The organism is Rhodoglobus sp. GW821-FHT12B09, assembly GCF_058809925.1.
Genome location: NZ_JBXATB010000006.1, coordinates 106,752 through 161,726 on the forward strand (window position 1 = coordinate 106,752; position 54,975 = coordinate 161,726).

57 protein-coding genes, 2 tRNA genes and 2 pseudogenes (2 of these 61 running past the window's edge) are annotated in these 54,975 nt (G+C 66.7%); 24 read left to right on the top strand and 37 right to left on the bottom strand.

From position 1 onward, the window contains the following. From AC1RTC_RS12630 to AC1RTC_RS12640, 3 genes are all read left to right on the top strand, one after another. Positions 1-798: the 3' portion of an ATP-binding cassette domain-containing protein gene (locus tag AC1RTC_RS12630; RefSeq protein WP_493156177.1), read on the top strand. 156 nt of this gene lie to the left of the window's left edge; only the last 798 of its 954 coding nucleotides appear in the window; its start codon lies off the left edge, out of view; it ends in the stop codon at positions 796-798. Next, the gene (locus tag AC1RTC_RS12635) at positions 795-1,571 is read left to right on the top strand and encodes an ABC transporter permease (RefSeq protein ID WP_493156179.1); all 777 of its coding nucleotides are present in this window, start codon (positions 795-797) and stop codon (positions 1,569-1,571) included. The genes AC1RTC_RS12630 and AC1RTC_RS12635 overlap by 4 nt, the downstream gene beginning before the upstream one ends. 359 nt (positions 1,572-1,930) lie before the next feature. Then, positions 1,931-2,191, top strand: coding sequence for a hypothetical protein (locus tag AC1RTC_RS12640; RefSeq protein ID WP_493156181.1), 261 nt, complete (start codon positions 1,931-1,933; stop codon positions 2,189-2,191). 187 nt (positions 2,192-2,378) lie between these two features. Here the strand turns inward: AC1RTC_RS12640 and AC1RTC_RS12645 are convergent, their stop codons facing one another. The 9 genes from AC1RTC_RS12645 to AC1RTC_RS12685 form a co-directional block, all read right to left on the bottom strand. Beyond that, positions 2,379-2,996, bottom strand: a complete 618-nt coding sequence (locus AC1RTC_RS12645; RefSeq protein WP_493156183.1) for a carboxymuconolactone decarboxylase family protein — start codon at positions 2,994-2,996, stop codon at positions 2,379-2,381. Between the two features lie 14 nt (positions 2,997-3,010). Next, positions 3,011-3,766 carry an SDR family oxidoreductase gene (locus tag AC1RTC_RS12650; protein ID WP_493156185.1) on the bottom strand — a complete coding sequence of 252 codons (756 nt, stop codon included), beginning with the start codon at positions 3,764-3,766 and terminating at the stop codon, positions 3,011-3,013. Continuing rightward, positions 3,763-4,491: an SDR family oxidoreductase gene (locus tag AC1RTC_RS12655; protein WP_493156187.1), complete on the bottom strand. Its 729-nt coding sequence runs from the start codon at positions 4,489-4,491 to the stop codon at positions 3,763-3,765. The genes AC1RTC_RS12650 and AC1RTC_RS12655 overlap by 4 nt, the downstream gene beginning before the upstream one ends. A 79-nt stretch (positions 4,492-4,570) precedes the next feature. Continuing rightward, positions 4,571-4,933 (bottom strand): sigma-70 family RNA polymerase sigma factor family protein, encoded by a 363-nt coding sequence (locus tag AC1RTC_RS12660; protein WP_493156189.1) that lies wholly within the window; start codon positions 4,931-4,933, stop codon positions 4,571-4,573. Beyond that, positions 4,930-5,790 (bottom strand): RNA polymerase sigma-70 factor, encoded by an 861-nt coding sequence (locus tag AC1RTC_RS12665; RefSeq protein WP_493156191.1) that lies wholly within the window; start codon positions 5,788-5,790, stop codon positions 4,930-4,932. The genes AC1RTC_RS12660 and AC1RTC_RS12665 overlap by 4 nt, the downstream gene beginning before the upstream one ends. A gap of 106 nt (positions 5,791-5,896) precedes the next feature. Next, positions 5,897-6,178: an iron-sulfur cluster assembly accessory protein gene (locus tag AC1RTC_RS12670; protein ID WP_493156193.1), complete on the bottom strand. Its 282-nt coding sequence runs from the start codon at positions 6,176-6,178 to the stop codon at positions 5,897-5,899. 99 nt (positions 6,179-6,277) lie between these two features. Beyond that, complete coding sequence (locus tag AC1RTC_RS12675; protein WP_493156195.1) at positions 6,278-6,631, bottom strand: VOC family protein; 354 nt, start codon at positions 6,629-6,631, stop codon at positions 6,278-6,280. A 36-nt stretch (positions 6,632-6,667) separates the two neighbouring features. After that, entirely contained in the window at positions 6,668-7,315 is a 648-nt protein-coding gene (locus AC1RTC_RS12680; RefSeq protein ID WP_493156197.1) for a hypothetical protein, read from the bottom strand. 158 nt (positions 7,316-7,473) lie between these two features. Next, positions 7,474-8,124, bottom strand: coding sequence for a hypothetical protein (locus tag AC1RTC_RS12685; protein WP_493156198.1), 651 nt, complete (start codon positions 8,122-8,124; stop codon positions 7,474-7,476). Positions 8,125-8,753: 629 nt separating this feature from the next. Between AC1RTC_RS12685 and AC1RTC_RS12690 the strand changes: the two genes are divergently transcribed. Genes AC1RTC_RS12690 through AC1RTC_RS12700 form a run of 3 tightly spaced genes read left to right on the top strand, consistent with a single transcriptional unit; the run spans position 8,754 to position 11,591 of the window. After that, complete coding sequence (locus tag AC1RTC_RS12690; RefSeq protein WP_493156200.1) at positions 8,754-9,854, top strand: peptidoglycan-binding protein; 1,101 nt, start codon at positions 8,754-8,756, stop codon at positions 9,852-9,854. A gap of 4 nt (positions 9,855-9,858) precedes the next feature. After that, positions 9,859-10,491: an ABC transporter ATP-binding protein gene (locus tag AC1RTC_RS12695; RefSeq protein WP_493156202.1), complete on the top strand. Its 633-nt coding sequence runs from the start codon at positions 9,859-9,861 to the stop codon at positions 10,489-10,491. Beyond that, a complete protein-coding gene (locus AC1RTC_RS12700) occupies positions 10,488-11,591 on the top strand; it encodes an FtsX-like permease family protein (RefSeq protein ID WP_493156204.1) in 1,104 nt (367 codons plus the stop codon). The genes AC1RTC_RS12695 and AC1RTC_RS12700 overlap by 4 nt, the downstream gene beginning before the upstream one ends. A gap of 225 nt (positions 11,592-11,816) precedes the next feature. Here the strand turns inward: AC1RTC_RS12700 and AC1RTC_RS12705 are convergent, their stop codons facing one another. The 4 genes from AC1RTC_RS12705 to AC1RTC_RS12720 form a co-directional block, all read right to left on the bottom strand. After that, positions 11,817-12,293 (bottom strand): DUF6998 domain-containing protein, encoded by a 477-nt coding sequence (locus AC1RTC_RS12705; RefSeq protein WP_493156206.1) that lies wholly within the window; start codon positions 12,291-12,293, stop codon positions 11,817-11,819. A gap of 185 nt (positions 12,294-12,478) precedes the next feature. Continuing rightward, positions 12,479-12,697, bottom strand: coding sequence for a DNA/RNA helicase domain-containing protein (locus AC1RTC_RS12710; RefSeq protein WP_493156207.1), 219 nt, complete (start codon positions 12,695-12,697; stop codon positions 12,479-12,481). A gap of 205 nt (positions 12,698-12,902) precedes the next feature. Further along, positions 12,903-14,348 (bottom strand): hypothetical protein, encoded by a 1,446-nt coding sequence (locus AC1RTC_RS12715; protein ID WP_493156209.1) that lies wholly within the window; start codon positions 14,346-14,348, stop codon positions 12,903-12,905. 92 nt (positions 14,349-14,440) lie between these two features. Beyond that, entirely contained in the window at positions 14,441-15,205 is a 765-nt protein-coding gene (locus AC1RTC_RS12720) for a hypothetical protein (RefSeq protein WP_493156211.1), read from the bottom strand. A 201-nt stretch (positions 15,206-15,406) separates the two neighbouring features. Between AC1RTC_RS12720 and AC1RTC_RS12725 the strand changes: the two genes are divergently transcribed. Further along, positions 15,407-15,802 (top strand): hypothetical protein, encoded by a 396-nt coding sequence (locus AC1RTC_RS12725; protein ID WP_493156213.1) that lies wholly within the window; start codon positions 15,407-15,409, stop codon positions 15,800-15,802. A 117-nt stretch (positions 15,803-15,919) separates the two neighbouring features. Then, entirely contained in the window at positions 15,920-16,342 is a 423-nt protein-coding gene (locus AC1RTC_RS12730) for a hypothetical protein (RefSeq protein WP_493156215.1), read from the top strand. A 222-nt stretch (positions 16,343-16,564) separates the two neighbouring features. Here AC1RTC_RS12730 and AC1RTC_RS12735 read toward each other — a convergent pair whose 3' ends face one another. The 7 genes from AC1RTC_RS12735 to AC1RTC_RS12765 all read right to left on the bottom strand — a co-directional run bounded on the left by AC1RTC_RS12735 (position 16,565) and on the right by AC1RTC_RS12765 (position 22,342). After that, entirely contained in the window at positions 16,565-16,870 is a 306-nt protein-coding gene (locus tag AC1RTC_RS12735) for a hypothetical protein (RefSeq protein WP_493156217.1), read from the bottom strand. Positions 16,871-17,842: 972 nt separating this feature from the next. Beyond that, a tRNA-Arg gene (locus AC1RTC_RS12740) sits at positions 17,843-17,914 on the bottom strand. Positions 17,915-17,951: 37 nt separating this feature from the next. Then, entirely contained in the window at positions 17,952-19,013 is a 1,062-nt protein-coding gene (locus AC1RTC_RS12745; RefSeq protein ID WP_493156218.1) for a CHAP domain-containing protein, read from the bottom strand. Between the two features lie 131 nt (positions 19,014-19,144). Next, the gene (locus AC1RTC_RS12750; protein WP_493156220.1) at positions 19,145-19,783 is read right to left on the bottom strand and encodes a CHAP domain-containing protein; all 639 of its coding nucleotides are present in this window, start codon (positions 19,781-19,783) and stop codon (positions 19,145-19,147) included. A 165-nt stretch (positions 19,784-19,948) separates the two neighbouring features. Next, entirely contained in the window at positions 19,949-20,446 is a 498-nt protein-coding gene (locus AC1RTC_RS12755) for an HNH endonuclease (RefSeq protein ID WP_493156222.1), read from the bottom strand. 280 nt (positions 20,447-20,726) lie between these two features. Further along, positions 20,727-21,443 carry a C40 family peptidase gene (locus tag AC1RTC_RS12760; RefSeq protein WP_493156224.1) on the bottom strand — a complete coding sequence of 239 codons (717 nt, stop codon included), beginning with the start codon at positions 21,441-21,443 and terminating at the stop codon, positions 20,727-20,729. Between the two features lie 206 nt (positions 21,444-21,649). Next, complete coding sequence (locus AC1RTC_RS12765) at positions 21,650-22,342, bottom strand: iron-dependent transcriptional repressor DtxR (protein WP_493156226.1); 693 nt, start codon at positions 22,340-22,342, stop codon at positions 21,650-21,652. Between the two features lie 40 nt (positions 22,343-22,382). Here AC1RTC_RS12765 and serC point away from each other — a divergent pair, with 40 nt between their 5' ends. Next, a complete protein-coding gene (serC, locus tag AC1RTC_RS12770) occupies positions 22,383-23,492 on the top strand; it encodes a phosphoserine transaminase (protein WP_493156228.1) in 1,110 nt (369 codons plus the stop codon). Here the strand turns inward: serC and AC1RTC_RS12775 are convergent. Beyond that, positions 23,489-23,617: a hypothetical protein gene (locus AC1RTC_RS12775; RefSeq protein WP_493156230.1), complete on the bottom strand. Its 129-nt coding sequence runs from the start codon at positions 23,615-23,617 to the stop codon at positions 23,489-23,491. The two genes, serC and AC1RTC_RS12775, sit on opposite strands and share 4 nt — an antisense overlap. A gap of 278 nt (positions 23,618-23,895) precedes the next feature. On the opposite strand from AC1RTC_RS12775, the gene AC1RTC_RS12780 reads away from it, so the two are divergent. Beyond that, positions 23,896-24,111 (top strand): DUF2530 domain-containing protein, encoded by a 216-nt coding sequence (locus AC1RTC_RS12780; protein ID WP_493156231.1) that lies wholly within the window; start codon positions 23,896-23,898, stop codon positions 24,109-24,111. An 11-nt stretch (positions 24,112-24,122) separates the two neighbouring features. On the opposite strand, the gene AC1RTC_RS12785 is transcribed toward AC1RTC_RS12780, so the two are convergent. After that, positions 24,123-24,662, bottom strand: coding sequence for a DUF3027 domain-containing protein (locus AC1RTC_RS12785; protein WP_493156233.1), 540 nt, complete (start codon positions 24,660-24,662; stop codon positions 24,123-24,125). Then, the gene (locus AC1RTC_RS12790) at positions 24,655-25,038 is read right to left on the bottom strand and encodes a cold-shock protein (RefSeq protein WP_493156235.1); all 384 of its coding nucleotides are present in this window, start codon (positions 25,036-25,038) and stop codon (positions 24,655-24,657) included. Before AC1RTC_RS12790 ends, AC1RTC_RS12785 begins: the two co-directional genes overlap by 8 nt. 66 nt (positions 25,039-25,104) lie before the next feature. Here AC1RTC_RS12790 and AC1RTC_RS12795 point away from each other — a divergent pair, with 66 nt between their 5' ends. Next, entirely contained in the window at positions 25,105-25,374 is a 270-nt protein-coding gene (locus AC1RTC_RS12795) for a hypothetical protein (RefSeq protein ID WP_493156237.1), read from the top strand. Then, a complete protein-coding gene (locus AC1RTC_RS12800; protein WP_493156239.1) occupies positions 25,364-27,214 on the top strand; it encodes a helicase-associated domain-containing protein in 1,851 nt (616 codons plus the stop codon). The genes AC1RTC_RS12795 and AC1RTC_RS12800 overlap by 11 nt, the downstream gene beginning before the upstream one ends. Here the strand turns inward: AC1RTC_RS12800 and AC1RTC_RS12805 are convergent. Beyond that, positions 27,173-30,148 carry a hypothetical protein gene (locus AC1RTC_RS12805; RefSeq protein WP_493156241.1) on the bottom strand — a complete coding sequence of 992 codons (2,976 nt, stop codon included), beginning with the start codon at positions 30,146-30,148 and terminating at the stop codon, positions 27,173-27,175. The two genes, AC1RTC_RS12800 and AC1RTC_RS12805, sit on opposite strands and share 42 nt — an antisense overlap. A 45-nt stretch (positions 30,149-30,193) precedes the next feature. On the opposite strand from AC1RTC_RS12805, the gene AC1RTC_RS12810 reads away from it, so the two are divergent. Continuing rightward, a complete protein-coding gene (locus tag AC1RTC_RS12810) occupies positions 30,194-31,843 on the top strand; it encodes a DNA repair helicase XPB (protein ID WP_493156243.1) in 1,650 nt (549 codons plus the stop codon). Positions 31,844-32,095: 252 nt separating this feature from the next. Here AC1RTC_RS12810 and AC1RTC_RS12815 read toward each other — a convergent pair whose 3' ends face one another. Then, positions 32,096-32,791, bottom strand: a complete 696-nt coding sequence (locus tag AC1RTC_RS12815; RefSeq protein ID WP_493156245.1) for a pyrimidine reductase family protein — start codon at positions 32,789-32,791, stop codon at positions 32,096-32,098. A gap of 10 nt (positions 32,792-32,801) precedes the next feature. After that, positions 32,802-33,686 carry a dihydropteroate synthase gene (folP, locus tag AC1RTC_RS12820; protein WP_493156247.1) on the bottom strand — a complete coding sequence of 295 codons (885 nt, stop codon included), beginning with the start codon at positions 33,684-33,686 and terminating at the stop codon, positions 32,802-32,804. A 14-nt stretch (positions 33,687-33,700) separates the two neighbouring features. Between folP and AC1RTC_RS12825 the strand changes: the two genes are divergently transcribed. Beyond that, the gene (locus AC1RTC_RS12825) at positions 33,701-34,771 is read left to right on the top strand and encodes an epoxide hydrolase family protein (protein WP_493156249.1); all 1,071 of its coding nucleotides are present in this window, start codon (positions 33,701-33,703) and stop codon (positions 34,769-34,771) included. Here the strand turns inward: AC1RTC_RS12825 and AC1RTC_RS12830 are convergent. Then, positions 34,768-35,373 carry a TIGR00645 family protein gene (locus tag AC1RTC_RS12830; protein ID WP_493156251.1) on the bottom strand — a complete coding sequence of 202 codons (606 nt, stop codon included), beginning with the start codon at positions 35,371-35,373 and terminating at the stop codon, positions 34,768-34,770. The two genes, AC1RTC_RS12825 and AC1RTC_RS12830, sit on opposite strands and share 4 nt — an antisense overlap. A 94-nt stretch (positions 35,374-35,467) precedes the next feature. Here AC1RTC_RS12830 and AC1RTC_RS12835 point away from each other — a divergent pair, with 94 nt between their 5' ends. Genes AC1RTC_RS12835 through AC1RTC_RS12845 form a run of 3 tightly spaced genes read left to right on the top strand, consistent with a single transcriptional unit; the run spans position 35,468 to position 38,183 of the window. Next, positions 35,468-36,160, top strand: a complete 693-nt coding sequence (locus tag AC1RTC_RS12835; protein WP_493156253.1) for a response regulator transcription factor — start codon at positions 35,468-35,470, stop codon at positions 36,158-36,160. 30 nt (positions 36,161-36,190) lie between these two features. Next, on the top strand, positions 36,191-37,852 hold the full coding sequence (locus AC1RTC_RS12840; RefSeq protein WP_493156255.1) for a sensor histidine kinase: 1,662 nt from the start codon (positions 36,191-36,193) through the stop codon (positions 37,850-37,852). 40 nt (positions 37,853-37,892) lie between these two features. Beyond that, positions 37,893-38,183, top strand: coding sequence for a WXG100 family type VII secretion target (locus AC1RTC_RS12845; protein ID WP_493156257.1), 291 nt, complete (start codon positions 37,893-37,895; stop codon positions 38,181-38,183). 86 nt (positions 38,184-38,269) lie between these two features. On the opposite strand, the gene groL is transcribed toward AC1RTC_RS12845, so the two are convergent. The 4 genes from groL to AC1RTC_RS12865 form a co-directional block, all read right to left on the bottom strand. Continuing rightward, a complete protein-coding gene (gene groL / locus AC1RTC_RS12850; RefSeq protein ID WP_493156259.1) occupies positions 38,270-39,898 on the bottom strand; it encodes a chaperonin GroEL in 1,629 nt (542 codons plus the stop codon). A gap of 180 nt (positions 39,899-40,078) precedes the next feature. Further along, on the bottom strand, positions 40,079-40,282 hold the full coding sequence (locus AC1RTC_RS12855) for a cold-shock protein (protein WP_493156261.1): 204 nt from the start codon (positions 40,280-40,282) through the stop codon (positions 40,079-40,081). A 148-nt stretch (positions 40,283-40,430) separates the two neighbouring features. Next, positions 40,431-41,009: a LytR C-terminal domain-containing protein gene (locus tag AC1RTC_RS12860; protein WP_493156263.1), complete on the bottom strand. Its 579-nt coding sequence runs from the start codon at positions 41,007-41,009 to the stop codon at positions 40,431-40,433. Between the two features lie 3 nt (positions 41,010-41,012). Continuing rightward, a complete protein-coding gene (locus AC1RTC_RS12865; RefSeq protein WP_493156265.1) occupies positions 41,013-41,336 on the bottom strand; it encodes a DUF3263 domain-containing protein in 324 nt (107 codons plus the stop codon). Between the two features lie 132 nt (positions 41,337-41,468). Here AC1RTC_RS12865 and AC1RTC_RS12870 point away from each other — a divergent pair, with 132 nt between their 5' ends. Further along, positions 41,469-42,569: a heme/hemin ABC transporter substrate-binding protein gene (locus AC1RTC_RS12870; RefSeq protein ID WP_493156266.1), complete on the top strand. Its 1,101-nt coding sequence runs from the start codon at positions 41,469-41,471 to the stop codon at positions 42,567-42,569. A 37-nt stretch (positions 42,570-42,606) separates the two neighbouring features. Further along, a pseudogene (locus AC1RTC_RS12875) lies at positions 42,607-42,816 on the top strand (DUF3224 domain-containing protein); the annotation flags it as partial. A 55-nt stretch (positions 42,817-42,871) separates the two neighbouring features. On the opposite strand, the gene AC1RTC_RS12880 reads toward AC1RTC_RS12875, so the two are convergent. Beyond that, complete coding sequence (locus AC1RTC_RS12880; protein ID WP_493156268.1) at positions 42,872-46,192, bottom strand: HtaA domain-containing protein; 3,321 nt, start codon at positions 46,190-46,192, stop codon at positions 42,872-42,874. Positions 46,193-46,265: 73 nt separating this feature from the next. Beyond that, positions 46,266-46,727 (bottom strand): GNAT family N-acetyltransferase, encoded by a 462-nt coding sequence (locus AC1RTC_RS12885; protein WP_493156269.1) that lies wholly within the window; start codon positions 46,725-46,727, stop codon positions 46,266-46,268. 21 nt (positions 46,728-46,748) lie between these two features. Here AC1RTC_RS12885 and msrB point away from each other — a divergent pair, with 21 nt between their 5' ends. Together msrB and AC1RTC_RS12895 are read left to right on the top strand one after the other, a co-directional pair. Continuing rightward, the gene (gene msrB / locus AC1RTC_RS12890) at positions 46,749-47,144 is read left to right on the top strand and encodes a peptide-methionine (R)-S-oxide reductase MsrB (RefSeq protein WP_493156271.1); all 396 of its coding nucleotides are present in this window, start codon (positions 46,749-46,751) and stop codon (positions 47,142-47,144) included. Continuing rightward, complete coding sequence (locus tag AC1RTC_RS12895; RefSeq protein WP_493156326.1) at positions 47,144-47,665, top strand: nitroreductase family protein; 522 nt, start codon at positions 47,144-47,146, stop codon at positions 47,663-47,665. Before msrB ends, AC1RTC_RS12895 begins: the two co-directional genes overlap by 1 nt. Here AC1RTC_RS12895 and AC1RTC_RS12900 read toward each other — a convergent pair. Continuing rightward, entirely contained in the window at positions 47,634-48,590 is a 957-nt protein-coding gene (locus AC1RTC_RS12900) for a DMT family transporter (protein ID WP_493156273.1), read from the bottom strand. The two genes, AC1RTC_RS12895 and AC1RTC_RS12900, sit on opposite strands and share 32 nt — an antisense overlap. Before the next feature lie 33 nt (positions 48,591-48,623). Here AC1RTC_RS12900 and AC1RTC_RS12905 point away from each other — a divergent pair. Further along, a tRNA-Thr gene (locus tag AC1RTC_RS12905) sits at positions 48,624-48,697 on the top strand. Positions 48,698-48,838: 141 nt separating this feature from the next. Here AC1RTC_RS12905 and AC1RTC_RS12910 read toward each other — a convergent pair. Next, positions 48,839-49,777: pseudogene (locus AC1RTC_RS12910) on the bottom strand (site-specific integrase); the annotation flags it as partial. Between the two features lie 62 nt (positions 49,778-49,839). Further along, positions 49,840-51,471, bottom strand: coding sequence for a DUF5677 domain-containing protein (locus AC1RTC_RS12915; protein WP_493156275.1), 1,632 nt, complete (start codon positions 51,469-51,471; stop codon positions 49,840-49,842). 533 nt (positions 51,472-52,004) lie between these two features. Here AC1RTC_RS12915 and AC1RTC_RS12920 point away from each other — a divergent pair. Beyond that, the gene (locus tag AC1RTC_RS12920; RefSeq protein ID WP_493156277.1) at positions 52,005-52,298 is read left to right on the top strand and encodes a WYL domain-containing protein; all 294 of its coding nucleotides are present in this window, start codon (positions 52,005-52,007) and stop codon (positions 52,296-52,298) included. 23 nt (positions 52,299-52,321) lie between these two features. On the opposite strand, the gene AC1RTC_RS12925 is transcribed toward AC1RTC_RS12920, so the two are convergent. Next, entirely contained in the window at positions 52,322-54,484 is a 2,163-nt protein-coding gene (locus AC1RTC_RS12925; RefSeq protein ID WP_493156279.1) for a hypothetical protein, read from the bottom strand. Between the two features lie 473 nt (positions 54,485-54,957). Between AC1RTC_RS12925 and AC1RTC_RS12930 the strand changes: the two genes are divergently transcribed. Beyond that, positions 54,958-54,975, top strand: the start of a protein-coding gene (locus tag AC1RTC_RS12930) for a CPBP family intramembrane glutamic endopeptidase (protein ID WP_493156281.1). Its footprint extends 795 nt past the window's final position; the window shows 18 of its 813 coding nt (coding positions 1-18); it begins with the start codon at positions 54,958-54,960; the stop codon falls past the right edge of the window.

Here is a 54,975-nt window from a genome sequence, read left to right on the forward strand (position 1 = left end):
CTCTCGAAGGCCGACTCGGGTACCGCGCTCGTGGCCGGCATCGACGTGGCGAAGGACCCGGAGCGGGTCCGTCGGGCCATCGGGTTCGTCGCGCAGAAGCAGGTTTCGGACCCCATGGACACCGGTCGCGAGAACCTCATGCTCGCGGGCCAGCTGCAGGGCATGACGGCACGGGATGCCCGGGCGCGCGCCAGCGAACTGCTCGAGCGATTCTCGCTCGACGAGGCGGCCGACCGGCAGGTGAAGACCTACTCCGGCGGAATGGCCCGCAAGCTGGACGTCGCAATCGGGCTCATGCACCGGCCCAGCGTGCTCTTCCTCGACGAGCCGACCACCGGCCTCGACCCGGAGGCGCGCGCCGACATGTGGGCCGAGCTCGAGACGATGGCCTCGGTCGAGCGGATGACCGTGCTTCTCACCACCCACTACCTCGAGGAGGCCGACCGGCTCGCCAGCCGCCTCGCCATCGTCGACCACGGCCGCGTGGTCGCCGAGGGAACCCCGGAGGAGCTCAAAGACGGCCTGCACGGCGACGCGGTGTTCGTCGAACTGCGCAGCGACACGGATGCCGGCGCCGCCCTCCAGACAGTGGCACGGGTCCCCGGCCTCAGCGAGGTGCTACTCGACGGCCGCGTGATCCGCGGCCGCGCGACGGCAGGCGCCGCGGCGCTCCCGCACGTGCTCGCCGCTCTCGACGCGGAGCGGCTGGCCGTGGCATCCGCCACCGTCGCGCGCCCGAGCCTCGACGACGTCTATCTGCGCCACACCGGCCACACCCTCAAGGAGAAGGCAGCATGACCGCCATCACCCACACCACGATCCTCACTGCGAGGCAGCTCCGCGCGTTCATCCGCGTTCCGTTCTACCTGGTGATGAACCTCGTGCAGCCGATCATCTGGCTGCTGCTGTTCGGGCAGCTGTTCACGAAGGTGGTGGACATCCCCGGCTTCAGCGGAGGCGATGACTACCTGGTGTTCCTCACTCCCGGCATCGTCATGATGATGGCACTGTTCGGCAGCGCCTGGGCCGGCACCTCCTACATCCAGGACATGGACCGCGGCGTGATGGACAGGTTCCTCACCTCCCCCACGAGCCGCAGCGGGATGATCGTGTCGACGATGCTCTACCTGTCGGTTCTGGCGGTCATCCAGACACTCGTGGTGCTGGGCGTCGCCTGGCTCGCCGGTGCGAGATTCGGCGGCGGCGTCGTCGGGATGCTCGTGCTGCTACTCGCGACCGTGCTCCTGACCTTCGTGTTCTCGGCGTTCTCGAACGCGATCGCGCTTATCGCCAAGCAGCAGACCGCGCTCATCGCGATCTCGCAGCTCATCTCGTTCCCGCTCATGTTCCTGAGCTCGGCGATCATGGACACCTCGCTCTCGCCCGCGTGGGTCGGCGACGTCGCGCGGTTTAACCCGTTCGAGTGGGCCGTCGTGGCGGGCCGGGGCGCGCTGCAGGACTCGCCGGACTGGGCGGAGATCTGGTTCAACCTCGGGCTGCTCGCCGCGCTCGCGGTGATCATGACGTGGCTCGCGACGCGGGCGTTCCGCACCTACCAGCGGGCGGCGTAGCGCTGGTCGAGCCTGTCGAAGACCCGGCGGCGTGATCGTTTCCATCTCGAAACGATCACGCCGCTTGCACGTTCCCGCGCTCTCGCGCTACGGTCGAAGCCACGCCAATGAAAGGAGGCCGTCATGTTCAACCCAATGGGAAGTTCCCTCATCGCCGGCTTCGCTGGCGTCTTCACCGCATAGCCCGCTGACGGATTCCGCCACCGGCTGCACGGTGGTGACGCTCTCGAAGCCTCTGGTCTCAGACAGACCATCGCCCCGTCGACGACCGGTCGCATCCGACACGGTCGACCCCCTCCGCCGCTCACGAAGCGGCATCCCGGGCGCGCGCACGCGCCAGCAGTGAAGGAACACATCTCATGAACACGACCCTGACGACCGCTCCCGGTCGCCACGACCACCCGCCCATACAGACGCAGCCGTACACCGTGCGCCGCGTCGGAACGCTCGACCGCATCGCCCTGCACGTGGGCGTGGCCCTCATCAAGTGGGGCCGCCGCCCGCGGCTCGTCGAGTCGCGCGAGCGCCGCGCCAACCGGTACGAGCAGCAGCTCCTCCGGTGGGAGCGCGAGCGCCGGTTCGAGCGCAACTACCGGCTGAACACGCAGTCGGTGCGGTGAGCACCACCACGAGGCCGTCGCCGGAGTCCGCTCCGGCGGCGGCCTCCGCCGCCCGGCGGGCACGCGAGTTGCCGCAAAGTGCTCTTTGCAGGCACACCGGAGCGCGTTTTGGGGCAACTCAGCGCGCCCCGCGAGCAGGCCGGGCGGACGGGGCAGGGCGGAGCGGGCGGGGCGGCTGGCTGCGCGGTTAGCTGTCGCGGTTGTCCGGCTCGTCGAACTCCTGGAGCGCCTCGACGACCGCGTCGTCAGAGGCTGCCGCGTTCGACCCCTCGTCGAGCGTGCCCGTCCCGTCGGGGTAGCCGGCCTCGTCGGGGAACTCGACCACGAACGGCTTCGCCTTCGGCGCCGGCTCCGCGTCCGGGTCCACCGGGTGGTGGCTCGTGATCGAGAGCCGGTTGAACGCGTTGATCGCGATGCCGAGCCAGCGCACGGCGGCGACCTGGGCGTCGGTGAGCTCGGGGTGGTCGACGTCCTCCGCGCGGCGGCCGGAGGTGACGTCGGCGATGAGGGTGATCTCCTCCGTGATCGCCAGCGCCGCGCACTCCGCCTCGGTGAAGTAGTCGGTCTCCCGCCAGGCCGAGAGCACGGCAAGGCGGTCGGTCGTCTCGCCCTTGGCCAGGGCATCCCGAGTGTGCAGCCGCAGGCAGTAGGCGCAGCCGTTGATCTGGGATGCCCGCAGCTTCACCAGCTCGATGAGCAGCGGCTGAAGGCCCACCGACAGCGCCGCGAGCTCGGCCTCCTTGCTCACCCCGAGCAGGGCCTTGTAGACATCGGGGAAGGCCTTGTCGAGGAATATCGTGCGCATGGATGTTCCTTCCGTCAGCGCGCCGCTGCGTCGAGCCACTCGGAGAACCGCGTCGGTGCAAGGGTGGCGCCCTCGCCCGGGAGCAGTTCCCGTTCGTCGAGCTCCGTTCCAAAGTACCTCGCGAGCGGATCGCCCACGACCTCGCGCGGGTCGTCGCGCAGCCGCAGCTCGGTGCGCACGAGCTCCTCGAAGCGGTACTGCTCCGGCCCGGCGAACTCCACCACGCCGTTCACGGGCGAGCCGAGCGCGACACCGGCGACTGCCGCTGCGACATCGTCGGCCGCCATCGGCTGGATGAGGGCGCGCGACAGGCGCACGACGCGGCCGACGGTAGCGGCATCCGCGATGCTCTTCACGAACTCGAAGAACTGGGTCGCGTGCACGATCGAGTACGGCTTGCCGGAGTCGCGGATGAGCTGCTCCTGGGCGTCCTTCGCCCGGAAGTAGCCGCCCTCGGATGCCGCGAGCCGGTCGGTGCCGACCACGGAGAGCGCCACGTGGTGCGCCACCCCCGCCGCTGCGCCGTAGGTGAGCAGGTTGAGCGTCGAGCCGTAGAAGAAGTCGAGCGCGGCGCGGTCGTCGAAGTAGCCGGAGTTCGAGGTGTCGATGACAGTCTCGACCCCCTCGAGCGCCTCGGGCAGGCCCTCGCCCGTGTACGAGTTCACGCCGGTGGCGCGCGCGACGACGACGACGTCGTGCCCCTGCTCGCGCAGCCGGCCGACGAGCTTGGCCCCGATGAGGCCGGTGCCTCCGACGACCGCGAGCCTCATGCGCGGGCCGCCCACTCCGCGTAGCCGAGCGCCGAGAGCTCGGCGCCGTCGCCGGGGGTGAGCTCGCGGCCCGCGAGCGGCGTGCCGAAGTACTCCGCATCCGGGCCGGTGGTCACCGTGCGGCCGAGGTGGTCGCGCATGAAGTCGTCCATCGGGAACGCCTCGGGGCCGCCGATCTCGAGGCGGCCGTTCAGCGGCTCGTGCGCGGCGGTGCGGGCCACGACCTTCGCGACATCCGTCGCGGCGATCGGCTGGAAGTAGCCGTGGGGCAGGGTCACGACACCGTCGACGGTGGCCGAGTCTGCAATGCGGCCCACGAACTCGAAGAACTGGGTCGCCTCGATGATCGAGTACGGAACGCCCGACTCCTCGATCAGCTTCTCCTGGGCCACCTTCGCGCGCAGGTAGCCGCTCTTCGGCAGGCGGCCCGCGCCGACGATCGACAGCGCGACGTGGTGCTTCACGCCCGCCGCCTTCTCGGCGGCGAGCTGGTTGGCGGTCGAGACCGTGAAGAAGTTCATGACGTCGTCGTCCGCGAACGACGGCGAGTTGGTGACGTCCACGACGACATCCGCGCCGGCGAAAGCCTCGGCGAGCCCGGCGCCCGTGAGCGTGTCCACGCCCGAGCTCGGTGAGGCGGCGACGGCCTCGTGGCCGTGCTCGCCCAGCATGGTGACGACCTGCGAGCCGATGAGCCCGGTTCCCCCGATGACGACGATCTTCATGAGAATGCCCTTTCGTGATGCCGGATGCCTGGCGCCCCGGTCACGAGCTAAGACAGCGGCACCGCCCGATCTGTGACAGCTACCTGTTCCACCGGCGCAGCTTGAGCGGGCTGAGGGTGATCCACACCCGGGCGATCGCGGTGCCCTCGAAACCGAAACTCACAATGCAGGTGACCCGGATGCCCCGACGGGCGACAATGGCGCAGACCCCGTTGACCGGCTGGGCGGTGAGATCGGCGCCCGCCAGGGCGTCCAACAGCCTCGGGACGACCTCGGTGCCGGTGAGGGGCCAGGTAGAGGCGATCAGGTCGCCGCCCGTATCGATGAGCGCCACCACATCGGGCGATAGCAGGGAGTGGAGGGCGGGGGCATCCCGGCGCTCGCAGGCGTGGAGCACCCGCTGAACCACCGCGTCGCGCTCCCCCGGAGGGAGTGTGCTCATCGCGCGGCGACGCTGCCCAGCTTCTCCGGGTTCATCATCCACAGCAGCTGGTCGATGCCCTCCGCCGACGCGGAGGCGGTGACGACGGTGAAGTCGGCGCCGTCGCGGCTGAGCACGACCGAGGGCTGGCCGTTGGCCTCCGTCCAGCGCAGCGAGACCCCGCCCCAGAAGTGGCTCGCGAAGGCGGCGACGAACTTCGCGACGCGCTCGCGGCCGATGACCGGGATGCGCGCGGCGAGCGCCAGCCCTCCCCCGTCGGAGTAGCTCACGACGTCCTCGGCGAAGAGCTTCTCGAGCGACTCGAAGTCGCCGGCCTGGGCGGCCTCGAGGAACGCGGCCAGCAGCTCCCGCTGCCGCTTGCTCGCCACCGGCGCGCGCCGCTCGGCCACCAGGTGCTTGCGCGCCCGGCTCACGAGCTGCCGCACCGCGGGCTCCTTGAGCTGCACGATCTCGGCGATCGTGGAGTACGGGTAGTCGAATGCCTCGCGCAGCACGTAGGCGGCGCGCTCTACGGGCGAGAGCTTCTCGAGCAGCAGGAGCACCGCGAACTCGAGGGCCTCCCCGCGCTCCGCCCCGAGGGCGGGGTCGGCACTGGTGTCCACCGGCTCGGGCAGCCACGGGCCGATGTACGTCTCGTGCCGCGCTCGCGCGGAGGTGGCGGCGTTGATCGCGAGCCTTGTCGTCGCGGTCGCGAGGAACGCCGCGGGCGACTCGACGGTCTCGCGGTCATAGCCCTGCCAGCGCAACCAGACCTCCTGCAGGATGTCCTCGGCCTCGGTCGCGCTGCCCAGCATGCGGTACGCGATGCCGAACAGGCGCGGCCGCACCTCCAGGAACTGCTCCACTCCATCTGTCATGAGACGCCTCCACTAGACAAGACAGGGCGGGGTACCGCTTTGTGACAGGGTATTCGAACGACGAAGGCCGCCACCTTCCGGTGACGGCCCTCGCTCGCAGCGCTGGCTAGAGCTGCGGCACCAGCGCGAACGTCACAGACCCGTTGTCGATCTGCGCGTCGAGCGTCTTGTCGTCGAGCACCGCCGAGGCGGCCGGCTCGAGGAAGACCTTGGCTCCGTCCGACTCCACGGTGGAGTCGCCCGGCAGAGGGTTCGCGACCACGGAGATCGCGAAGCCCTGATTGTCGTCGAGACCCTGGCCGATGCGGAGGCCTCCGCCTTCGACCTCCGGGGTGCCCGAGATGATCGCCTTGACGGCGGTCGTGGCTGTTTCAGTGAGGGTGAGCATGCTCTTCCTTTCCTTGTGCAGCAATGAACCAGCCACGCTTCCGCACCTCGGCGGAGGTTTCAACCCGGATGCCGCGATACGGAGGCAACTCACACGAAGCTAGACCTGCACCACGCAGAAGCGGTTCCCCTCCGGGTCCGCCATGATCACGTAGTCGGCGTCGGCCGGCAGCTTGTCCCAGTGCACCTCGGTGGCGCCAAGCTGCTTGAGCCGCGCCACCTCCGCGGGCTGGTCATCGGCGTACAGGTCGAGGTGGATGCGCGGCGGCAATTCATACGCCGAGGGATGCTCGTCCAGCGACACATTGGGCCCGACCCCGTCGCGCGGCCGCAGCAGCACGAAGTCGTCGTCCGGCTCGTGATCGCGCGGCACGTAGTCGAGCGCCGCCGACCAGAACGCCTCCTCGGCGGCGAGATCGGTGACCCGGATCACAATGGAGCCCACGCGCATCATGCTCCGACGTTACGCCTCGCCGCGGTCGAGGGTTGGCTACGGGGCGCCCAAGGACCACGCCGGCTGAGGGCACGCTTCGTTCGTTGCGCGCCACTCGTCTTCCGACAGGCTCTGGACGTTCGAATCTCCATAGGCTGACCACCGCTCCGCGTGGAACGTGTCGATGTACTCCTGCTCGGACGGCGGTACGCCAACGTCGATCTTTCTCGCAAGCAGACAGTCTCGAGTGTCGAGTTCGCTCGCGTAGACATCGGATATCGCATCCGGCTGCATCTGGGCGACGCGGTTGTCAATCACAGCCCAGCATTCATCCGCGTCCGCGTCGTAGAGATCCCACTGTGCTTCGGGCACAGTCTCGCTGTCGACTTCGATACCTCCGTCCCACGTGAGAGTCGGCGTCCACCCCTTGTCTGTTAGGCATTTGTAGACCGCATTGGAAGCTGAGGAGAGACTCAACCCGACGTCGGAGCTCGCAGTGGGAACGGGTGCGACCGCAGCCGAGCATCCAGCGGTGAGAAGCAGAAACACAGCCGCAGTCGCAGTCTGGCTCGCTCGTTTGCCAAGGGTCATCCGAAGTCCTCGTTTCCGCCGATTGTGTTGCCCGGTAGATGAATCGAGATCGATCTGAATGAATTTGCAGATTCGAACCCTATTGCAATCATATTTACTCATCTGGATGACCATGAGCAACCACTTTCTCGCGCTCCATCGCGCGGGAGGGGGTCGAGAACGAAGTGTTCTACTGGCATCTCCGGCTCTGCGAGATCCTTGTGATCAGGCCGCTTGCAGCCAATACGCAGTCAGAAATGGGTTCGCTTGGTGTTAGCAGCCAATCGCCCTAGTTAGTTGTTGTCGTCGTAGACCGAATCCGGTGTCTGGGGACAGGCGGTGTACACACGCTTCAAATCCTCCTCAGCAAAAGAAATCTCGCTGAAAGGCGACCACGCCCCGCCGCTTTGGACGAAGACGGTCTGACTTGGCGGCGCGGCCTCGACGCTGTACCCCTCTTTCTCGAGACAGCTCAGGAGTTCGCCCGTCCGATACTCGTAGAGATCCTCGAGGCCCTCGTCCGACAGCGGGGTCATGTATTTTTGCTGAGTAGGGTACTGGACCTCGCAGGTGTAGATCGCCAGGTTCAATGACTCCTTCAAGGTCGAGTCAGTCAGCTGTGGGTAACTGACACCCTGTCCGTCTGGTGTTTCAGTGGCGTCGAAACCGGCTTCATTGAGACAAGCGATCTGAGTCGAGGCCCACTCGTTCAAGGTGATGAGTCGGATCGGTTGAATGTCGGGCGGGTCGGCAATCCCGAGCTGATCCGCGAAGGACTTGGCGTTCGCATCCAGATAGGCAAGGGTTCCCGCGTCCAGGTCCCCCGCGGAGATCGGCGTGGAACTGGGAAGGCCGGGCGCGTTGCCGTCAGCGGCACAAGCCGTGGTGGCGAGCACAATTGCACCCGCCACCACGGCCAGCAGTACAGATCGACTCATCGTCACGAATGGCAGACCGCATTTGCGTACGAGATGTCCCCACCAGACCCAGTCAGAAAGACGCGCCAGTACCCCTGAGTGGAGCTCGTCGGCGAGTAGTTAGTTTGAGCGGTGCCACCGTTGTTGAACGAGTTCAGCACACTGGAGTTGAGCGAGTGGTTGACGCGTCCGCTGCCAGTCGATTGGACGTAGAGGTACGGCACAGGTGCCGATCCGCACACCTTCCAAATGTTGCCGGTGTCAGAGAAGGCCGAGGCTGAGACGGCCGGCACAACCGCTAGCCCCAGCGCTACCGCAGCCGCCAGGACGACGTTTCTCTTTTTCAAGATAGACATACTTCGCTCCTCCGTGCTTTCGCTCGGCACCCAGTTGCCGAGGTGTTTCGAACAATAACAAGTGGTAGACGGCTCAGTCTAATTAAAATGACATTTCAACATGTTTGGAGCTTGCCCATGGGGATGCTCCGGATCACGCGCCGAAGGACAACGACCGAGCAGGCGTCCGCGCCGATTGTCTGCTCCTACCCGCTGCGGTCGACAAGGCGCTACAGACTGAGCGAAAATCAAGAGGTCAGCACGGAGACGTGTTACGCAGGTTCATCTGGGACCGCGGAATCGATGTGGAGTCAGGACTTGGTGAGCACCAGTAGGGAAATCGCACGCTCCGGCTCCTCCCGTCTGCGCACCCCGGGACGTTGGATAGCGGGCGGGATCGCGATTCTGATCGCCGGCGCAGGAGTCGGCTGGGCTGCATCCACTGTCCTCACGCCGCCGGCCGATGTACTGGAATCAACTTCCTTCACCTACGTGGAAGTCGTGAACGGAGAGGTCGGATCCTCTATCAACCTGAATACTGTCGCAGCTTGGACGCCTGTCCCCGTCGGATCGAACCTGGCCGCTGGGACGGTAACGACCGTGAACGTTGAACCCGGCCAAGAAGTTGCGACCGGTGCTGTTCTGTATACCGTCAACCTCCGGCCGGTGGTCATCGCTCAGGGAAACATTCCCTCGTTTCGGCCTTTGTCACGCGGATCGTCGGGCGCCGATGTCTCGCAGCTACAGTCGATGCTGGCTACTCTCGGCTACTACACCTACGACGTCGACGGCGAATTCGACTGGGTCACAGAGCAAGCGGTGGAGGCTTGGCAGGGCAGCCTTGGGGTGGACGACGACGGGAGCGTCCAGGCGGGCGACATCATCTACGTCCCGTCGCTCCCGACGCGCGTGTCGCTCGACACAGAAGAAGTGAAACGGGGGGCGAACCTCGGTGGTGGCGAGGCGATCGTCCGCGGTCTTCCGGCTACACCGGAGTTCACGGTGCCTGTCACCGCAACGCAGGCCAGCCTGATGCCCGTAGGCACTCGCGTAGAGATTGCGGGACCTGATGGACAGGAGTGGGAGGGTTCCGTGATCGAACAGGTTCCGAGCTCGAAGGACGATAGTGTGACGCTGAAGCTCGGAGGACCAGACGGCGCTCCCATCTGCGGAGACGAATGCGCAGCGGTTCCAGTGTCCGACCAGGCCTTGCTCAGATCTCGCATCGTGACTGTCGAGACGGTGACCGGCCTCACCGTCCCAAGCGCGGCCTTGCTCAGCAAGGCGGATGGCTCGTTGGTGGTGATCGATGATGCTGATGTCGAGCACGACGTCACCGTGATCACAAGTGCTCGCGGCATGTCCATCATCGAAGGCGTCACCCAGGGACTACATGTGCGCGTCCCGGCGAAAGAGTTGTAAAGCGGTGCTCGAGGCCAAGGGGCTGACTTTCGCCTACGACCCAGCGCACATCCTCATCGAAGGCTGGGACGCCCGATTTGATCCGGGCGAGGTCGTCGCAGTTACCGGGCCATCCGGCCGAGGCAAATCCACACTCCTCTATTTGCTTGGCCTGATGCTCAAACCGCAATCTGGGACAGTATTCGTCGCCGGGGAAGATGCGTCCAGCCTCAGCGATACCCGGCGGGCGCATCTTCGCGCAAGTACCTTCGGCTTCGTTTTTCAGGACGCGGCGCTAGACGCAACGAGAACTGTGCTCGATAACGTCATAGAGACCGCCCTCTATCGAGGTGAGCCGAGGAGAGCGGCGATCCGACGCGCGCACGATCTCATGTCGCAGTTCGGCGTTGGTTTGCGCGCTCAGGCTAAGCCGGGCCAGGTGTCGGGTGGTCAGGCACAACGCATCGCATTGTGCCGCGCACTACTAAATGATCCGCGGGTGCTTCTTGCCGACGAGCCGACGGGCAATCTCGACCCCGCTTCGGCCAACATCGTGGTTGACGCCTTTCATGCTCAGGCCGCGTCAGGCGCCGCCGTGATCGTCGTTACGCACGACCCGGCGCTCGTTGATCGATGCGACAGAAGGATCGAACTGTGAAGCAGTGGCTCGCGGTCGTCCGTGAATCGCTTGCCACTGCAAGAGCGCAGCCTGTGGCATCACTTGTAAGCATCATCATGGTGGCGGGTATGTGCGCAACCGTGCTTCTTACAACTGGTCGGACAGTTGGCGCAGAACAAGCCGTGGTCGGTTCGATCGACTCAGCGGGGACCCGGTCCATCGTGATTCGCGCGGAACCAGACGCTGGACTCAACTCAACCGTGCTGGACCGAATTGCGAATCTCGAAGGAGTGGAGTGGGCGGGCGCATTTGGCAGCGCAATCGACGCAACAAATTCACTGATCCCCGATGGCAATAGAGTCCCAGTGCGATTCGTGTGGACCTCGAACTTGCAGGAACTTGGTGTGGCGGCTCATCAGCCCATACTGAACAACACAGCTTGGGCTTCGCCCCTTGCGTTGGAGCAACTCGGAATGCCAGATCGTTCCGGTGGCCTCACCTCGCCTGCTGGAGCAAACTACGCAGTGGGAGGTGAGATCCGCACCCCGGACTATCTTGAGATGCTGGAACCACTTGTGATCGTCCCCAGGACGGCCGGAAGCGGCGCTAACGAAACAGTGAGCGTGTTAGTTGTCATCGCCAGCCGTCCCGACCTGGTCACGCCCGTTGCGCAAGCCGTTCAATCAGTGCTGGCCGTCGACGATCCCAGCAAGATCAAGATCACCACAAGCGAGGCGCTAGCAACCCTTCGTGCTCTTGTTCAAGGGCAGCTTGGCAGCTTTGGTCGCAACCTTGTCATCGTGATCTTCGCGCTCACGGCTGTGCTCGTCGCGGCCATCCTTTACGGACTCGTAATGCTGCGCCGTAAGGACTTCGGGCGCCGCCGCGCACTGGGCGCGTCACGGGGGCTAATCGTCGCGCTGTTGCTTATTCAGATGGTGGCATTGAGCGCCCTAGGAGCAATCGCGGGAACCGGAATAGCGCTGGCGAGCCTTCTGCTCACTGGTGACCCCCTACCTGGGCCGGCGTTCTTGGCGGCGCTCGCTGTGCTCGCCGTGACGGTTGGAATCTTGGCGGCCATCGTCCCCGCGATCGCCGCATCTCGGCGAGACCCACTGAAAGAGCTGCGCGTCCCGTAAGGGCGAGCGGACCGCACCGAGCTTCGCCTACGACACCGGGGGCGACGCAAACTTGAGAAGCCCGCACCACCAAAAGGAAGGCTGTTTGATTCAGTTGAAGTCAAAATGCAGTCAAAAAGGGTTCCGCTAAGTGTTAGTAGCGAATCGCAGTATTTACACTTAGGCCCTTGAGCGTAAGTAACAGTTCGCGGCAGGGTTACGTCCGGTACCGTCGCAGAATCCGTTCTAGCCCAGGCTCAGTACTGATTGGAAACGACTAGTGACGTCCGTGCCGAGCTGGCGCGCAGTTGAGATGCTGACGGTACTCGCGTTGGTGTGGGCGGAGTAGCTGGTCGCGGATTGGACATCGGCCGAAGGCGCTTCCCGCGCCCAGACCAAACCATAGGTGCTCAGATCGAAGGCAAGGAAGACTGCCACATCAAACTCGAAACTGCGGAACGCAGAAAACTTCGCGGAACTGTGGACGCCCTCGCCGATAGTCCTCGCCTTGACCTGCACCAATCTTCCGTCGGCGGCGACAAGGTCATGGCTCTTGCCCGAATTGGGCTCCAATGCGCCGTCGTAGACGGCCGCCGAGAGAAACTCCGCGTAGTCGCCAATCGGCGCATTGCGGGTCCGCACTACCTCCCGCTTGCGCAGCTCAGCGAGGATCTCTGCGTATTGCATAAGGAGCTGTGGCACGGTGGCCGACTCGATGTCCATCCACACACGATAGCGGGCGCGCCAGTCCTCAGCCGCCGCAGCTCAGGACGGAATGAACTCCTTCAGGTACTCGCGCAGCGGTTCATCGACCACGTAAACGTATGTGCCGCGGATGCCGCGAGTCAGCAAGTCGTCATCGCTGTAGGTTTTCCCGAGAACGTCGTTGTTCTCCTTGGCCCTTTTTGTCAAAGTAGGAGGCGCGGTCGACGAACAGCGTCCGGGACACCGGGTCGAATGTCCGGGCCGATGATCACGCCCGCGTAGTTGAGGTCGTACCCCTGAACGGTGTGAATTGACCCCACCTCGTCCAGGGCCGTAGCGCCACGAATCAAAAAGAGACAAGTCACAGTGACCGCTTCGCGAACCTCAGCGAGCGTTGACTTGTCTCTTTTTGATTGGTGCACCCGAGCGAGGTGCTTGCGAACCTAACGAAACCCGTTAGAGCCCTAATAGGTACGGTTGCTCGAGGCGAGCTTGATGAGGTGTTGAGCCAGGAGAGCGCTTGGGCGGGATCCGAAGACGGTGAATGTGGCGCTCCGCCAGTAACCCGGCACGCGGGCTCAATGTCATCGCTTGCGGCCCACGGGGCTAGTTGCTCCTGTCGATTCGTCAGAGGGCAGGCTTTAACGCGCGTTCCTGGGCGGTCGCCGGAGCACCCAATAGGCGGACCGCCTCCGAGCGAACGATCGCCTCCAAGATGTCTGCGACTGCGGCCAACTCTGCGGTTTCGAACGAACCCGAGCCATGGGAAAGGGTGTTGCGCGCGCGACTCAGAACAGTCTGCAGGGGAAGTGTCTCCTTGCCCGGGTCGTCGGCTCGGACCTTGGCGACCAACGCTGCCTGGTCCAGCTGTTCGACTGTGTCTTTTGGTAGCCGAGATAGGAGTTCAGCGAGCGCCGAGTCGAGTCCTTCTTGAGGCGCACGCCGCACGTGCTTCTCGAGGAACTTTAAGTCGACCGTCTCCAAGAGTCCCTTCGCGCGAGAGAGAACAGCTTCGCGCTTGCTGCGGTACTTCCCGGCGTTCTCCTCGTGCTTAGCACGATGTTCGAATCCGTACGATCCTTCGAGGGCCTGAAGGAGCAATAGAAATCGGGAACGCGGGTGTTGCTCCCCCGCCGTAGTCATGGCGCCGTAGGTTTCGAAGAGTGGATGGTGCTTCTGGATCTGTTCCTGCCACGTGGCCAGGAGATCGAGCAAGCTCATCTCGTCCTCGACAAGCCTGATCGAGGAATGAATCGCGTCCACGGAGGACCGCGTTGAATTGACAGGCGCATGCGTGATGCTCCAGCCGAACACCTGATCGTGTCCGCGCCGACTCCCCCGATCGCCATTGCTTGCGAGGAAGTACCTAAGTTCTCTTGTGCCCGCCGTGACGGTAGACACAAGCTGGCTGAGCGGCAGTACCCAGTTGAGCCACCAGTCGGCAACAGTCATCGGCACCTCCGAGACCAAGCGAAGAACGGGACCGAAAGCCAACCTGAATTCGTAACCGTCCATTACACGCGCTGAGTAGTCATAACGGAACGTCATGGTCGAGCCATCGCGGTCCCAGCTCAAGTTGGATCCAGGACGAAGTTCGGCGAGCCACTCAGTGTCGCCCGCCTTTATTGGCATCTTTACCCGATGGATGGGCGGAATGCCTACGAGCGACTCCAGTCCTTCAACCTGAAGCTCGATTGCCCCATAGGTACGGTGGCTATCGGAATCGAACCGATCCTGCGACAGGACGGCGAAGGCACCAGCCGCGCGGCCTTGTGTGTCGAGCCAATAGTCCAGCCGCCCGTTCATCAGGCACACGTAAGCGCCGCTGGACAGCCGCCCGGCAAGCGATTCAAACGAGTGCGACTGCGGGAAGGATGCAACGCCTGTCGCGCCCTCTGTAACCCACTCGATTGGCATCTCACCATAAAGGACACCGCGCGGATACTTGTCGCGCTCGACTGTGAGCAGACCTGGGATCTCCAGGCGACCGCCCTCGCGATCCGGCACGTCCCATGTGACCAAGTACTCGCCCGTCTCGAATGGCAGTCGGACAGCCTCTACGTCATCGCTCATTGGACCTCTCTTCCAAAAGGCCAGTCAAATCAATCTCCGCCGCCACGGCTTCGCTCGCGGTCGAATGCACTCTCCAAGAGGCGCGCAATGGGTCACTCCTCCTCGTCGCGTAGTGCCCGGTCGATGGTGGCCCGCTGTTGATCGCGCCAATCGCGACGCTCCGTGGCGTACGGACTACGGCGGTTCTTCCGTCGGAGTCCCGAGCCAGGAGACGAGCCCGCAAGCTTCGGGGGCACGGTCGGATCGGCAGACGGAGCAGCGAACCCTTCGCAAAGTGCCACTGTGGCCTGGTACACGCGTTGGCGAGCGCGATCTGGAGACACTCCGACCTGCACGATCCATTGATGGACCGCGCCGGTGACTAGTGCGTCGATCGCCAGGTAGAGAGATCGCGGGTCGACGGGCCATCCGGTCACGGCTACAGCTCGTTCGAGGGGAGGAACGGCTGCTGCCTCGAACTCCTTATACGCGGCCGCAAGCAAGTGGCGCGTTTCCTCGTCACCTCCAGCAAGGCGCATGAATAGCACCGCCGCTCTGCGGTCTGCTTGCTCATCGAAAAGTTGGCTGGCGAACTCAGCAATGGCGTGAATCAGAGCATTCTCGCTGCGGTTCATGATCGCGCTTCGTACGCTGCGGTTCAGTATCGCGGCGCACACCTCTCTATTGCCCATTGAGCGGTGGAATCCTTCGAGCACCACGGCTTCACGGAAGGCGTAAACGCCGTCGGGCCACAAGCTGGTGATCGCGCCCCGAGTGAACTCGCGACCCTCGGTTCGGCGAAAGCTCCATTCGACTTCGGCCCGTCGTAGAACGTCCGAGACGTTAAGGTTGCCGAGATTCCAACTGGCATTGTCCATCAGCGACTGCCATCCGGCCTCAAGGAGGACGGTTCTCGTCTCCTGAGAGGTCCAAGGGCGCGTCTTTCGGGACATTTTCTACTCCGAAATGGTTTACGAGGTTTGATTTACCCAGTACGGTACTCGTAGTTCCGTTTCAAGTCGACAACCCAACGGCTCACAAAGCCGATCGACACCCGAGCGCACGGAGGCTGACGAGCGGTGGCAGGGGCAAAGTGGCCCAGCGATGGGCGCACAGACAGGCGCATTGTGCTGTTTGTGTGCCTCGTCCTCACTGTTCTTTTTGCGCTCGCGTCGCTCACTTGCATCGTTTTCTTCATCGTCGACCTTGAGCGCGACGGGACACCCCGGTGGCCGTGGATCTGGGTCGCAGTCGGCCTGACCGCCTGCACGTTCGTCTTGGTCCTGATTGGCCTGGCAACCACGCCTGGCACCCATACCGCCGGAATCCGCATACCACTTCTCCGCTTGACGTGGTCTTCTTCGAGCAAGACGACCGACGAGGTACTCGCCCGCGCCGAGGACGCTGTTGTGGATTTCCTCAGACGACCGATTCTCGAGAGGATTCGAAACGCGTTCTCCAGGAAGCGCCGTTGACTTCCCTGGCGAGAAGCGCATAATCGTGGGGGAAACCTGCGCGAGCGCCAAGCCTGCGGTTCATCGGCGGTTTGACCTGGATATTCCCGAGTCGGCCCCACCATCTACTTAACGATCATGACTAAAGAGACGATAAATCCCACAACAGCGGCGCGCCAGGAAGGCGAGCCCCAACCGAGCGCCTACTGGCTTGCAGTCGGTGCCCTTGATCATGACCACCCAAACTTCAGCCCTCGAGCTCAAGTTCGCGCAGAGATTGAGGCCTTCCGTCAAGCTGCAATGGATAGTGACGGCATCAAGTTGTTGAAGATTCCAGAATGCTCTCGGTCCTTCCTCACGACTCTTGAGGGGCAGGAACTACTAGCAGTCTGGAGTGGGCACTTTTCGCAGACACTGAGAGAGCTCGATGAGCTGTCGCTCCGCAACGATCTACGTCCGAAGGATCTTCAACGCTTGTTTGAGGTAGAGAGCGGCATATTGGCAACGCTCGAACGTGCAGTAGCGGATGGGGTGGAAAGCCAGTCCCTCACGAGGACCTAACAACCACCCGGGTTATTGAACGAGCGCCCACCTTGTGGCCCATGCTGAATGCCTCTTCCCACTCCTCGAGGGAAGGGAGCACGCCCGACGCCGCCGCCGCCCGGCACGACGATCACGTCCACGACATCACTTGATACCAGGCTCCGGAGCGACAGCTCTCGCGTGCGAGCGCAACGGATCGAGATGAGAACAGCCTTGATTGCCTGGTGCTCGGCCGTCTCACTAGTCGTGCGCGAACCTCGACTGCCAGACCTCCACTGTATTCCTGTCAATCGGGATGGATCCAATAGACGACCAATCCTCCAAAAACTCGCGAAGCTCATAGTCGTCTTCTTCGTCCAGAACGACACTCGGAGCCGAAAGTATGTAGTCGGCCCAGACATGAGCGTCCGCGACCGAGAGGGAACCGGCCATGAACTTCATAGTTGCATGCACCGCTCGATGACGGGTGAATGTCGCCGGATGACTGTTCTGGCTAGGGAATATAGAAGCGCGCCAACCATCTTCGAGATCGAGGATTCGGTCCACTAACGCATCCCTCGAGTTGGTCTGAACATCTGGTGCACCAGCCTCCCGCCTCTTAGGAACCATTCGAAGCTCCCTCTCATGCCATTCACTGTGGCGGGCACAAATACGCCAATCGTCGTTGTCCTATTCGCGACGTTGGACCAAACGTTAAGGGTGCCCTGGCTTGGAATCAAAGTTCGCGGAAAGGCACTGTTAGCCGCGGAATGGAATGTGTCGATTCGGGCCGCCGCTGAGCCGGGTCCGGTTGCGGCGCGAGAACCGTGAACTGCGTGAGGCGAACACGATCTTGCGCTGTTAAGCACCTCGATGGAAGACGCCAAGGTGCAAGCCACGCTCGTTCATCAGCGAACAGGCATCCAGGAAAGGCAACGCAAACTTCTTGAAGCTCACTACGCCAATGTCATTCCTCTGGATCTACTCCGCTCTGAGCAGGTATCGCTTGGGAGCCAGCTCATCGCACTGGAAGAGAGACTTTCCGCGAGCTACGTTCGTTTCGAGACCATGCGAGCGAACTTGGCGAGGGCGTTGGAACTTGCGGAGGACTGCGAGGCCACCTATCGCAGTGCCCCTGATCAGGTACGACGCTGGCTCAACCAGGCGTTCGTCACACGCATCCTCGCAACCGAAGAGACATTTGAACCCGAGTTGGAGCCCGTCATGCGCACGCTCCTGGTAAGCGCCCCCGCTCGCGTGCTGGGGACAAACAAAGAACCCCGTCCAAGAAACTCTCTTGGACGGGGTTCGGAAACAGTACTACTGTGCCCCTGGAGGGACTCGACTCCCCTACTGAGCCGCCAGAAAACCGCGCGGTCTTGGCAATCGGCTGTGTCATCCGATGGCGCGATTTTCTGGACTGCTCAGCGGGGGCCCACGAGGAGTTCTCGCCCTCCAACGCCACGAATCAAAAAGAGACAAGTCACTGTGACCGCTTCGCGAACCTCAGCGAGCGTTGACTTGTCTCTTTTTGATTCGTGCCCCTGGAGGGACTCGAACCCCCAACCCTTTCCTTAGGACGGAACTGCTCTTCCATTGAGCTACAGAGGCTTGGCGGAAACGAGCCTACTAGGTGGCGCGGGCCGAACTAGGTGGGCGGGTAGAGGAACGACTCCACGTCGGTGACCGGGATCGTGCGCTGACTGTAGACGTTGGGCACATAGTTGTACTCCTCCACCGTCACCGTGCCGTCGGCGTTGACCGACTTGACGTAGGCGACGTGGTTCGACCAGCCGAACCAGGCGACGGACCCGACGATGGGGGTGTCGCTGACCGGCCAGCCGTGCTGCTCCCAGGCGAACTCCCACTGCGAGGCGTTGCCGCCGGTGGGAGTGAGCGTCGACCACACCCACTTGTACGGGGCCGTGTACGACCCGGCGTCACGGTTGAGCCGCCATGCGACGAAGTCGGTGCACTGCCGGAAGTAGTAGTTGAGCGGCGACAGCCCGGCGCCCTGGTCCTCCGAGAGCTCGTAGTACCAGGGGTAGTCGTCACCCAGCTCGCGGGCACCCGAGAGCAGGTAGGCCGCGTTGTTCTGCGCGCGGATCTCGTCCTTCGACATCTCCTCGAGCTCAGCCTGCGACGTCGCGTGGTAGGTGTCGCGCGAGGCGGACGTCACCTGCGCGTCGGCGCTGACGACTATCGACTGGCTCTCGAGCGCAGTGGCGTCCTTGGCCGCCTGTGCCGCGGTCTGCGGCGCGGTGGTCGTGAGCGCATAGGCCGGGATCCCGGCGACGGCGAACATGCCGCCGACAACAGCCATAGTCGCGAGAGCCCGCAGCGGGTTCTTGCGGGGCGCCTTCGGGGCGGACGCGTGCATGAGGGCGATCTCGGCACGGCGCAGCTTGCGGCTGGGCGGCTGGTCGCCGTCGAACTCGCGGGCGGCGCGGGAGACAGCGCGGCGGTCGCTCGACGGGCGCGAGAGCACAGCGCGACGGGATGCCGCGCGCTCCTGCTTGCGAGCCACCGAGGCCCGGGGCGCCGCCGACGGAGCCGAGGAGCTGCCGCGCGGTGCGGCCGCGCGGGCCTCACGGCGGGAGCTGAACTGCTGCGTTCCGCCGGGGACGGGAGCCGAGGCATCCCGCTCCGAAGCAGGTACTCCGAAGTCGAACAGGTCATCCATGTTGCGGGATGGCGTGGTGTCGACCAAGACGGATGTTTCCCTTCGGGGCGGGGACAGACCTGGAAAAGGCTACGCGATATACCGGCGCGGGTCCTATTGTCACAGGAAGATAACAGGTTACCCCGTGCGGGCGCCGCGTGGCGTCAAACAGCCGTGGTTCAGCCGGGCGGGTAGAGGTACGTGGCGTCGCCCGCGGAGATCACGCGCTGGCCGTAGGAGTGGTAGTTGCCGTAGTTGTACTCCTCGAGGAGCACAGTGCCGTCTCCGTACACTTCCTTCACGTACGCGACGTGGTTGTAGCCGGTGACGGCCACCGATCCGGGAACGGGCGTGCTGCTCACGGGCCAGCCGTGCGAGTACCAGGCGTCGGTCCACGAAGACGCACTGCCGCCGCCGGGGGTCATGCTGCCCCAGGTGTAGGCGTAAGGACCGGTCGTGCCGGCGTCGCGGTTGAGGCGCCACGCGACGAAGTCGACGCACTCGCCGTAGTAGTAGCCGAGCGGGGAGAGTCCCTCTTGTCCAGCCCACGGGTAGTCGTCGCCAGCCTGGCGCGGGCCCGGGTCGCGGTAGACGTAGGACGCGGCGAGCTCGGCGGCCGCCGCGGCGGCGTCGAGCTCTTCCTGCGTAGTTGCCGTGAATGCGTCACGGGAGGTCGATTCGGGCACCGCGTCGGCCGAAACGGCGACGGACTGGGCTCCGATACTGGAAGCGAGAGGACCGGTCTCCGTGGTCTCCACGGGGTTGACGGCGTAGGCCGGAAGGGCCACGACGGCGAACATGCCGCCCACTGCGGCCATGGTCAACAAGACACTTGCCGGGTTCTTTCGCGCTGCCTTCCGGGGGCCTGAGGTCAGGCTCCGGAGACTGCGTTTGTTGCGTTCATCCACGTTACGTATTCCCCTCGGTGGTGCTGGGACCTCATCCAAGCTACGTCTCATGGCCCGCAACGGCAAGTCGGCCCGCTACGCGGCGGGCGCCAGGTACTCCTCCCAGTCGGGCAGAGCGCGCTCCACTCCGCGCACCAGCCACGTCGTCCCGTGCGGTGGGCGGGGGGTCATTCTCAGCTGCCAGGACATCTCCGCGGGCGTCCGATCGCCCTTGATGTTGTTGCAGCGCAGGCAGCACGCGACGAGGTTCTCCCAGCTGTCCTTGCCGCCGCGCGAGCGCGGGAGTACGTGGTCGATCGTGTTCGCCGAGCCGCCGCAGTAGCCGCAGCGGTGGTTGTCGCGCCGCAGCACACCCCGCCTCGAGACGGGCACGTGGCGGCCGCTCGGGATTCGCACGTAGTTGCGCAGGATGATGACCGAGGGGCGGTCCCACGCACCGGTCGAGCCCCAGACGGGATGCTCGGCATCGGCCGCGACGATGGTGGCCTTCTGGTTCATCACCAGCACCAGTGCCCGCTTGAAGGACACGACGGCGAGGGGCTCGTAGCCCGCGTTCAGGACAAGTGTGCGCAAGTGCGATCCTCTCGAAAGAGCCTGCACGGCTTGCAGGCGTTCGACTCCCTGAGGTTCACGCATCAAGGGGAGCGGCAGGTAAACAAAAAGGCACCGTCGTAAGACGATGCCTTCGGGTTATTGCCTGCCCTGCCGTATGTAGAAGCGCGCGCGCACGTCCCTGGTTTGGACGCTGCTCTCGCTCGACATTCGGCTCTCCGGTTCACTAATGAATCCCAAGGGTTTCAGGGTAACCCAGAACTGGCGCGCGGCCTGCCAACGCGCCAGTTCCGGATGCCCGTCAGATCCCGAAGCGGACGACGTAGTAGTCGTCAGTCCACAGCGGGCGGACGCTGACGACGCCGCCCTCCTGCGGAGCATCCAGGATCATGCCGCCGCCCATGTAGAAGCCGTCGTGGCCGTCCATGATGATCACGTCGCCGGGGAGGGCCGCGGCGGGGTCGATCGCGACACCGGCGTTGCCCTGGCTGGTCGAGCCGTGGGGCAGGGAGATGCCGAACTGGGCGTAGACGTACATGACGAAGCCCGAGCAGTCGAAGCCCGACGGGTCGGCCCCGCCGTACACGTACGGAACGCCCTGGTACTGCAGCGCCGTCGCGATAACGGAATCGAGGCTGAAGCCCGAGGGCAGCGGCGGGTCGCTCAGATAGTACGAGGTGCTGATGGATGCCGCGGCAGCCGCTGCGGCGGCGAGCTCCTCGGGCGTGGTCGCCGTGAACGCGTCGCGGGCGGCCGGGGCGAGCACGGCGTCCGCGTTCACCGAGACCGTCTGCGCGTCGAGGGTCCTCAGCTCCTGCAGCTGCTCGGAGGCCCGGGCCTGCGCGCTCGGAGCCTGCGTCGCGTAGGCCGGCACCGCAACGGTGGCGAAGAGGCCGGGGACGACGAGTGCGACGACCGCGGCGCTCAGCACGCTGGACCTCCGCCGTCGGACGAAGGCCTCGGGAACCTCCTGCTGCAGTTCGGGCGCAACCTGGATCGGATCTTCTGACAGTGACAAGAGGTGACCTCCTGCGTCTCGCCCGCTCTCAGTAGCGGTTCCCATCTCGTATAGATCGATGTACCTCTAGAGACGGGCAGTGCGAGACGCTCTAACAGGGCCTTCTGACCGGGATTCTGGCCGCGGAAGACTTAGTGACTATAGGAAGCCAATTGTTGACCTGTCACATAGACAGATGAGTCTGTCAGGAAGCTCCTGTTGAAAACTCAGCGTGCGACGAAGATGTGGACGGCGACCTCGTTGGGCAGCTCGAGGCCCTCGCCGAAGCCGTCGACCTGCACGAAGACGTACGAGCCTGCGGCCGAGATCGTCGCCGTGGCGCCGGGCAGAACGCCCGCGCCCTGCAGCTGCTGGAGGAGCTCCGGCTCGAACTGCACGGGCTCCCCGAGGCGGCGGATGACCGCGCTGATGCCCTCGGTCGACTCGCCCACGCGCTCCACGAGGTTGATGACGCCGTCCATGAACGCGGGCGCCGGGGCGTCCCCGAGTTCAGCGAGGCCGGGGATCGGGTTGCCGTAGGGCGACTCCGTCGGGTGGTCGAGCATCTCGAGCAGGCGGCGCTCGACCTGCTCGCTCATGACGTGCTCCCACCGGCATGCCTCGTCGTGCACATAGGCCCAGTCGAGGCCGATGACGTCGGCGAGGAGGCGCTCGGCGAGGCGGTGCTTGCGCATGACGTGCACCGCGCGGCTGCGGCCCTCTGCCGTGAGCTCGAGGTGGCGGTCGCCCTCGACGTTCACGAGGCCGTCGCGCTCCATGCGGCCGATGGTCTGCGAGACAGTCGGGCCGGAGTGGCCGAGGCGCTCGGAGATGCGGGCCCGGAGTGGCACGATGTGCTCTTCCTCGAGGTCGAGAATGGTACGCAGGTACATCTCGGTGGTGTCCACGAGATCCGTCATAGTCCAAGACTAACCGGATGCCGCCCATAGGATTGGACGCATGCCCAGCCTGACCATTCCTTCTTCCTTGCTGCCCGCTGACGGCCGGTTCGGGTGCGGCCCGTCGAAGGTCAGGCAGGAGCAGCTCGACTATCTGGCCGGTGCCGGCGCGGCCCTCATGGGCACCTCCCACCGCCAGGCTCCGGTCAAGAACCTGGTCGGCCGCGTGCGCTCGGGGCTCGGTGAGCTGTTCCGCCTTCCCGACGGCTACGAGGTCGTCATCGGCAACGGCGGCTCGACCGCCTTCTGGGACGCGGCGGCCTTCTCCCTCATCTCGCAGCGCAGCGAGAACCTGACCTTCGGCGAGTTCGGCTCGAAGTTCGCGCAGGCGGCCTCCGCCCCGTTCCTCACCGCGCCCCACATCATCGACGCTCCCGCCGGCTCCCGCGCCGAGGTCGAGATCGTCGACGGCGTCGACGTGTACGCCTGGCCCCAGAACGAGACCTCCACCGGCGTCATGGCCCCGGTCACCCGCGTGGACGCTCCCGGAGCGCTCACCGTCATCGACGCCACCTCGGCAGCGGGCGGCATCGACTTCGACTCCTCGCAGGCCGACGTCTACTACTTCGCGCCGCAGAAGAACTTCGCCTCCGACGGCGGCCTCTGGTTCGCCCTCTTCTCCCCCGCCGCGATCGAGCGGGTCGAGGCGATCGCGAGCAGCGGCCGGTACATCCCGGAGTTCCTCTCCATCAAGAACGCCGTCGACAACTCGCGACTCAACCAGACCCTCAACACCCCCGCGCTCTCCACGCTCCTGCTGCTCGAGAACCAGGTCGACTGGATCAACGGCAACGGCGGCCTCGCGTGGGCCTCCTCGCGCACGCAGGAGTCGTCGTCGGCGCTGTACGAGTGGGCCGAGCGCACCTCGTACACGACCCCGTTCGTCGCCGACCCGGCGCACCGCTCGCAGGTGGTCGTCACGATCGACTTCGATGAGAGTGTGGATGCCGCGGCCGTAGCCTCGGCGCTGCGCGAGAACGGCATCGTCGACACCGAGCCCTACCGCAAGCTCGGCCGCAACCAGCTCCGCGTGGCCACCTTCGTCGCGATCGACCCGGCCGACGTGCGCCAGCTCATCGCGTCGATCGAGTACGTGGTGGAGAACCTCTAGCTCCGCAGCGCCGCGCCGATCCGCTGCTCCGCCTCCTGGGTGACGACTCGATCGCCTGTCGTGCCCCAGCGACCGCCGCTCACGTGCGCGAGCCTCGTGCCGAGGGACCACTTGCTACGGCCCACGCCGGTCACCGCGCAACAACTGGTCCCTCGTGACGCGTCGCGCCCTCGGCACGGGCTGCTTCCCCGGCAAAGCCTCCCGCCCTCGGCACGGGCTGCTCCCCCGTGACGCCTCCCGCCGCGAGCCGGCGGAAAGTGCTCCACCTCGCGCTCGCGGAGCAGTTTCTGACGTCTCGCGGCGGCTCGTGCGGAGGATGAGCGCCGCGCCCCGGGATGTCCCACAAATGGTGAACGTTCTGGAGCACGGGCGGCAGACCGCGGCGGCGCGCTAACGTAGAGCCGTGCGCTTCTGGCTCAAGGACTCGGAACGGCGGCCCGACCCGGCCCCCGTGAAGACCGACGACCGCACAGCGTTTCTCGTCGGGGTGATCGTGTGGATCATCGGCCTCGTCGCTGTCGTGATCATCAAGCCCGAGTACCTGTGGACCTGCGTCGCCGGCCTCGCGATCGGGGTCATCGGCTTGGCCTGGTCGATCTGGAGACACCGAACTCAGTAAGTGCGGTCTGCCTAGTCGTCGTCGTCATCGTCGAAGTCGTCATCATCGGAGTCGTCGTCAGTGTCGAGGTCGTCGATGTCGACGCCGTCGAGGTCGCCGCCGTGCAGCACGTCGTTGCCGAGAACGTCATCCTCGTCGAGCTCGTCGTCGGAGTCGTCGTCGGAGTCGTCCGACTCGTCGTCCTCGTCGGAGTCGTCATCCTCGTCGGACTCGTCGTCGTCCGACTCGTCGGAGTCGTCCTCGGGCGCGGCACTCTCCTGCGCGGCCTTGTACTCGGCGAGGCGGTCGCTCCACGGCACCCAGTCGGGCGCGAGCAGGGCGCCCTCGGCGGGCATGAGCTCGACCTCGAGAACCGTGGGCTCCTCGCCGGGGACCTGGGCGATCGAGACCGTCCACTTCCAGTCCGGGTAGCCGGGCTGGGCGGACGCGAACAGGACGGAGACGATGCCGTCGCCCTCATCCGTCTCGCCGACCCACTCGCCGACCGTCGAGGCCGACGTGATCTCGAGGAGCGCGGCGCGCGCTAGGTCTTCGAAACGGTGCTCAGGCATCCAGCTCGTCCGCGACCTTGCGCAGCATGGCGGCGATCTTCGAGCTGTGCGCCTTGTCGGGGTAGCGGCCTCGCTTGAGGTTGGTGCCGATGCCGTCCATGAGCTTGACGAGGTCCTCGATGATGATCGCCATGTCGTCAGCTGGCTTGCGGTTGAGCTTCACGAGCGACGGAGGGGCGTCCAGCATCCGCACTGAGAGCGCCTGGGCGCCCTTCTTGCCGTCGGCGATGCCGAACTCGAGCTTGGTGCCGGGCTTCACGCCGGTGGTGCCTGCGGGCAGGGCGGACGCGTGGAGGAAGACTTCCTGGCCGTCATCAGAGGTGATGAAGCCGAAGCCTTTCTCGTCGTCGTAGAACTTGACCTTGCCGGTGGGCATCGCGGTACTCCTTATAGCTGTGTCCACTAAGACTAGAGGACGCGGGCTATCCCGTATCCTTGGCACGTGCCCAACGACGCCCCCATTACCTCCCAGCGACTCGAGCGCATCCTCGCCTTCATGGTCGCGTCGGCGGTGGGGCTCTCCATCATCTGCTTCCTCGCCGTCATCATCGCGACCGGAGTGGGCGTCGCCAAAGACACCTTCAGTCAGACACCCTGGCCGACGATCATCTTCCTGCCGGTCGTGGGCCTGCCCATCGGGGCGATCCTCCTGGTAGCCCTCATCGTGATCAGCAGCATCCGTCGGGGTCGTGAAGCAAAGGATGGCAAGTAACGACACCGCCCTGGCCTTCGCCGGGCACCTGAGGTCGCTCAGCGACGACGACCTCGTGCGGCTCCTCAGCGCCCGCGAGCTGCGCGAGAACGGCATCAAGGACTTCTTCGACCTCGCCGATGCACTGCTCGACCCGGCCTCCGTCCAGCAGGCTCTCGCGCGGCTCGACCGCCCCACCCTCGCCGCGCTGGCGACGGTCGGCGAGCTCGGCAGTGCGGGCATCCCGGATGCCGCGGCTCACCTCGAGGCCGCCGGTGCAGACCCCGCCGCCCTGGCCGCCCTGCCGGCGCACCTCGCCTCGGCCGTACACCTCGCACTCGCGATCGAGCAGGGCGGAACGTTCACCGTCCCGCCCGCGGTCACCGCCCAGCTGGGCGAGTGGCCGTCCCTCGGCCTGCCCTCGCGCGAGGAACTCGTCACCGAGCCCGCGCCCACTCCCCTCGCCCCGGTCAGCCAGGTCGACGCCCGGTTCACCGACACCGTCTCCGCCGAGCGCGCGTTCGGCACGACCACCGCGATCGTGGAGCTCGTCGCCGAACTGCAGCACGAGTCGGCCCGCGAGCTCGCGCGCGGAGGCATCGCCCTGCCGGACAGCAAGCGGCTCGCGGCCTCGATGGGCGTCGACATCGACGACGTCGTGGTTCTGCTCGAGATCGCCGCCCGGGCCGGCCTCGCCGCACTCGACTCCGGCCGGTGGATGCCGACCTCCGCGAGCGCCCCGTGGCTGCTCGACTCCTCCGGCGACCGCTGGGCCGCACTCGCCAACGCGTGGCTCGAGCGGCTGCCGACCGACATCCGCGCGATCCTGGGCCGCAGCGCGCACGCGACGTGGGGCGAACGGCTCGACGACTACGCGACCTGGCTCTACCCGGCGGGCGGCGACTGGATGCGCGAGCGCGTCCGGGTCTACACGCGCGACGCCGAGCTCCTCGGCATCACGGCGCACAACGAGCCCAGCACCCCGGGCGTCGCACTGCTCGCCGAGGGGCCGCACGAGGCCTCGGACGCCATGGCCGCCCTGTTCCCGCCCGAGGTCGCCAAGGTCTACCTGCAGCCCGACCTCTCCGTCGTCTCGCCCGGCCCGCTGGAGCCGGCGCTCGACTCCCGGCTGCGCGCGATGGCCGACGTCGAGGCGCGCGCGATCGCGTCCACGTACCGGATCTCGACGGCGAGCCTGTACCGCGCCATGGCCACGGGCGAGTCGGAGGCGACGATCAGGGAGTTCCTGACGGGGATCTCGCTCACGGGCATCCCGCAGCCGCTCTCGTACCTGATCACCGAGGCCGCCCAGCGCTACGGACTCGTGCGCGTGGGCGTCGTGGACGGCGACCGCGCCTACGTGCGCTCGGCCGACGACACGCTGCTGCGCACACTGCTCGTCGACCACGGCATCGCGGCGCTCGGCCTCACGCGCGCCGGCGACCGGCTGCTGAGCCGCTTCGACCGCGACCTCGTGTTCTGGACGCTCGCGGAGGCCCGCTACCCGGTGGCGGCGGAGAACGCCGACCGCGAGGTCGTCGTCCTCACGCGCAAGCACGCGACCCGCGCCGTCGCCGCCTCGACGGACTCGACGGCCTCCCTCATCGAGCGGCTGCGGCTCGGCAGTTCGAGCGACTCCGAGGAGACCGACAAGGCGTGGCTGTCACGGCAGCTGGACGTGGCGATCCGCAACAAGGTGGGTCTCACGGTCACCGTGCGGATGCCGGACGGCACCGACGTCGACTACCAGCTCGAGCCGGCGAGCGTGGGCGGCGGGCGCCTGCGCGCGCGCGACCGCAAGTCCGATATCGAGCGCACGCTACCCCTGGCGAGCATCGTGTCGGTCGGGCCCGCGCAGTAGCCACAGCGCCAGCCCGAGCACGAGGAGCACTCCACCGAACGCGGCCGCGTACCACGCCGTGTCCGCCGGGATGTCGAGGTACACGGTGATACCGAGGATGCGCGAGAGCCCCCACGGCAGCAGCCCGAGCTGGTCGTTCCAGACCGTGAGCGCCCGCTCCAGGCCGACGCCGCCGATGAGCGCGCCGATCGCCGCGAGCACGGCCCCGACGCCGGCGAGCGCGACACCCCACGCCCGGCGGGCGCCGAGCTGCACCGCCGCCGCCCAGCCCGCCGCGACGATGAGCCACAGGAACAGCGCGAACGCGAGCGTCACGTAGACCGAGCGGCCCGCCGGGTCCGTCCAGAAGTGGAACCAGTACCCGCCCGGCCCGGTCGGCGCGATCACCGCGAGCTGCAGGGCTACCCGCAGTAGCGCAACCCCGCCGAGCACGGCGACGACCGACCACACGGCGGCCCTGCGCACGGCGAACAGCAGCACGGCGGCGAACAGCGCCCACCCCGCGAGCATCGTCAGCATGTGGGCGGGCGCCTCGAACCAGGTGGAGATGCCCCGGCTCAGGACGATCGCCACCACAGGGACCACGACGAGCGGCACCCGCGACCCGAGGTCGTCAGCGGCCCGCCACGGGCGCACCGCCCCGAGCACCATCGCGCGGGCCGCCCGGGCCCCCGGCAGGCGCCGCACCCGGGTGCTGGCCGCGGCGATGCCGTAGGCCAGCCACAGCACGATGAGGGCGAGCAGGATGCGCGCCGCCCACGCCATCGCGAGGTCGCGGTCGCCCCGGGCGATGCCGAGGTCGGCAGCCGTGAGGTTGTAGGCCGGATAGTCCAGGTTGCCCGCGTACTCGCTCTCGTGCGCCGCCGAACTGGCCTCGAAGGCCGCGGTTGCGGCGCGCCACTGGTCGTACGCGGTGCCGGAGCCGGTGTCGTGCCACTGGGCTTGGCGCAGCACCATGGCGCGGTAGTCCGCGAGCATCGTGAGAGTGCTCGTCTCGTAGTCGAGGGTGCCCAGGAAGGCGGTCCGGAGCTCGGGCGACTTCCAGGCCGCGGCATCCGTGCCCTCGAGCGCGGAGCGCATGGAGCTGACCGCGTCGAGCGCGCGCTGCCCGCCGGCAATCGCCTCGTCGAGCTGGTCGCGGCTGACGTTGTAGATGACGTCGAGCACGGCGCTGTCGCCGGTGAGGATGTCCCACTCGAAGATCCACATCATGGGCGGCGGCTCGAGGCCGATCGCGAACACCCGCCGGTCGGCGTACGGGCCGATGTAGAGGCCGTCGGTGATGGCCGCGCGGGAGGACGCCATCGCCTGGCCGATCGCCGCGATCGTGGCGGGGTCGTCGGAGAACCAGCGGCGGGCCCAGTCCGCGGTGATCGCCGCGGGGTCGAGGGAGGGGTCGCGCGCGAGCCGCACGGCTAGCTCGGTGTTCAGCTCGTACAGCTGCCAGAACCCGCGCTTGAGCTCGAGGGTCATCGGGCCGGCGCGCCAGGGTCCGCCGTCCTGCGTCCAGGTCCAGATGCCCTCGACGTGCGGGTTGGCCGCGATGAAGCGGTTGATCGCCTGGCTGTACAGGTCGCCCAGGTCGTTGGGGAAGGCGCCGAAGTCCTCGAACTCGCGCCGGCTCTGGAACTCGATGATGCGCCGCTGGTCGCCCGACTCGAGGGTCGTGTTGAACGGCAGATGGCTGTAGAAGTCGCCGAGCGTGTACTTCGTGCTCACGATCAGCCTGTCGGAGTCGATGCCGTCGAGCACCTCGGCGTAGGACGCCGGGTCCGTGTGCATGTCGCCCACGGCGCCCACCCCCACGCTCCAGCTGCGGAAGATCACCTCGCGATCGGCCTTCTCCGCCTCGGCCGTGAACGCGGTGAGCATCGCGCGAACGGCGGGGACGGTGGTCACGGCGAGCGCCGAGTAGTAGTCCCACCCGGGCAGGTCGTACACGCTGCCCGCCTCGCCGATGCGGATGAGGGTGCCGTCGATGTAGGGCATGGACGCGTAGAGCTCGTCGAGGCCCGCGGAGTAGACATCCCACAGCGCCGGGTTCTCGGTGTCGAGCGAGCCGAACCGCTTCTCGAGGTACGCCTGCAGCGGGGTGGTGAGGGTGAGCATGTCGGTGCGGAAGTAGACCTTGAGCCCCGCGTCGTGCGCATACTGCCAGAGCGGGCCGAACGCCTTCTGCAGCGCGAGGGCGCGCGCGACGTGCTCGTCGCCGTCGGCGTACACACCGAGCGAGTCGAACGTCAGGTACTCGACGAGGCCCGGGACGGCTATCGCGTTGTAGCCCTCCGCGAGCACGTGCCGCACGTAGTCGTCGAACTCCTCGGCTGCAGCGCTCATCGCGGCCCCGTCGATGTAGGGCGCCTCCGGCAGCATCACGTCCTGGAACGCCTTCGAGTTGTGCGAGTAGTCGTCGCCCGCGCGCCACGCGGCCTCGTCGGGCGTGACGCCGACGGCACCGAGGTCGACCATGCGGAACGGCAGGGCCGAGTCCACCCGCCCCATCGTGAGGGCGCGGCCGTCGCGCACCGCGGACGCCACGTCGTAGACGCCCCGGGCGGCACCGGCGTCGCTCGCCGCGACGATGGTGAGGGCATCCGGGCCGCCCTGCAGCTCGTAGCCCTCGTCGGTGTCGTCGCCCGCGCCCACCTGCAGCGCGAGGGTGGCTGTGCCCTCAGTGGCCCGGGATGCCACGGCCGCCCGCAGCTCGTCGCGGGCGAGCTCGAGGCGCGCGCCGCTGGTCTGGGTGATGAGGGTGATGGCGCGGGGCACCACCACCGGGGCCTCGGGGGCGGCGGAGGGCGACTCGCCCGGGATGTCCGAGCTCTCGCTGCGGATGCCGAGTGCGTCGCCGAGCCCGTACGAGACGCCAGCCCCGAGACCGAGGAGAACGAGCGCGGCGACACCCGCGAGGACAGGCCGGCGCACACTCTTCACGCGACGCACAGTACCAGCACGGCGCGCGCCGCCTAGGCTGTAAGGATGCCCACGAACGGCCCCCTCATCGTTCAATCCGATCGCACCGTGCTCCTCGAGGTCGCGCACCCGCAGGCGGAAGACGCCCGGCACGACCTCGCGGTGTTCGCCGAGCTCGAGCGCGCGCCCGAGCACATCCACACGTACCGCATCACGCGGCTGGGCCTGTGGAACGCCCGCGCCGCGGGCCACACCGCCGAGGACATGCTGGCGACGCTCGAGACGTACTCCAAGTTCCCGGTGCCGCAGTCGGTCATCGTCGACATGACCGAGACCGTCGGCCGCTACGGCCGTCTGGTGATCGAGCGGGCGGATGACGGCGCCCTCACGCTCACGGCCACCGACGCCGCGGTGCTCAGCGAGATCACCCGTGCCCGCAAGGTGGCCGGGCTGCTCTTCGAGAAGCGCGGGGACCACACGTACGTGGTGCAGGCCTGGGCCCGCGGGCAGCTCAAGCAGGAGCTGCTCAAGCTCGGCTGGCCGGCGGAGGACCTGGCCGGCTACACCCCGGGCACCCCGCACGACATGGCGCTCAATAGCGTCGACGGCTGGCACCTGCGCCCGTACCAGGACCAGGCCGTGGACAACTTCTACGCGCACGGCTCGGGCGTGGTCGTGCTCCCCTGCGGCGCCGGCAAGACGCTGGTCGGGCTCGGCGCGATGGCGGCGGGCAAGACCACCACGCTCATCCTCGTCACCAACACGGTGTCGGCGCGCCAGTGGCGCAACGAGATCCTCAAGCGCACCACGCTCACCGAGGACGAGGTGGGCGAGTACTCCGGGCAGGTGAAGCAGGTGCGTCCCGTGACCATCGCGACGTACCAGATCCTCACCGCGCGCCGGAAGGGCGAGTACGCCCACCTCGCCCTGCTCGACGCGCTCGACTGGGGCCTCGTGATCTACGACGAGGTGCACCTGCTGCCCGCGCCGGTGTTCAAGCTCACCGCGGAGCTGCAGGCCCGCCGCCGCCTCGGCCTCACCGCCACGCTGGTGCGCGAGGACGGCCGCGAGGGCGACGTGTTCTCCCTCATCGGGCCCAAGCGCTTCGATGCGCCGTGGAAGGAGATCGAGGCCCAGGGCTTCATCTCCCCCGCCTCCTGCTACGAGGTGCGGATCGACCTCCCGGAGCAGGAGCGGCTCGAGTACGCGGCATCCGCCGACGACGAGCGCTACCGGCTCGCGGCCACCGCCCCCGCCAAGCTCGGGGTGGTGCGCGACCTCGTGAAGAAGCACGAGGGCGAGCGCATCCTCGTGATCGGGCAGTACCTCGACCAGATCGACGAGCTCGCTGACGCCCTGAACGCCCCCAAGCTCACCGGCGCCACCCCGGTCGACGAGCGGGAGCGGCTGTACGACGCGTTCCGCACCGGCGAGATCACGGTGCTGGTGGTCTCGAAGGTGGCCAACTTCTCCGTGGACCTCCCGGAGGCGACCGTCGCGATCCAGGTCTCTGGCTCGTTCGGCTCGCGCCAGGAGGAGGCCCAGCGCCTCGGGCGCCTGCTGCGCCCCAAGGAGAGCGGCCTGCCCGCGAACTTCTACACGCTCGTGGCGCGCGACACCGTCGACCAGGACTTCGCCCAGAACCGGCAGCGGTTCCTCGCGGAGCAGGGCTACAGCTACACGATCCTCGACGCCGACACGCTCGAGGCGGCGTAGCCACCGCAGCGGCGCCCCGCCCGCCGCCGGTGCCCCGCCCGCCGCGGCGCCCCGCCCGCCGCGGCGCCCCGCCCGCCCGGTGCGAAATGCAGGATGCACGAGCATCCCGGCCCGTATTTGCGCGGTCTCACACCTCGTGGGAGCGCTCCACTCCTGCATTTCGTACAGCGGCGCGCGGGTGGACAGCCGCGCGAGGGTGGGACGGCGGCGCGAGGGTGGACGGCCGCCCGCGGGTGGACGGCCGGGTCGGGGCTACCGCGCGTAGCGCAGCAGCAGGGTGTCGCCCGAGCGCAGCACGTGGCCGAGCGCCATGCCGCGCGCCTCGGGCAAGTCGCCGTGCGAGATGCGCGGCGCGTCGCCCGCCTCGAGCGACGGGGCGATCGTGACGCACAGCTCGTCGACCGCGTCGACGGCGAGGAGCGAGCCGAAGAGCGACGGTCCGCCCTCGCACAGGATGCGGGTGAGGCCCCGGGCGCGCAGCTGCTCGATCGCGCCGGGGAGGTCCGCGTCGATGATGTCGGCGACGGCGGCGAAGCGGTCCGCGGGCCGGGACGTGACGATGATGGGGCGCACCGGCGCCTGCGTGAAGATCCGCGACCCGGGGTCGAGGTCGAGGCGGCCGCTCACGATCGCGAAGACCGGGTGCTCGGGCATCCCGTGCTCGACCCGCCAGCGCGCCGAGGCGTCGGAGACGCGCATCGGCCCGTAGCCCTCGTCGCGCACGGTGCCCGCGCCGACGAGCACCACGTCGCACACGCGCCGCAGCAGTTCGAAGTGCCGCTTGTCGGCGGCGCCCGACAGGCCGCCCGAGAGGCCGTCGTGGGTGGCGGCGCCGTCGATGCTCGAGACGAAGTTGACCCGCACGCCCGGCCCGAGGTCGGCGACGAGGTCGTCGTCCGTGAGGTTGTCGGCGGGGCGCGGCCAGAGCCGGTCGATGCGAGTCGTCATGCGTCCAGCCTCACACGTTGTGCCTCAGGTACGCGGGCTGCCGGAGCCCCAAGATCGCCTCGGTCATCCGCACCGCGGCGACCGACGCGGGAACGTCGTGCATGCGCACGATGCGCGCGCCCTTCATGATGCACACGACGGCCGCCGCGAGCGACCCCTCCAGCCGCTGCCCCTGCTCGCGGTCGATCGACTCGCCGACGAAGTCCTTGTTCGAGACGGCGGCGAGGGTGGGATACCCGAGCGCGACTATCTCGTCCAGCCGCCGGGTGAGCTCCAGGGTGTGCAGGGTGTTCTTGTTGAGGTCGTGGCCGGGGTCAACCACGAGGCGCTCGCGCGGCACGCCCCCGGCGAGCGCGCGGTCCACGCGCTCCCGCAGGAACGCGGCGACCTCCACCACGACATCGTCGTAGTGCGGCTTGGGCTTCTCGCTGCGGGGCGGGCCGATGCTGTGGGTGAGCACGAGCGTGGCCTGGCTCTCGGCGATGACGCCGACCATGCCCTCATCCCAGAGCCCGCTCGTGTCGTTGATGACGGCGGCGCCCGCGGCGATGGCGCGGCGCGCAACCTCGGCGTTCGCAGTGTCGACCGAGATGACGACGTCGGATGCCGCGGCCACCCCCTCCACGACGGGAACTACCCGCGCGATCTCCTCCCCGACCGAGACCGCAGGCCCCCGGCCGAACGGGACGCCGCCGATGTCGACCCAGTCCGCGCCGTCCTCGGCCGCCCTCAGCGCCGCCGCCACTGCACGGTCGAGGGCGAACGTCGCCCCCTTGTCGTAGAACGAGTCCGGCGTGCGGTTCACTACCGCCATCACGGCGACCTGCTTCTCGAAGTCGAAGGTCCGCCGTCCGATGCGGCGGGGCGCGAGAGGCTCGGTGCGACGGTGGTCCATACGAGAATGGAACCATGCCCGTGACCCCGTTCGTGATCGACGTGCCCCAGTCGGAGCTCGATGAGCTGCGGCGGCGGCTGCGCGCGACCCGGTGGCCGGACGCGGTGGCGGATGACTGGAGCCAGGGCATCCCGCCCGCAGCCCTCCGCCGTGTGGTGGAGCACTGGGCCGGCGCGTACGACTGGCGCGCGATGGAGCGCGAGCTCAACGAGCTCGACCACGTGATGGTGGACGGCATCCACGCGGTGCGCGCCGGCACTCCGGGCGCGACGCCGCTGCTGCTCGTGCACGGCTGGCCCGACGGGTTCGTGCGCTTCCTCCGCGCGCTGCCGCTCATCGCCGACCGGTTCGAGATCGTCGTGCCGAGCATCCCGGGCTACGGTTTCAGCGCGCACCCGGCAGAGCCGCTCGGTCCGGTCGGTGTCGCCGACCGCTTCGCCGGGCTGATGTCCGCGCTCGGGCACGAGCGGTTCGCCGTGCACGGCGGCGACATCGGCACCCAGATCGCCGACCAGCTGGGGCTGCGGCATCCCGAGCGCATTACAGCCCTGCACCTCGGCGACGTGCCACTGCGGCGGATGCGCGGCATCCCGGCCGCGGAGCTGACCGACGCCGAGCGCGAGTGGCAGGCGAACGGCGCCGCATGGGAGCTCGCGGAGGGCGGCTACTCGCACGTGCAGCGCACCAAGCCGCAGACGCTCGCCGCCGCGCTCAACGACTCGCCCGCGGGGCTCGCCGCGTGGATCCTCGAGAAGTTCGAGGCGTGGAGCGACCGGGGCCTCGATGCGTTCAGCCTCGACGACCTCGCGACGAACCTCACCGTGTACTGGGTGACGCAGAGCGCGGGCTCGGCGGCGCGGTACTACTACGACAACACGGTCACGCCCACGGGGGTGCAGACCGCGCCGACGGGGTTCGCGATGTTCCCCGCCGACATCTGCCCCGCGCCGGAGGAGTCCGCGAAGCGGTGGTACCCGGTGGCCCGCTGGACGGAGATGCCGCGCGGCGGGCACTTCGGCCCGTGGGAGGAGCCGGAGCTGTGGAGCGCCGAGCTGCGGGCCTTCGCCGACCAGCTGGGGCTCTAGCCGCCCGAGTGGGTCTGCTGCGAGAGCAGGAGCCGCTTCTCGGCGAGCCAGTCCATGAAGGCGAAGCCGACGCCCGACAGCAGGAACGTCAGGTGCAGCATGATGCGCCAGAACTGCTGCTCCGCAGTGACCGTGTACTCGCTGCCGGTGAGCACCCAGCCGGTGAAGTCCTGCAGCAGGCCGATGACGGAGATGGCGACGATGGAGCCGATGAGCTTCATCTTGAGGCCGGAGAAGTCGACGCGGCCCATCCAGCTCGGGCGGTCTTCCGCGTTGCGGGCGACGGCGATCTTCGACACGAAGTTCTCGTAGCCGGCGAAGATCACGATGAGCACCAGGTTCGCGAGCAGGGTGAGGTCGAGCAGCGCGAGCACGCTCAGGATCAACTGCTCCCCCTCGATCGAGAACACGTGGGTGACGAGGTGCCAGACCTCCTCGAAGAACTTCACGAGGATCACGACCAGAGCGACGACGAGGCCGACGTAGAAGGGGGCGAGCAGCCAGCGGCTGCCGAACATGAACCGTTCGGCAATGTGCTCGACGGCGAGGGCTCGGGGGTTCTTGGGGCGCGGCGGGGTGGTGGTCACCGGGTCGTGGCTCATGTGTCAACCGTATTCCGTGACGGCTGGGCGAATGCCCGGAAACCGGTCAACGCACTCCCAGACAACGCTCAGACGACTCGCAGATACTTGCTCCATGGCTGATGGACCCAAGATTCTGATCGTCGACGACGAACCCAACATTCGCGACCTCCTCACCACGTCGCTGCGCTTCGCCGGCTTTGCCGTGCGCGCGGTCGGCAACGGCGCGCAGGCCATCTCCGCCGTGCTGGAGGAGGAGCCCGACCTCATCATCCTCGATGTCATGCTCCCCGACATGAACGGCTTCGGCGTGACCAAGCGGCTGCGGGCATCCGGCTACACCGCCCCCATCCTCTTCCTCACCGCGAAGGACGACACTGAGGACAAGATCACCGGCCTCACGGTCGGCGGCGACGACTACGTCACGAAGCCGTTCAGCCTCGATGAGATCGTCGCCCGCATCAAGGCCATCCTCCGCCGCACTATGCACGACGACGAGGAGGCGGTCATTCGCGCCGGCGAGCTCACGATGGACCAGGACACGCACGAGGTCACCATCGGCTCCGAGCAGATCGAGCTGAGCCCCACAGAGTTCAAGCTCCTCCGCTACCTCATGCTGAACCCTAACCGCGTGCTGTCCAAGGCGCAGATCCTCGATCACGTCTGGGAGTACGACTTCAACGGCGACGCGGGCATCGTGGAGAGCTACATCTCGTACCTCCGCCGCAAGCTGGACCAGTTCTCGGCGGAGCCCGTCATCCAGACCAAGCGCGGTTTCGGCTACATGCTCAAGGCTGCCCGAGTCTGACGTGACCGCCCGCCGTAGGCTGGTGGCCTGATGCACGAGATCACGGAGTGGTGGAACCGCATTTCACTGCGGACCAAGATCACCGCGGTGACCGTGCTCCTGCTCACCTTCGGCCTGCTGGTGACGGGCGCCGGCACCATGACTGTCCTGCGCGGCTACCTTCTCGAAGAGCTGGACGCGAAGATCAGCCTCGCGGGCCAGAACCTGCAGATCCAGCCGAGCGGCACGGCCGACGACCCGCAGTGCAGCCTGCCGACCCTGCCCAACGACTACTTCCTCGCCGTGCTCAAGTACGACGGCACGCTGATCTGCAACAACAGGGCTCAGGATGCCGCGCGGCCGGTGGTCGACTCGCTCACCCTGCCGAACATCGCCGGCAGCACGGGGGCAATGACAGTTCCCAGTACCGTCGTCGGCGACCAGTGGCGGGTCGTCGCCTACCCCGCCACCAACCGGCTGGGCACTGACTACTTCGTGATCGTCATCGGGCTGGACCTCAAGGAGACCAACGCGACGGTCTCCCGGCTCGCGGCTATCTTCCTCTTCTTCGGCCTCACCGTCGTCATTCTCGGCGGGGCCATCACCCGCCTGCTGGTGACGAGCACCTTCGCCCCGTTGCGCGAGGTCGAGGCTACGGCCGCGCGCTTCGCGGAGGGCGACTTCAACCAGCGGCTCTCGGGCGCCACCCCCAACACCGAGGTCGGGCGGCTGAACCGCTCGCTGAACGCCATGCTCGGCCGGATCGACCGCGCCTTCGCCGACCGCGCGAAGACCATCGACCAGATGCGCCGCTTCGTCGGCGACGCCTCGCACGAGCTGCGCACGCCTCTCGTCTCGGTGCGCGGCTACGCCGAGCTGTACCGCATGGGCGCGCTCACCAAGCAGGAGGACGTCGCGCAGGCGATGGAGCGCATCGAGAAGGAGGCGATCCGCATGGGCGAGCTGGTCGAAGACCTCCTCGAGCTCGCGCGCATCGACGAGGCGAAGCCGCTGCAGCTCGCCGAGCTCGACCTGGTGCCCCTCGCGCAGGATGCCGCGCTGGACGCGATGGCCGCCGCTCCCGACCGGGTCGTGACAGTCGTCGGCACGGATGCCCCGGCCGAGCCCCCCGCGCAGACGCTGGTGCTCGACGTCATCCCTCCGGAGGCCCCCGCCTCCCGCCCGCCGAGCGCGGCCACCGGCCCCATCGCGTTCGCGGGAGCCACCCTCGCCCGCCTCACCGCCCGCCGTGCGCGCGCCAACCGCGCCCCCGGCGAGGTCGTGACGATCCCCGAGCCGCCGCCCGCCGAGCTGCGCGCCGTGGTGCTCGCCGAGGAGAACAAGATCCGCCAGGTCGTCGCCAACCTCGTGGGCAACGCGATCCGATTCACCCCGGAGGGCTCCCCCATCGAGATCGGCGTCGGGGTCGACCGGGACGAGCGCATGGCGATTCTCTCCGTGATCGACCATGGCGAGGGAATCCCGCCGCAGATCAGGGAGAAGATCTTCGAGCGCTTCTGGCGCGCCGACAGCTCGCGCCAGCGCGCGACCGGTGGCAGCGGGCTGGGCCTCGCGATCGTGGCGGCGATCGTCGGCTCGCACAACGGCGCGGTCGAGGTCGTCGAGACGCCCGGCGGCGGAGCGACCTTCCGCGTGAAGCTTCCGCTCCTCCCCAGCGCGGTGGATGCCGCATCCGCCCCCACCCCGTCCTGACCCCGCCTGCGGGCTCGCCGACGCCGCTACTGTCACCCGCATGACTCGTTACCAGGTAGACAGTGAAGCAGTCCTCTCCGCGACCGGCGCCGTGCGCTCCTCGATCTCGCGGATCCAGTCGGAGGTAGGCGGGCTGTACGGCCAGCTCACCCAGCTCCAGTCGTCGTGGACCGGCGACGCGGCCACCGCCTTCTCCGGCGTCGTCGCCGACTGGAAGGCGACCCAGCAGCGGGTAGAGGAGAACCTCGCCGCCATCAACCAGGCGCTCACGCACGCCGGCCAGCAGTACGCGGAGATCGAGGCGTCGAACGCGCGCCTCTTCCTCCGCTAGCGGGTTGAATAGCGCGCTCTGGCGCGCGTATCGAAACGACAAGGGCGGCCCTCCCGGAGGAGGACCGCCCTGTTACGTGCTCAGACTTAGAAGTCCATGCCGCCCGACGGGTCGCCCATCGGAGCCTGGTTCTTCTCGGGCTTGTCCGCCACGACCGCCTCGGTCGTGAGGAACAGACCGGCGATCGACGAGGCGTTGAGCAGCGCGGAGCGCGTGACCTTCACCGGGTCGTTGATGCCGGCGGCCAGCATGTCCACGTACTCGCCAGTCGCGGCGTTGAGGCCCTGGCCGACCGGGAGGTTGCGCACCTTGTCCGCGACAACGCCGGGCTCGAGGCCCGCGTTGAGCGCGATCTGCTTGAGCGGGGCGTCGATGGCCACGCGCACGATGTTCGCGCCCGTCGCCTCGTCGCCGACAAGGCCGGTGAGGGCCTTGCTGTCGAAAGCGATCTTGCCAGCCTGGATGAGGGCGACGCCACCACCGGCGACGATGCCCTCCTCAACCGCTGCCTTGGCGTTGCGCACTGCGTCCTCGATGCGGTGCTTGCGCTCCTTGAGCTCGACCTCGGTGGCTGCACCGGCCTTGATGACCGCGACACCGCCGGCGAGCTTGGCAAGGCGCTCCTGGAGCTTCTCGCGGTCGTAGTCGCTGTCCGTGTTCTCGATCTCGGCGCGGATCTGCTTGACGCGGCCGGCGATGGCGTCCTGGTCGCCCGAGCCCTCGATGATCGTGGTCTCGTCCTTGGTGATGACGACCTTGCGAGCGCGGCCGAGCAGGTCGAGCGTCGCGTTCTCGAGCTTGAGGCCGACCTCCTCAGAGATCACCTGGCCGCCCGTGAGGATCGCGATGTCCTGCAGCTGCGCCTTGCGGCGGTCGCCGAAGCCGGGAGCCTTGACGGCGACCGACTTGAAGATGCCGCGGATCTTGTTCACGACGAGAGTCGCGAGCGCCTCGCCGTCGACGTCCTCGGCGATGATGAGCAGCTGCTTGCCGCTCTGGATCACCTTGTCGACGATGGGCAGCAGGTCCTTGATGTTCGAGATCTTGCTGTTCGCGATGAGGATGTACGGGTCTTCGAAGACCGCCTCCTGGCGCTCCTGGTCCGTGACGAAGTACGCGGAGAGGAAGCCCTTGTCGAAGCGCATGCCCTCGGTGAGCTCGAGCTCGGTGCCGAAGGTGTTCGACTCCTCGACGGTGACGACGCCCTCCTTGCCGACCTTGTCGATCGCCTCGGCGATCAGTGCGCCGATCTCGGGGTCACCGGCGGAGATGGAGGCGGTGGCCGCGATCTCCTCCTTGGTCTCGATCTCCTTGGCGCTCGCGATGAGGGCCTCGATGACGGCCGCGGTGGCCTTCTCGATGCCCTTCTTGAGGCTGATGGGGTCCGCACCGGCGGCGACGTTGCGCAGGCCCTCGCGCACGAGCGCCTGGGCGAGCACGACCGACGTCGTGGTTCCGTCACCGGCGACGTCATCGGTCTTCTTGGCGACCTCCTTGACGAGCTCGGCACCGATCTTCTCGTACGGGTCGTCGAGCTCGATCTCCTTGGCGATCGACACACCGTCGTTCGTGATGGTGGGCGCGCCCCACTTCTTCTCGAGCACGACGTTGCGGCCGCGCGGGCCGAGGGTCACCTTGACCGCGTCGGCCAGGATGTTCAGGCCGCGCTCGAGGCCGCGACGGGCCTCTTCGTTGAAAGCAATGATCTTTGCCATGTGTGTTTCTCGTCCCTCCCGGACGTCGTACAGACGAATTCTTTAGCACTCGAAACGTGCGAGTGCCAAGGGCTAAATTAGCACTCGCCAAGGGTGAGTGCAAGAAAGGTGCGGAGTGCGGAAACAGCGGATGCCGCCCACCTGCGTGAGCGGCATCCGTGTGCTGAAACTGGTGAAGACCTAGGCCAGGTGAACCGCCTCGGCCTGGGGGCCCTTGGCCCCCGTGCCGACCTCGAATACAACCTGCTGGCCCTCTTCGAGAACCTTGTACCCACTCATGTCGATCGCCGAGTAGTGGACGAAGACGTCCTGCCCTCCGCCGTCGACGGTGATGAAACCGTAGCCCTTCTCAGCGTTGAACCACTTCACGGTTCCGTTCGCCATGTGTTACTCCCTGCTGTGCTCCTGGCGGCGCCGGACGGGCGGGCCAATGCCAGATAGTAACGGGGAGAAAACACCCTGTAGAAGGGGTCAGAGGCTGATTAAACACGCGTGTAACACAATCGGAACCGCCCGCGCTATTTGGGGCGCTCTACGGTGCCGTAGCGGCCCCGGGGTAGTCGAGGCCGATGACGACCGTGAGGACCGATCCGGGGAAGGTGTCGGGGCTGACCAGTCGGATCTGGCCCTTGCCGAGGGACACGACGACGCCCCGCGCGACATCCTCATTGACGGGGTCGCTGTAGTAGACGGTGGTCGTCTCGACGTCCTTCTGGCCGGCGTTAGTGCGGGCCGTGATCGTCCAGCCGACGGCGGCGAGCGCATCGCCCACAGTGTTCTCCAGACCCGCGGTCGGGGTTCCGTTGAGAACTGTGATGTTGATCTTGCGCGCCGGGTCGATCGTCGTCGGGTCGAGAACCGGGTCGGCCGTCGGAGTGGAGGTGGGGCTCGGCGTCGGGGTGGGCGCAGGCTCGAAGATGGGCAGGCCGACGTCCACGCCGACGACGTTGCTGAGCCCCCACAGGCCGCCGAAGATCAGCACACCGGTCGCGAGCAGCGCCCACGCGAATCCGATCCAGCCGCCGCCCTTCTTCTTGGGACCGCGGTGGGCGCCGATGCGCTTGAGGTCCTCAGGAAGCTGGTCGAACCGGTCTTTGGGATATGCGGCCATGGCTCAGTCGTTCGATTCGTCGTGGGGGTCCGTGCCACCGTGGTCGTGGGTCGTGAATGTCCGCGCGGCCCTGGCACTCGTGCGCGCATCGCGTGCGCGCTGCAGGCGCCGAACCAGCATGGGATCGTGCCGCACGGCTTCGGGCGTATCGATCAGGGCATTCAGCAGTTGATAATAGCGGGCCGCCGGGAGAGAAAACTGGGAGCGGATCGCCTCTTCCTTCGCGCCCGCGTGGCGCCACCACTCGCGCTCGAAGTCGAGGATGCGGCGGTCGCGCTCGGGCAGGGCGGAGTCCGGTTCCCCCGCACGCTCCTGCTGCGCAGCCATGGACCTCCCGACGCCGCTGCCATCCTAGGGCTCGGGCGCTGCGCATCCGCTGTCCCGCGCTGGCTCGTCGGGAATCCCGCGGTGGGAGGTTAGGATAGCCTAAGTTCCCTTTTCCCGACCCGATTGGCCGCCATGCTGCCCCGCCCCCGCCTCGCTGCCGCCCTGGCTGCCGCGGCCGTCGTGCTGCTGGCAGGATGCACCGCTCCCGCCGCGCCCTCCCCCGCCCCGGGCGTGGTCGCCGCCAACCCCGCCGTGCCCCTCGCCGACCTCGACGTACTCGCCGACCCGCACTCGTACGAGGGACCGTCCACGGCGGTCCTCGCGGATGCCGCGATCGCCGCCCCCGCGCAGGCTCCCGCGCAGCAGCTGCCGGCCACGGTCACCTCCCACGACCTCGCGGGCGACACCAGCGCGACCGTGAAGTCGACCGAGCGCATCCTCGCGATGGACATCTCGGGGTCGATCGCCGCAACCGTGTTCGGGCTCGGCTTCGGCGGCTCCGTAGTCGGGCGGGACGTCTCGACCACGTTCCCCGGCACCGAGGAGCTGCCGGTGATCACGTCCAGCGGGCACACGGTCAACAACGAGGCGATCCTGGCCCTCCGCCCCACGGTGCTCATCACCGACGGCTCGGTCGGGCCCGTCGACGTGGTCCTGCAACTGCGGGACGCCGGCATCCCCGTCGTCTTCGTCGACACCGACCCGACCATCGACGGGGTCGGCGAGCTCGCGCGCCAGGTGGCCGCCGCCCTCGGCGCCCCGGCGGCGGGCGAGTCGCTCGCGAACGATCTCACGGCGGGCATCGCGGCGAAGGTGGCCGAGATCGCGGCGATCGTGCCGAAAGGCGAGCCGCTCCGGATGCTCTTCCTCTACCTGCGCGGAACATCCGGCATCTACTACCTCTTCGGCGAGGAGTCGGGGGCCGACGTGCTCATCCGCTCGCTCGGCGGCGTCGACGTGGCCGCCGAGATCGGGCTGGACGGCATGCGGCCCATGACCGACGAGGCGATGGTCACCGCGAACCCCGACCTGATCCTGGTGATGACCGACGGCATCGCGAGCGTCGGCGGGGTCGACGGGCTGCTCGGCTCGAAGCCCGCTATCGCGCTCACCACGGCCGGCCAGCACAAGCGGTTCGTCGACATGGCCGACGGCGAGGTCCTCGCGTTCGGCCCCCGCACCGCCGAGGTGCTCGACGCCCTCGCCCGCGCGATCTACGCCCCGGGTCAGTAGCAGTTCCTAGAGTGGTCGGTGGTCGGAGAGCCGGGGCTACCTGGCGGCCGAGCGCATCACCGGCTCGCTCGACGGCGTCGAGGGCGAGGTGACTGTGCACCACGGCGCGCTCAACTCCCCCGACGACCCGAGTGCCTTCGGCTACATCGTGCCCGGCACCGGCACGGGGGCATTCGCTGACTGGGCCGGCACCGCGCGCATCGTCCACGACGACCGCGGGCCGTACTTCGTCTTCACGCTGGGTTAAACCCCAAGAGCGGGGCGGGCGCCGGATCCAGCACCCACCCCGCTCGCTCCTGCGACTACACCGCCCGGCGGCGGCGAGTCACGATGATGACGACGGCCGCAATGACCAGCAGCAGCACGGCGACGATCAGTATCCACAGCCAGGTCAGGTCTGAGCCGGATGCCACGGGCTCCGCCGTCACGGTCGCGGTCTCGCTCGGCTCGACGACCGGCGCGGCGCAGGCCGCGTCGAGGGGCAGCGTGAACGACACCGGGTCGAACGGCTCCCCGGCCTCGTAGGTGCCGAAGGCCGCGGCACCCGCGGGCGTGAGCACGGTCGGGGCGGAGGTGACCGTCAGAGTGCCGTCCTTGTTCTCCATCGCACCCGAGAGGTCGATGTCGACGAACTCGACGCCCTTCTGGTCGACGGTGGCGCCGTCCTGCGTCGTGCCGCTCACGTCGAGCACCAGCACGGCGGTGTCGGCGTCGATGAACTTCAGCTGCGGGTTCGCGACGGTGGTATCGAGGATGCCGCCGTGGCCGGTGAACTCGACGGCGCCCGTGAAGGCGACGAGGCCGCCCTCGGCGTCGTACGCGCCCTTGCCGCCCGACCAGCCGAACTCGGGGGTCGCGTAGGTCGCGCCGTCGGACACGATCCACTCGCCGTTCGCGATCGACCCGCTGATGTAGCTGCGGAACGACTCCTTGAAGCCCCACGTGAGGGTCCCGGCATCCACCGGACAGCCCTCGGCGGCGGTCGTCACGCGTGCGGCGATCTCGACCTCGACACCGCGGTTGACGCTGCCCTGGAACGTGAGCGTGTGCTTGCCCGTGAGGCCCGCCGGCAGGCGGCCCGTCCAGGTGAGCGTGCCGTCGGCGTCCGCCGTGGCGTTCTTGTCGAGCACGGTCGGCTCCGAGTAGACGACCACGAGGATCCCCTCCTCGTTCGGCTCGAATCCCTCGGCCGTGATGGTGATCTCGTCTCCCGCGACCGGCTTCGCCCCGCTCGCGAGGGTGATGCCCGTCGTGCTCGGCGGGGCGGCTGCGGCGGTGCGCGGCTCCGGGGCCGAGGCCGTCGTGGGCGTGAAGGATGCCGCGGGGCTCCCCACCACGAACGTGACCGGGTCGAGCACCTCGCCGGTGGAGTAGAAGCCCTGGAACGTCGCCGCCCCCGCGCTCGTGAGCGCGGCCGGAGCCCCGGCGAACGTGGTCGACCCCGCGCCCGAGCTCTTCGACGCCGCGCCGAGGAACAGCGTGGCGAAGTTCACGCCCGAGGTCGTCGTGCCGTTGAAGGTCACGTCGACGATGAGCGAGCCGACCGTCGACGAGTCGACCTGCACGCGGGGGTTGCTGAGCGCGATGGAGAAGCCGTGGGCAGGGTAAGAGAAGGTCACCGCGCCCCGGTAGGCGCTGGTGCCGGTGCCGGTCGACTGGTTGAAGGCCGCCGACGACTGCTGCGGGAAGAGGAACGACGGGCCGGAGGAGCCCGCGCCCGCGGAGGTCGCGATGCTGCCGCCCCCGAGCACGTACGACTGGAGGCTCGCCTTCACGCCCCAGATGAGCGATCCGGCCTGGGCCACGACCGGAGCCGTGACGGTGAGCGGAAGGGCCGCGGACTGCGAGGCGGTGAAGGCCGCGGCATCCGCCGGGGTGAAGTACGCCGTGACGGAGTACCCGCCGACCGCGAGGCCGGGCAGCGCGAGAGTCGCGACGCCCCCGGCGACCGGGGCCGACCCGAGCACGGTCGAGCCGTTGCGGAACTGCACCGAGCCGGCAGCGGCGGGCGTGACCGTCGCCTTCAGGGTGACGGTGGTGCCCTGCACTACCGCAGTCGTGGGCGCCGCGGTGAGCGCGAGGGCGGTGGTGACAGCGGGCGGCGGCGGCGCAATCCCGAGGTCGAAGGTGAACGCGAGCGGCGTGCGGCCGGTCGCGCTGCTCACGGTCGAGGCGTACGGCCAGCCCGGGATGCCCGGGGCGCTGCCCGCGAGGAAGCTCGTGAACTCCGAGCTCCAGGTGCCGCCGAGGTTCGCCCAGGTCGCCGTGTCTGCGCCCTGGACCACCGGGACCGAGTTGCCCGCGAGGGTCACGATCGTGACGCGCTGCGGCCCGCGGTCGGGAGCCTGGGCGGGGTCGAACGTGATCGGGTTCGTGCCCACGGCCGTGCCGTAGGAGACCAGTGCGGTCACCGAGCCGTTGCCCGCGGCATCCAGCGTCGCCTGCACGTCTGCCAGCCTGAGCCAGCCGCCGCCCGTCGGCGCGAAGTTCACGGAGGCGCCGCGGAACGCGAGGGTGGCGGAGCCGTCGGCGTTCACCGTGCCCGAGCCGCCGCCCCAGGTCGTGAGGCGCGACGTCGCGTCGAACGAGGCCGGCGCGACGTACGCGGAGGGCAGCGGGTTCGGGCGGCCGGGGTTCGCCGAGTTGAGGTAGGTGGAGAGTCCCCACGCCGCCGAGCCCTCGTCGTAGGTCGTGGAGACACCGGGCTGCGGCGCCACGGTGTGCGCCACAGCGGCGGCGGATGAGGCCGTGTAGGCCGAGGCATCCGTCGGAGTGAAGGAGGCGGAGAAGCTGTGGGCGCCGAGCGCGAAGGCGGTGCTCGAGTAGGAGGCCTGGCCTGCGGTGACGGCGACCGGCGTGCCGACCGGAGTGGTGCCGTCGAGGAACTGGACTGTGCCGTCGGTCGCCGGGGAGACCGTCGCAGTCAGTGTGACCGAGGCGCCCGCGAGGGAGGTGGTGACGGGTGACACGGCGAGCACTGTGGAGGTCGCGGTCGCTGCGGGCGCCTGCTCGACGGGCCAGCTGAAGCTGACCGGGTCGAGGGCGGTGCCCGCGGTGTAGAAGCCGCCGAAGGCCGCAGCCCCGTCGGCGGTCAGCACGGCGGGCACGCCCGAGAACGCGACGGTTCCCGCGCCGGAGCCGTTGGTGCCCGAGGCGAGGTCGAGGGTGGCGAGGGGCACGCCCGTAGCCGTCGCGGTGTCGACGTAGAGCGTCGCGGACGACGCCGACGACTGCACGATGGCCGGGTTGGCGAACAGGATGTCGAGGACTCCGCCGTGGCCGACGAAGTGCACGCTGCCGGGGTAGCTCACCGAGCCGGTCGCGGCCGACACATCCGCGCTGCCGGAGCCGCCCGACCAGCCGAAGGGGGTGGCATCCGTGACGCCGTCGACGGTCCAGGTGCCCGCCGCGATCGGGCCCGTGATGTACGAGCGGAAGCTCGCCTTCACTCCCCAGTCGAGCGTGCCACCGGCGACATCGCCGGGAGCTGCCTGCGCGGCGGTGGCGCCGAAGCTGAGGCCTCCCGCGACGAGAAGGGCGGTGAGGAGGGCGGCGGTCCACGCACGCAGGCGTGGCCGGATGGCGCTGTCGTAGGTCACTGTGATCTCCGGGACGAGGTGCACTTAGCTAAGGCTAAGCTAACTTCGACCATAGGGGGGACCGGCCGTTCCTGTCAAAGAATTGGTAAGGCTTACCTTACTTGAGGCCCGCGCGGTACATCCCGATGTGCATGATCGTCGCTTCTTCGAAGGGCTCGCCGAACTCCTCGAAGCCGAACTTCGCGTACAGCGGCGCCACGTACTGCTGGGCGTGCAGCAGCATCGGCTGGCCGGCGAAGTCCTCGAGGGCGCGCGCCAGGAGCAGCTGGGCGAGGCCCTCCCCGCGGCGGTCGGCGCGCACCACGACGCGGCCGATGATGAGGCGGGCGTCCAGGTGCTCGGGCTCCTCGTTGAGGAGCACGCGGATGTAGGCGGCGCAGCCCGCGGCATCCTCGATCCAGTAGTGCCTGGTGCCCGGCTCCTGGTCGCGGTTGTCGAGCTCCTCCTCGTCGACCTTCTGCTCGACGAAGAACACGTCGGTGCGGAGTTTGACGAAGGAGTAGAGCTCCGAAGTCGTGAGTTCGCTCCACGACTTGGCCAGCACGGGAGAGTCGGTCACGAAACCGAGTTTAATGGGGTCATGACCTACAAGATCGAGAAGACCGAAGACGAGTGGCGCGCGGAGCTGGGCGACCGCTACTCGATCCTCCGTGAGGCCGCCACCGAGCGCCCCTGGTCGGGCGCCCTCCTCGACGAGAAGCGCGCCGGCACCTACACCTGCGGCGCCTGCGGCGCCGAGCTGTTCAAGAGCGGCGCGAAGTTCGACTCGGGCTCCGGCTGGCCGAGCTTCTTCGAGTCCGTCAACCCGGACGCGGTCGAGCTCAAGACCGACACCTCGCTGGGCATGACCCGCACCGAGGTCGTCTGCGGCACCTGCGGCTCGCACCTCGGCCACCTGTTCGACGACGCGTACCAGACCCCCACCGGCGACCGGTACTGCATGAACTCCCTGTCGCTCGACTTCAAGGAGAACTGATCAGCGCGCTCGACGCCGTCCGCGCGCGGCGGTCGTACTCCCACGTCACCGCCGACGCCCCCACCCACGAGGAGCTGATCCCGTTCGTCGAGGCGGCGGCGGGCGTCGCCGACCACGGGTCGCTCGAGCCGTGGCGGTTGATCGAGATCCGGGGCTCCGCGCGGGAGACGATCGGCAAGGCGTTCGCCAAGTCGGGCAGCTCCGCCGACAAGCCGCTGAGGGCCTCGCTGCTCATCGCGGTGGTCGCGATCCACCGGCCGAGCAGCAAGGCGCACGAGTGGGAGCAGGAGGCCGTGGCATCCGGAGTCGCCCACATGCTCAGCCTGTTGCTCGACGAAGCGGGCTGGGGCGTGTTCTGGCGCTCGGGCGACCACACCCGCGCCAAGAGGGTGGCGAAGGCGCACAAGCTGGCGAAGAACGAGAAGCTGCTCGGCTGGCTCTACGTCGGCGGCAAGCCCGAGCGCACGAAGCCGGGCAAGAGGGACAAGTTCAGCCTCGAGAAGCACCTGACGTCGCTCTAGCCGGTATCGCGGCGAGCGCCACGGCCACGAAGGTCGCGATCGTGCCGACGACCGTCGCGGCGGCGATCGGGTGCTCGGCGACCGGCAGGAGAAGGTCGAAGACGAGGGATGCCGCGAGCTGCCCCGCGATCGCACCCAGCCCCAGTAGCAGCACGCCCGTGTAGCGCACGACTATCGCGTAGCCGGCGACGAAGACGATGCCGAGCACGCCGCCCACGTACAGCAGCGGGTTGCCCGGGAACTGCTGCGGCAGCCCCGACACGAGTGCGTGCACGACCAGCACGATGCCGAGCACCGTCGCGCCGACCGCGAAGTTGAAGAAGGTAGCGGTGAGCGCGGAGTTCGACAGCTCCTTGATCTGGCCGTTCACGGCCTGCTGCCAGCCGAGGCCCAGACCGGCGGCGAGCGGCAGGATCAGCACCCACGGCGCAATACCGCCCTGGATCTGCGGCGACACGGCGAACCCGACCGCGAGCACGGCGAGCACCGCGCCGATCAGCCGGAACACGGTCACCGGCTTGGGCGCCATCGTGCCCAGCCCGCGCCGGTCAACGAGCAGCCCGCTGAGGGTCTGCCCGGTCACGGTCGCCACCGTGAACAGCGCGACCCCGAGCAGCGCCGCCGTGAGGCCCTGCGACAGCACGAACAGCCCGCCCGCCGCTCCCCCGACGGCGTACCACCACGGGATCTGCCGGGTGCGGATCGACCGGATGACCGTGCCCACGCCGCGCCGAGTGCTCGGGTGCAGCGCGGCGATGATCGCCATGATGACGAACCCGGAGCCGAAGGAGATGAACGCCGCCAGATACCCGTCGCCGAGCTCCCGCCCCAGCTCCCCGTTGATGCGCGACTGGGTCGCCACCAACGCCCCGCACACGGCAGCCCCGACAACGGCGATCGCCACAGCGGCGCGAGAATGTGTCACCCGCCGAGTCTAGGTAAGGTTGTTCACGCGTTCGCCCCCTTAGCTCAGTTGGCCAGAGCACCGCTCTTGTAAAGCGGGGGTCGTCGGTTCGAATCCGACAGGGGGCTCTTGTATTTGCTGGTCGAATAGCGCCCTCTGGGGGCGCGTATCGAGGCCGCCCGTTCGTCTAGCCCACGTCGTGCCCACGCAGAGCTGTGGCCGAGCATCCGCTGGAGGGCCTTGACGTTCGCGCCGGCCGACACCGCGAGGCTCGCGCAGGTGTGGCGCAGCTCGTGCGGGGTCAGGCCGGGGATGCCGATCTGCTCGGCCGCGTCGTTGAACCAGCCGCGGCGGAACGTGCGGTTGCGCAGCACCGAGCCCGACTTCGAGCTGACGAACACGTGGTCCGCTGGGGTCTTGTCCTCTACGTGGATCGACAGCTGCTCGAGGATGAACTCCGGAACCGGGATCGACCGCTCCTCGTAGTCCTTCGGGCTCGACTCCTCCATGTAGCCGTCGACCTCGACCATCGTGGTGTGCACATCGAGGCGGCCTCGAACGAAGTCGAGGTCGCGCACGCGCAGTCCGGCCAGCTCGCCCCACCGCAGCCCGGTGTACGCGAGCACCAGCACGAGGAGGCCGTAGCCCTCCCCCGCCGGCTTGGCATCGACGGTCGCCGCCAGCTCCGCCACCTGCTGATGAGTGAGGAACTTCTTCCGCTTCTTCGACTGCCGTGGCATCTTCAACCGTGACGCGGGGTTGGCGGGGATCCGACCGTCGTCGACGGCGACCTGGAGGCCGGCACAGAGGACGTTGACGATCTTACGAACCGAGCCGGGGCTCTGAGTCGCGGTGAGCTTCGACGCCCAGAGCTGCGCGTCGAATCGGGTCAGGTCGCCGATGGCGATCGGCCCGAGACTCGGGACGATGTGGAGCCGGACCACGCCCTCAAGACGGTCGAACGTCGAGCGACGGAGGTCGGTGCGGGTCTCGAGCCACTTGTTCATCCAGTCACCGATGCTGACGCGAGCACGGGTCGGATCGATGTAGCGGCCGCTGTTCTTCGCGACCTCTACCGATGCGAGAAATAGCTCGGCGTCACGCTTGGTGCGGAACCCACGCTTGTCGGTCTGCTTGTGATCGGGCTTGCGGTAGCGCACGCGATACCGGCGCCCGCCCGAAGTCTCGTAAGGAGTGACGCTACCCATGGAACGACCTGCCCTCGTTCATTCCCCGAACCTAGCGCGACCTAACGACAACGACTCGCGCTCTAGCCCGACGGCTCCTCGTCAGCCGCGTCGGCGGGATCATCCAACCAACCGAAAGCCTCCTTGACGGCTCTCTCGTCAGTTTCGAGGATCTGCAAACTCAAGCGGATAAGGGAATTCAGTTGCTGAATCCAGGCGTCTGCAAGTTGCACGCTCGCGCCCTGGCTCAGTGAAAGGCTGGGAATGAGGTGACCACGATGCAATACGTTTCGGCATCGCTCCATCGCATGCAACTCGACCGACCACCACTCCGAGTGAGCGACACCGCTGGACATGTAGTAGGCCCGACGATAGAGGTCCATCAGGCCAGACTCTTCCGCCATCGTCCGTATCGATTTGCCTGAGAACGAGTCGCTTGTATCGACGTCCCTGTAATCCAGAACGCCGTCGTTGTGGCTCAGTTTGCGAAGTTGCTCGGCAGCCTCATCAAACCCTGCGGTGCGGAAATCCGTCGGGGTCTCTTCAAGGATTCTCGCGTAGAGCTTCGCCTTCCCAGCGCCGTAGTCCTGAAATCTTTTGTAGATCGATAGATCCTGCTGCGCCATCCATTGGAGGTAGACGCGAACTTCAACAAGCATCCGAGTGATATGAGATGCGTGCTCAGACGTCCACAGGTCCGGAACGGCGAGAATAGCGGCCACGTCACGCCCTGCCCGAAAAACAAGTCCCGCGTTTACCTCTTGTCGTTCCGGTTCGTGCAACTGAGCTGGTGCATTCTCTAGCGCCTGCGCGTAGCTTGCCAGCAGATCGAGTGCGAGTTGATGAAGATGCGCCCCTTCTTCTGGCATATCCACGGGGTCGATTGAGGGGGCCCGCGAGTGTCCATCGTCTGGCTGAGCAGTCACTTTGCCGTCCTTTTTCTTGTTCTCGATGTCCCGACTCCGCAAGCAACGCGTCGTGAGGGAATGGCTACCCCAAAACACGCGAGCCCAGGTTTGCGCTGACTTGAAAGCGTCTGCGTTCTCTGAGATCAGTAGTGCCCGATGAGCTCCCCACATCGCCCGCACCACCGAGTCCGCAGCTGATCTTGTTGCTCTATCGCCCGGGTATGGGGCGAGCAGCTCAATGGTTGGCTGAGAGGTCGAGAATGTCCCCGCTTGAACGGAACTCCATATAGGCAGGCACTTGATTAGCGCCTCCCGATGGCCGTCCTTCAACACGCCCAGTACGGCGGACGCGAGAAAGTCGATGTCCTTCTGGCGCGGAGGCCGCGGACGTTTCGGAGAGAGCCACTCCGCTGGGCGATAGAAGTAGCTTGAAAGCGCATTCTGAACCTTGCGACTCAAGAGCCCCTGTTCCACAGCCCGTTCGATCACAATGCCCTCGGCATCGGGAATCTCCGCGACGAGCGTGTCAAGTCCCGTGAGCCGACCAGTAAGGCAGTCAGCCAAAAAGGACTTCTTTGCGCGGCCGCGAAGGTCGTGTTGGACCTGTTTCTGCCAATCCACGAAGTTGCGGGCTCCAGCATTTCCTATGTCTTCTAAGACCAGAACTGGCCAGAGTAGGTCCGGTAGGTCATCCTTCGCCCAGTCGCCGATTGTCAGAACCCCGGATAGCTGAGTTCGGTAAACACGACCCTTACGCACATGGTCCGCGAGCGGCCCATTCAGCTGATTTGGTTCGGGGAGCTCCACGGCCTGACATTAGACCCTGCCGACGACCCCGCAGCCGAGCGATCCATTCACTGAGCCACCCAGAGAACCGGATACCGTCTCCAATCCCAAACCCTTGCCCTGTCCTACCGCCCCTCCTTTACATCCCAACCTCCCGCCCGGAACTTGTGGAGTGCGGGAGGTTGGGATGCTGGCTCTGCCAGGGAGGGGCGGTAGGACGTGGCAAGACGACCCAAAAGTGTTCGTTTGGGTACTCGCGATGGGTGAGTACCCAAACGAGTACCCTGGCCGCCCATTCGTTTACCTATTCGCGCTGGGTGAATAGGTAAACGAACACCCCGAACCGTCGGCCGCGAGCAACCGACTGCTACCGCGGCAGCACTCCTCGCGATTGATTCAGCGTGCAGGGTCAGCCTGTGTCCGGTCGCGAACAGCTCGGGCCGAGATGGCGGTTTTGTGCAGACTGGAGCTCCTTCATAGGTACGCGCATATTCGCCCGCTCGAGAGTAGGCTCTCCTTAACCCGAGCGTCTCTCAGTGAACGGAGTTCTGCACATGGCTGATCTTTCGAGCGCAATTGAAAACCGACTCCTGGTGGAATTTGTGTACGACGGGCACCCAAGAGTCGTCATTCCGGCGGCTTACGGCGTCCACGTGTCGACCGGCAATGCGGTGCTCCGCGGTTACCAGATTCGCGGTAGCAGCAGTTCGAGGTCGGTCCCGCTCTGGGATCTATTCCTCGTCGCGAAGATGGAGTCGGCCAGAGTGCTCGACGAGGGCTTCACGGCCGACCCGCCAGGGTATGCGCAAAACGACAAGCACATCTCGCCGATTGAGGCACAGCTCTAGAGACCACTTCTCCGCCGAAGGGATCAGAGCGCTTTCACCTCGGCGTAGAGACGCCTCAGGTGTTCGTCAGACATGTCGAGTATCGGCTCGTACATGAATGAATTAACGTGAATGTTTTCGGGAGTCATCAGAACGACGCCCTCGAGTACTTTCGCCGCATCGGCATTCGCCTTGTCTGACTTCATATAGTCAGCCAGCAGTCGGGCAGTCTGATTGGCCTCAATACCTGTTGCCTCTACCTCGTCCGCAAGCGTTCTCAGCATGAACTGTTCGGCCAGCAATCGAGTTGCGATAGATAGAACGATCTTGTTCTCGAAATTTATCCCCGCGTCCGCCGTAAGGCACTCGTCCGCCTCACGGAGTATCGCGTCCACTACTGACTCATCGGCAGTCGGCCAGTCCCCGGCCAGCCCAAAAGTCGAAGAGAAGATCACGTCTAGGTCGTGCTGGAGGATTGCGGATGAACCGCCCTTCCAATGAAGTAGCGACGTCAGCACGTCATAGTCGGCATCCGTAGGACCCTTTGTGTACTCCAGGATGTTGCGAATGAATGGAATGGAGGCATAACGCTTGATGGGGGACTCGAAGAACTTCGCCTTCCAGTCGTTGATGAACGGGTTCTTGATTCCTTCCGCCTGAACGAGCGTGATGCCGTCCGTCGCGCGCTGAGCCATTAGGCAGTTGGAATACCCGACGAATCGGCTCTCCAAGGTGCGGTAAAAGTCGAAGTTGTGAGTGAGGATCACAAGCTTGAAATCCTCCTCGGCTGATATGTCTTTCAGGTATTGAATGATGGCGTACTTGTTCTTGTAGTCGAACGAATCCGCCAAATCGTCCACGACGAAGAGGGTGCTCTGGCCCGAACTGCGTCGCGTCTCCACCTCGAACAAAATATTGAGGATATAAAGCGCCTTCTTTTCCCCGGTGCTCAGCACGTCAAGCAGCGCTGCACGATCGACCGACGCCGTGTCTATCCCATCTCCGAACTCGAACCCTAAACGCAGCACGGGCTCCTGCCCCAACATCACACGCTCACGATTCTTGGCGACAAGCCGGAAAGGGACGAAGAACCTTTCGTTGAAGGTCTCGATTACTTTCTCCCAGCGCGTCTGTTGGGCTGTTGCCTCGGTCTCGATCTCACGTTTGCGAGTCCGCGCGCCCCGAAACGCTGCGACAGCGATGTCAAATAGCTCCTTGTTCTCGGCAAAATAGGAGATCCACACCTTTTCGCGAAATGCTTCGATGTTGGACATCTCCGGCAAGAGTTCTACGCGCTCCGAGACATACTCCAAGAACTTTCGACACTGTTCATTTTTGTTTAGCAGTTTCTCGATTGCTTCAAACTTCTTGGTCAGCTCGGCGTCGGCCTGAATCTTGGCTTTTTCATCCGCGATGAGTTGCGCCAGTTCCTTTTCATCTTCGATCTCTACCGCGATTCCGCCGTTGAGGTGTATGGAGTGGCTAGCTTTGAAGAAGCCGTTATCGGCAAGGCTCTTGGCGACATTCGCCGCGTGCCAAAAATTGAATGCGTCCTTACCGAAATAGGCAGACTCCTCCAACAGCTTGTTGAACTGGGTTACGTACTCAGCGAGGGCGTCCTTGAACCCCGGCGCCTGAAACATCGTTAGGACTTTGTCGTCGAACACGATGTCGTAAGGAACATTGGCGAACATTGGAGTCTCCAGTGCGTCAACCTCCTCCGCCACACGAGTTATAGCCGTGAAGAAGCTGTCGACGTCCTTCGTGAAAGCGCTCGATACCTCCACGCCGACGTCTCGCTTCGTGCCGGCTTGAAGGCGGAGGGCCGAAATCAATTGCGTCTTTGCCGCCTCGATGGTCGCCTGGAGAGTTTCGTACTCGGTGCGCAAAGCAGGGTCGATTAGGAGGGTCGACGTTGACTCGGTTGGACCGAAGTCCTCGTCGTAGGACGGGACGACGACGACATCCTGTCCAGATATCTCGGCTCCGGTCTCGTCTGTCACCTCTCGGACGGTCGCTCGGTCGGGGAACATGTGGTCCGTCGTTTCAAAATCCTGCGAGATATCTAGGAATGTGCGCGCGAATGATGTCTTCATGACCCCGTTCGGCGCGTAGATAGCAACCGACCGCTTCCCCTTGAAGTCGATCGTCGCCGCGAGGTGACGGATGCCGTAGCAGTTCTCTAGATTGAGCTTGAGTTTCTTCATCGCGGTCCGCTCCTGCTCAGGTCTTGGTCCCAATACGTTAGCGAACTAGTTGCTCTCGGATCAGGGCAACAGGTGGGGCGGGTTCTGACGCAACCGAGATGCACCCTCCGGTACGCCTTTTTGCCCACAATTGTGGGCAACCGTGGTCAGACTCATCTGATCACAATGAGTCGTAATCCTCGTAAATATGCGGAAGTTGTGCTCTCCCGTTAGTCATCAGAAGGCCCCGTTTCGTTCTTGTAAAGCGGGGGTCGTCGGTTCGAATCCGACAGGGGGCTCTGTGTTCTGCCGGTCGAGTAGCGCCCTCTGGGGCGCGTATCGAGGCCCGGTGTCGAGGGTCTCCCTGGCGGAGCTGTGGCCTAGCATCCTCTGCAGGGCTTTGACGGTGACACAGTGGCTGCAACTCGGGTAGACCGATCGGTAGAGTCTAGGCAGCGGCTCACGGAGAGCCTCTGGGAGACGAGGAGCCGAGCATGCCTGAACACGAGACA

Excerpts from the sequence above, each read along its gene's own strand:
- AC1RTC_RS12635 (WP_493156179.1), top strand. The coding sequence starts at position 795 with ATGACCGCCATCACCCACACCACGATCCTCACTGCGAGGCAGCTCCGC.
- AC1RTC_RS12640 (WP_493156181.1), top strand. The coding sequence starts at position 1,931 with ATGAACACGACCCTGACGACCGCTCCCGGTCGCCACGACCACCCGCCC.
- AC1RTC_RS12645 (WP_493156183.1), bottom strand. The coding sequence starts at position 2,996 with ATGCGCACGATATTCCTCGACAAGGCCTTCCCCGATGTCTACAAGGCC.
- AC1RTC_RS12650 (WP_493156185.1), bottom strand. The coding sequence starts at position 3,766 with ATGAGGCTCGCGGTCGTCGGAGGCACCGGCCTCATCGGGGCCAAGCTC.
- AC1RTC_RS12655 (WP_493156187.1), bottom strand. The coding sequence starts at position 4,491 with ATGAAGATCGTCGTCATCGGGGGAACCGGGCTCATCGGCTCGCAGGTC.
- AC1RTC_RS12660 (WP_493156189.1), bottom strand. The coding sequence starts at position 4,933 with ATGAGCACACTCCCTCCGGGGGAGCGCGACGCGGTGGTTCAGCGGGTG.
- AC1RTC_RS12665 (WP_493156191.1), bottom strand. The coding sequence starts at position 5,790 with ATGACAGATGGAGTGGAGCAGTTCCTGGAGGTGCGGCCGCGCCTGTTC.
- AC1RTC_RS12670 (WP_493156193.1), bottom strand. The coding sequence starts at position 6,178 with ATGCTCACCCTCACTGAAACAGCCACGACCGCCGTCAAGGCGATCATC.
- AC1RTC_RS12675 (WP_493156195.1), bottom strand. The coding sequence starts at position 6,631 with ATGATGCGCGTGGGCTCCATTGTGATCCGGGTCACCGATCTCGCCGCC.
- AC1RTC_RS12680 (WP_493156197.1), bottom strand. The coding sequence starts at position 7,315 with ATGGTCATCCAGATGAGTAAATATGATTGCAATAGGGTTCGAATCTGC.
- AC1RTC_RS12705 (WP_493156206.1), bottom strand. The coding sequence starts at position 12,293 with ATGGACATCGAGTCGGCCACCGTGCCACAGCTCCTTATGCAATACGCA.
- AC1RTC_RS12715 (WP_493156209.1), bottom strand. The coding sequence starts at position 14,348 with ATGAGCGATGACGTAGAGGCTGTCCGACTGCCATTCGAGACGGGCGAG.
- AC1RTC_RS12720 (WP_493156211.1), bottom strand. The coding sequence starts at position 15,205 with ATGGACAATGCCAGTTGGAATCTCGGCAACCTTAACGTCTCGGACGTT.
- AC1RTC_RS12730 (WP_493156215.1), top strand. The coding sequence starts at position 15,920 with ATGACTAAAGAGACGATAAATCCCACAACAGCGGCGCGCCAGGAAGGC.
- AC1RTC_RS12750 (WP_493156220.1), bottom strand. The coding sequence starts at position 19,783 with ATGGCCGCAGTGGGCGGCATGTTCGCCGTCGTGGCCCTTCCGGCCTAC.
- AC1RTC_RS12765 (WP_493156226.1), bottom strand. The coding sequence starts at position 22,342 with ATGACGGATCTCGTGGACACCACCGAGATGTACCTGCGTACCATTCTC.
- serC (WP_493156228.1), top strand. The coding sequence starts at position 22,383 with ATGCCCAGCCTGACCATTCCTTCTTCCTTGCTGCCCGCTGACGGCCGG.
- AC1RTC_RS12785 (WP_493156233.1), bottom strand. The coding sequence starts at position 24,662 with ATGCCTGAGCACCGTTTCGAAGACCTAGCGCGCGCCGCGCTCCTCGAG.
- AC1RTC_RS12790 (WP_493156235.1), bottom strand. The coding sequence starts at position 25,038 with ATGCCCACCGGCAAGGTCAAGTTCTACGACGACGAGAAAGGCTTCGGC.
- AC1RTC_RS12800 (WP_493156239.1), top strand. The coding sequence starts at position 25,364 with ATGGCAAGTAACGACACCGCCCTGGCCTTCGCCGGGCACCTGAGGTCG.
- AC1RTC_RS12810 (WP_493156243.1), top strand. The coding sequence starts at position 30,194 with ATGCCCACGAACGGCCCCCTCATCGTTCAATCCGATCGCACCGTGCTC.
- AC1RTC_RS12815 (WP_493156245.1), bottom strand. The coding sequence starts at position 32,791 with ATGACGACTCGCATCGACCGGCTCTGGCCGCGCCCCGCCGACAACCTC.
- folP (WP_493156247.1), bottom strand. The coding sequence starts at position 33,686 with ATGGACCACCGTCGCACCGAGCCTCTCGCGCCCCGCCGCATCGGACGG.
- AC1RTC_RS12825 (WP_493156249.1), top strand. The coding sequence starts at position 33,701 with ATGCCCGTGACCCCGTTCGTGATCGACGTGCCCCAGTCGGAGCTCGAT.
- AC1RTC_RS12830 (WP_493156251.1), bottom strand. The coding sequence starts at position 35,373 with ATGAGCCACGACCCGGTGACCACCACCCCGCCGCGCCCCAAGAACCCC.
- AC1RTC_RS12835 (WP_493156253.1), top strand. The coding sequence starts at position 35,468 with ATGGCTGATGGACCCAAGATTCTGATCGTCGACGACGAACCCAACATT.
- AC1RTC_RS12840 (WP_493156255.1), top strand. The coding sequence starts at position 36,191 with ATGCACGAGATCACGGAGTGGTGGAACCGCATTTCACTGCGGACCAAG.
- AC1RTC_RS12845 (WP_493156257.1), top strand. The coding sequence starts at position 37,893 with ATGACTCGTTACCAGGTAGACAGTGAAGCAGTCCTCTCCGCGACCGGC.
- groL (WP_493156259.1), bottom strand. The coding sequence starts at position 39,898 with ATGGCAAAGATCATTGCTTTCAACGAAGAGGCCCGTCGCGGCCTCGAG.
- AC1RTC_RS12855 (WP_493156261.1), bottom strand. The coding sequence starts at position 40,282 with ATGGCGAACGGAACCGTGAAGTGGTTCAACGCTGAGAAGGGCTACGGT.
- AC1RTC_RS12860 (WP_493156263.1), bottom strand. The coding sequence starts at position 41,009 with ATGGCCGCATATCCCAAAGACCGGTTCGACCAGCTTCCTGAGGACCTC.
- AC1RTC_RS12865 (WP_493156265.1), bottom strand. The coding sequence starts at position 41,336 with ATGGCTGCGCAGCAGGAGCGTGCGGGGGAACCGGACTCCGCCCTGCCC.
- AC1RTC_RS12870 (WP_493156266.1), top strand. The coding sequence starts at position 41,469 with ATGCTGCCCCGCCCCCGCCTCGCTGCCGCCCTGGCTGCCGCGGCCGTC.
- msrB (WP_493156271.1), top strand. The coding sequence starts at position 46,749 with ATGACCTACAAGATCGAGAAGACCGAAGACGAGTGGCGCGCGGAGCTG.
- AC1RTC_RS12920 (WP_493156277.1), top strand. The coding sequence starts at position 52,005 with ATGGCTGATCTTTCGAGCGCAATTGAAAACCGACTCCTGGTGGAATTT.
- AC1RTC_RS12925 (WP_493156279.1), bottom strand. The coding sequence starts at position 54,484 with ATGAAGAAACTCAAGCTCAATCTAGAGAACTGCTACGGCATCCGTCAC.